Origin of the sequence: Streptomyces vastus, from assembly GCF_039532825.1 — a bacterium.
Lineage (GTDB): Bacteria > Actinomycetota > Actinomycetes > Streptomycetales > Streptomycetaceae > Streptomyces > Streptomyces vastus.
The window spans coordinates 22,377-78,737 of sequence record NZ_BAAASJ010000059.1 but is presented as its reverse complement, the minus strand read 5'-3'; the positions used below and the strand labels follow the sequence as shown (position 1 = coordinate 78,737).

Sequence of the window (56,361 nt, the reverse complement as noted above, 5' to 3'; positions counted from 1 at the left end):
CCGCTGGCGCACCCGCCACCAGATCCGGGCCCGAGCCAGCCACTACCGCACCCGAGCCGCACAAGCTCACTCACCGTGAAACCACCGGCTGTAGTACTAGAGACTGAGTAGTCCGGTCCCTTTCGGGGACACCCTGTGGGGGTGAAAATCGGTCTGTGGCCGTCCGGCGGACGTCGTTTCCGCTTGGTGCGTTCCGAGCCTGTGACTGAGCGGAAGTGAGTCCTGCTGCCAGGACGCATGCCAGCCGGACGCCCAAGCCGGTCGGCGAGCACGTGCAGACGGCCGGTCTTGGCGAACCACTCCTGCTTGCTGCGGTAGCCGCCCGGAGCGCGCTTGCCGCCGTTCTCCCCGACCGGGAGGGAGAGCCGGTGCGCGATCGTCCGCACACCCGCTTCCAGACTCTGGATGTACGCGAGCTGGCCAGCGCCGGGCGAGCGCCCATTGATCGTGGGTGGCCTTGGTGATTCGAAGGTCACACATTCGACACAGGAACTTTCGTTCTCGCCCATGCAGTCGCACGTGCCGCAGCCCGGACTCACTCATGTGCGCCCGAGCACGCCCGTGCGCAGTCAACCGCCAGCAGTTCACAACCCCGTGGCCTCACAGCCGCCCGCCAGCGTCATCGCCCGGTCCAGCGCCTGCAGGAAGCCGTTCACGGTCGCCCGGTCTCGGACCGCCAGCCGCAGCCAGTCCTCGCCCAACCCCGGGAACGTGTCGCCGCGGCGCACCGCGTATCCGAGGGTGCGCAGGTGATGGCGTACGAGCGCCGCGTGGGGGAGTCGTACGAGGACGAAGGGGCCTTCGGCGGGCTCGGCCACCGACAACCCGTCGGAGGCGAACTCCTTGAGGCCCTCGACGAGATGGGCGCGGTCCGTGGCGACGCGGTGGGCCGCGTCGGACTGTTCCGTGAGGGCCCGCGGGGACATGCAGGCCTCCGCAGCCGCGAGGGCCGGCGTGGAGACCGGCCAGAGGGGCTGGGCCCGCTCCAGGTCCGCGATCACCTCCGGAGGAGCCAGCACGTAGCCGATCCGCAGCCCGGCCAGACCCCACGTCTTTGTGAGGCTGCGCAGCACCACCAGGCCGGGGACGTCCGTCCGCCCGGCAAGGGCCTCGCGTTCCCCCGGCACCGCGTCCATGAACGCCTCGTCGACCACCAACGTCCGTCCGGGGCGGGCGAGTTCGGCGATCCCCGCAGCCGGGTGGAGCACGGACGTCGGGTTGGTCGGGTTTCCGATCACCACCAGGTCCGCGTCCTCGGGGACGGCCGAGGGGTCGAGACGGAAGCCGTCCGCTTCCCGTAGCAGGACCCGGTCCACGCTGTGGCCCGCGTCCCGCAACGCCGCCTCCGGCTCGGTGAACTGCGGATGCACCACCACCGGCTGACGTACCTTCAGGGCGCGGGCAAGCAGCACAAAAGCCTCCGCCGCGCCCGCCGTGAGGAGTACGCGCTCCACGGGGACCCCGTGCCGGGCAGCCACCGCCGCACGCGCGGACCGCCCGTCCGGGTAGGCGGCCAGCCCGGCCAGCGACCCGGCGATCCGCTCGCGCAGCCACGCCGGGGGCGTGTCGGCGCGGACGTTGACCGCGAGGTCGACGAGGGCCGAGCCGTCGTCGCGTATCTCCGCGTCACCGTGGTGACGGAGGTCGTGCGCCCGGTTCTCGGGTCCCTCGGCTCTCTCAGTGCGCATGGGAGTGTGCATGCCCGTGGTGGTGACCACCGTGGTGGTGATCGTCGTCGTCCGGGTGGAAGTGCGGCTGCTGGGGCATGCCCACCTTGTCCTCGAAGCCCGGCAGCGCGATGCGGTAGACGCAGGAGTCGCAGTTCATCCGGAGGTCGCCGGCCACGGCCTCCCGGTAGCGCTCCATCACCAGGTCGAGCAACTCCGGCTCCGGGCCGATGACTTCGGCCGACCGTACCTCGATCTCAGGGTGTGCTGCCGCCCAGCCCTCGGTCTGCAGCCGCACCCGGTCCGGCAGGATGCCGGTGAACAGGAAGTACGGGAGCACGACGATCCGGCGGGCACCCAGCCTCGCGCAGCGGTCGAGGCCGGACGGCACATCCGGCGCCGCCAGCGACACGAACGCGGTCTCCACGCCCGCGTAACCTCGCCCCTCCCACAACAGCCGCGCCGCCTTGTGGACCTCCGCATTGGCGTCCGGGTCGGTCGAGCCGCGGCCGACGAGGAGGACGGTCACATCGGCCCGGTCGAAGGGCGTGCGCGCCGTAGAGCCGAGCGCCTCGTCGAGCCGTCGCTCGAGCACGGTGAGCAGCGCGGGGTGCGGGCCGAGCGGGCGCCCGTAGGTGTACGAGAGCCCCGGATGCCGTTCCTTCTCACGGGCCAGCGCCGCCGGAATGTCACCCTTGGCGTGCCCGGCGGACACGAGCATCAGCGGGACGGCGGCGAACCGGCGTACCCCTTGCTCGACCAGCTCCGTCACGGCGTCGCCGAGCGGCGGCGGGGACAGCTCGATGAAGCCGCCCGCGACGGGGAGTTCGGGGGTGCGGCGGCCCAACTCCCGTACGAAATCACGGAAGGCCTCGGCGCCCGCGTCGTCCCGGGTGCCGTGTCCGGCGATGAGCAGGGCGGGCGGCTGGGACGTGGTCACGGTTTCTCCTTCAGGGGCTCTGAGGCCTCGGATACGGGGTGTACAGGGGGCGTCGGGGGTACAGGGTGATACAGCAGGGCGTTCAGCGCCGCCGCGGCGACCGCCGAACCGCCCTTCTCGGAGACGTTGCTGACGGCGGGCAGCCCGCTTTCCCGCAACGCGGCCTTGGACTCCGCCGCGCCGACGAAACCCACGGGCAGACCGATGACGAGCGCAGGAGCGGCGTCCAGCGTCAGCAGCTCCTCCAGCGCGGTCGGAGCGCAGCCGATCACCCAGAGCGCACCGGGCCCGACCTGCTCGTACGCAAGCCGGATCGCATGCGCCGAACGGGTAAGCCCGGGACCGGAACCGGCGTCCTTCAGCCGGCATACGGTCTCGCGCCGGGTGATGCCCGCCGCGACCATCTCCACGTCCACCACGACGGGCGCCCCGTCGTGGAGCGCGCCATGGGCCTTCTCCAACGCGGCCTCGTCCATGACGAGATCCTCCGCGTACGCGAGGTCGGCCGCCGAGTGGATCACCCGCTCCACGACCGCGCGCGTCAGCGGCGGGAAGTGCGAGGTGTCGAGCCGGGCGCGCAGCCGCCGGAAGGACTCCGCTTCGATGGGATGCACGGCCCGGGACTCCGGGAACACTTGGCTCACTGGGCCTCCTCCTGCCAGCGATAGCCGCGCGGCGTCACCATGCGGCCGGAGATCTCACGGGTCGCCGTGTTGCCCACCGTCACGACCGTCATCATGTCGACGGTGGCCGGGTCGAGTTCGGCGAGTGCGGTGAGGCGGCTGGACTCGTCCGGGCGCGAGGCGTTGCGTACGACACCGACGGGTGTCGTCGGCTCCCGGTGCTCCCCGAGGATCGCGAGGGCCTTGGGGAGCTGCCAGTCGCGGCCCCGGCTACGGGGGTTGTAGAACGTCACCACGATGTCCGCCTCCGCCGCGGCCCGTACCCGACGCTCGATGACCTCCCACGGAGTGTGCAGGTCGGACAGGCTGATCGACACGTGGTCATGGCCGAGCGGCGCGCCCAGGATCGCCCCGGCCGCGAGCGCGGCGGTCACTCCCGGCACTCCGACCACGTCGATGTCGTCGGACGCCTCCGCGAGCGCGGGCGAGGCCATCGCGTACACGCCCGCGTCCCCGCTGCCGATGAGCGCGACGGCGTGACCGAGTCGGGCTTCCGTGACGGCAGTTCGGGCTCGTTCCTCCTCCGCTCCGAGCCCGGACTCCAGGATCCGGGTGCCGGGGCGAAGCAGGTCGCGGATCTGGTCGACGTACTGGTCGAGGCCGACGAGCACGGAGGCGCGCCGCAGTTCGTCCTTGGCGCGTGGGGTGAGGAGGTCGCGCGCGCCGGGGCCGAGCCCGACGACGGCAAGCCGACCGCGGGACGGACGTCGTACGACGGCGCAGGTCGCCATCGCGGGCTGTCCCGGCTGCCCGGCTGACTTCCGCTTGGGTACGAGGAGTTCACCGCCCCGTACGAGCGCGGCGGCCTCCGCGACGGAGGGCGTACCGACGGCGGTCAGCGGGGCGTCCGACGGGTTCGGCACGGCCACGGCCGCCAACTCCTCGGCGGAGTACGTGACCAGGGGGACCCCGAGGCGGGCGGCTGCCTCCAGGAGGCCGGGCTCGTCGGCCTTGGCGTCGACGGTGGCGAGTTCGGCGACGGACTTCGCGGACAGCCCGGCATCGCGCAGGGCGTCCTCGATGTTCCCCAACACCTCGTCCAAGGGCGCGCCCTTGGAAGCGCCGACGCCGATGACGAGGGAGGGCGGACGGAGGACGACTTCATGCGCGGCGGGCTCGACCAGCCGGTCGCTGACGCGGATCGTGTACTGACCTGTAGGCCCCGTAGGACCTGTAGGGGGACCTGTAGGACCTGCCGGGGTTACGGGAAGCGGTGGGAGCGGCCATGGCACCTCCGCATCCAGGGCTACGGGCTCCCCGTCCAGCAGAGCGCGCGTCACGGCGGTGACATCCCCCTCGACCGGAAGACCGAGCGTGTCGAGGCCGGGCAGACCGACCGCGTCCGTCGCCGTCGTCACCACGGGCTGCGCGCCCAGCAACTCACCCAACGCGTGGGCGAGTTCATTGGCGCCGCCCCCGTGCCCGCCGACGAGCGGTACGGCGAACCTTCCGCCCTCGTCGACACACACGATCCCGGGGTCGGACGCCTTGTCCTCCAGCAGGGGTGCGACGAGCCGGACCACAGCCCCCGCTGCCAGGAAGCACACCAGCTGCTCACACTCCGCGAAGGCCCGCCGCACGGCATCACCAACGGGGCCGTCGTACACCCGCGTGCGATCCGGCCAGGCAGCGGTCACCCGTTCACGGGCCCTGGCACCCGCCGCCGTCGCCGAAATCAGGCCGATCACTGGGCAACTCCCTCGGTACGCGCCGGGAGCCGGACGCCCCACAGCAGAAAGACGGGATTGGTCGCCGCGAGCCGGGTCACGTCCCCGGGCAACGGCGCGAGCCGGGACGACTGCAGCAGTACGCCGTCGCAGCCGAACCCGGCGGCCAGCAGCGCCTCCCGTGCCGCCGGAACCCGGTCCAGCGCGGCCATCGCCACCACGACCGCCCGCCGCGCCCGCCGTGCGCAGTCCGCCACGATCGCGGGCAGCTCACGCCCGCCGCCGCCGATGAACACGGCGTCGGGGTCGGGGAGTTCGGACAGTACGGCGGGTGCGACGCCCCGCACGACGGTCACGTCGACGCCGTGTGCGGCGGCGTTGGCGCGTACGCGCTCCACGCCGTCCCCGCTCTTCTCGACGGCGGTCACGGCGGCCCCGAGCCGCGCGCACTCCACGGCGACCGAGCCGGAACCCGCGCCGATGTCCCAGACGTGGTCGCCGAGCCGTGGCCCGAGCCGGGCCAGTGCCAGGGCCCGTACCTCGAACTTGCTGATCATCGAGTCGCGGTGGGTGAACTCGCCCTCGTCCAGGGCCCATTGGGCGGGCCCGGCCGGTGGCCCGGCGATCGTGCGTACGGAGGAGAGGGTGCGTGACTCGTCGAGGCACAGCACGACGCTGACCGCCGGTCCCCAGTCGCGGGCGGCGGCCTCGGCGGGCGTGACCCGCTCGACGCGCTCGTCCGGGCCCGAGCCCAGGGCCGAGGCCACGACGAGGACGCGTTCGGGTGACTGCGATCGCAGCGCGGCGCCCAGTTCCGCCGGCCCGGCGCCCGGGCCGGTCAGCACCGCCACCTTGGGGTGGGCCAGGCAGACGTTCACCGCGGTCCGTGGGTCCCGGCCGTGGGCGCTCACCACGATCGCGTCGTCCCAGGTCAGACCCAGGCGCGCGAAGGCGGTCGCGACGGACGAGACAGCGGGGCGTACGTCCAGGGTGCGGGCGCCGAAGCGGTCGGCGAGTGCTCGTACGATGCCGAAGAAGCCGGGGTCTCCGGAGGCCAGTACGACGACGCGCCGCTGAGCTGTGTGGTCCGCGGGCTCCTTCAGGTGCTGCTCGATCGCGTCGAGGGCGGGGGGCAGCGGGCCGAGCACGATCCGTTCCGTCGTGTCCGGCAGACGGGCCGCCGTCAGGTGCCGACGGGCGCCCACGACGAGCGTCGCTGTGGCCAACTCGGCCTCGGTGTCCGGAGGAAGGGGCGACCCCGTTCCCGTACCGATGACGGTGATCACGGTTGTGATCATGGTGTGGCACCCCGTGTACGCAGTGCCTTACGTGCCTCGGGGTCCGCCTTGCGGAAGCCGTGGAAGTGGCCCGGGTGGTAGAGGTGCGAGCGGGTGCCGTGCGCGTCGAGGGCCGCGCCGACCAGGAACAGCGTGTGCTTCCACAGCTTGTGCTCCTTGACGGTCTCCTCCAGGGTGCCGATCGTGCACTTCACGATCAGCTCCTCCGGCCAGGTCGCCTGGTAGGCGACCACGACCGGCGTCGTCGTCGGGTAGCCGCCCTCCAGCAGCTCCCGTACGAGCTGGCCGCTGCGGGCGGCGGACAGGAACAGCGCCATGGTGGTGCCGTGGCGGGCGAACTCGCGTACCTCCTCGCCAGGCGGCATGGGTGTCTTGCCGCCGCCGAGGCGGGTGAGGATCACGGACTGGGCGATCTCGGGGATGGTCAGCTCGCGTTGTGCCAGGGCGGCGACGGCGGAGAAGGAGGAGACGCCGGGGATGATCTCGGTCTCGATGCCGATGTTCTCGCACCGGTCGAGCTGTTCCTGCGTACCGCCCCACAGGGCAGGGTCGCCGGAGTGGATGCGGGCCACCTTGAGGCCTTCCGCTGCGGCCCGCTCGTACACGGCCACGACGTCCTCGAGCGACATGGTGGCCGAGTCGAGGATCTCCGCTTCCTCGCGTGCGTGGTCCAGGACCTCCTCCTGCACCAGGCTGGCCGCCCAGATGACGATGTCGGCCTCCGCGATCGCCTTCGCGGCGCGGAAGGTGAGCAGGTCGGCTGCGCCGGGCCCGGCGCCGACGAAGGTCACCTTGGGGGTGGGGGCGTCGGGCATGGGGTGGGTCCTCTCCTACGAGTGATCAGTGGCTGCGGGGGCATCGGGCGCGGGCTGGGAGGGGGCTGAGGTGATGGCCTGCGGCGCTTCTTTCCCCAAGCCCGCCCCTTCCCGTAACCAGGAGCGCTGCCCCTGGGCCCCGCTGGGGGCTCCGCCCCCAGGCCCCCGATCGGCCTTAACGGCCTCGTCCTCAAGCTCCCCCACTCTCGGCTTCGCTCGAGCGGGGGGACCCCCACGACGGGCTGCCGGTGGCTGGCCTGGGTGCGAGTGGCTCCGGCCGTTCACAGCTTGCCGCCGCGTTTGCCGTTGCGTGGGGCGGGGGCTATGAGGGTGGAGAGGTACGGCAGGGGAGAGCCGTCCAGGTCGGCCGCGGGGCTGATCGACTCGTCGGGCAGGCCCAGTGCCGAGCCCCACACCGCGTCATCGAGCCGCCCGGTTTCCCGCAGCGCCGCGGCCACTTCCTCCGCGAGGCGGCCGAACTTGTACGCGACCACCGTGCCCGGGCCATTGAGTGCGTCCTTCAGGACGGCGGAGCCTGCCGTGACGGGGACGAGGGTGAGTGGCTCGGTGCCCTCGGTCAGTACGGCACCTGAGCGGGCGGCGAGGTCCTGCATGGCGGTGATGCCGGGCACCGTTTCGACGATCGTGCCCGGAACCAACTCCTCGATGGTCTGCGCGAGATAGGTGAACGTGGAGTACACGTTCGGGTCGCCGATGGTGGCGAAGGCGACCGTGGCGTGGGCGCGCAGCAGCTCGGCCACCCGCGCACCGGCCGCGTCCCAGGCGGCCTCGCGCCGTGCGCGGTCCGACCGCTCGTTGAGCGCGAACACGACCCGTACGACCTTGTCCTCGGGCACGTAGTGCAGCACGGTGGCCTCGGCGCGCCCGCGCTCGCCCCCGTCTTTTCCATCAAATGCAGCCATCACGGGGACGACGACCACGTCCGCCGCACGGAGGGCGTTGACCCCCTTGACGGTCACGAGCTCCGGGTCCCCGGGCCCCACTCCGACTCCGATCAGCCTGCTGCTGCTCATGACGTCCGGCACCTCTCCACGAACCGACGGGCGACGCCGGGTGCGGACGCCCAGTGCGTATGCACGTAACTCGCGTGCACACCTTGTTGTACGAAACCTTCGACTCGCCGCCCCGGAGCATGGAGCCCCCAGGCGGGAGCGGCCCCCGCGCCGGGCTCGACGACGGTGCGGTGAAACTCGTGCCCGCGCATCCGCGTCCCGGCTACGGCGAGGACGCTGTCGCTCACGGCCACGGCGTCCCGATACCCGAGGGTCAGCCGCTCGTCCATACGGGCGGTCGCCTCCAGCACGCCGCACATGGGCTGTCCGTCGAGCTCACGGGAGAGGTAGAGGAGGCCGGCGCATTCGGCGGCGACGGGAGCACCACTGAACGCCAGCTCGGCGATGGCTTTGCGCAGGGGTTCGTTGGCGGACAGCTCGGAGGCGTACACCTCCGGGAACCCGCCGCCGATGACCAACCCTGCCGCTCCGTCCGGCAGTTGCTCGTCATGGAGGGGGTCGAAGGTGATGACTTCGGCTCCGGCGGCGGCGAGGAGTTCGGCATGCTCGGCGTAGGAGAAGGTGAAGGCGGGGCCACCGGCGATGGCGACGACGGGCTTCGGCTCCTTCGAAACCGGTCCAGGCACAAGCAGCCCGTCGTGGGGGTCCCCCCGCTCGAGCGAAGCCGAGAGTGGGGGAGCTTGAGGACGAGGCCGTTCAGGCCGATACGGGGGTCTGGGGGCGGAGTCCCCCCCGCGGCGGAGCCGCAAATTGATACAGCCGGGAAGGGGCGGGGCTGGGGAAAAAGCGCCGCAGGCCACCACCTCAGCCGGATCCCAACCCGCACCCGACAACACAGGCGCACTACGCGCCAGCGCAAACAGCGCATCCAGATCGCAGCCTTCCCGCACCCGCGAGGCCATGACCTCAACCGCCCCCACGGCCTCCACCCGCCGCTCGGCAACCGGCACCAGCCCAAGGTGCCGAGAAGGCGTCCCCACCTCCCGAGCCCGCCGCAAAGCGCCAAGCACAGGCACCCCGGACTCGTCCAACGCCTCCCGCAACATCACCTCATGCCGCTCGGACCCCACCTTGTTGAGGATCACCCCCGCAACCCGCACTTCGGGATCCCAGGAAGCAAACCCATGCACGAGCGCAGCCACCGACCGAGCCTGCGCCGACGCATCCACAACCAACACCACAGGTGCCCGCAGCAGCTTCGCCACATGAGCGGTGGACGCCAGCTCCCCCTCCCCGGCAGCCCCGTCGTACAGCCCCATCACACCCTCGACCACGGCGACATCACACCCACGCGCACCATGCGCGAACAACGGCGCCATCAACTCCGCCCCACACAGATACGCATCGAGGTTCCGCCCCACCCGCCCCGCGGCAAGCTGGTGATACCCGGGGTCGATGTAGTCGGGCCCCACCTTGTGCGGAGACACGGCAAGGCCCCGCGAGGCGAACGCCGCCATCAGCCCCGTAGCAACAGTGGTCTTGCCGCTTCCGGAAGAAGGCGCGGCAATAACCAGCCGAGGGACGGAAATCACCACTCGATGCCCCTCTGGCCCTTCTGGCCGGCGTCCATCGGATGCTTGACCTTGGACATGTCGGTGACGAGATCGGCGAAGTCGACGAGCTTCTCGGGCGCGTTCCGCCCGGTGATCACCACATGCTGCGTTCCGGGCCGGTCCCGAAGCACTGCGATGACCTCGTCGACATCGACCCACCCCCAGTGCATGGGGTACGCGAACTCATCGAGGACATACAGCTTGTACGTCTCGGCAGCGAGGTCCCGCTTGACCTGCTCCCAGCCCTCGCGGGCCTTCTCCTCGTTGTCCATCTGGGAGTCGCGCTGCACCCAGGACCAGCCCTCACCCATCTTGTGCCAGTCGACGGACCCGCCCTCACCGGAGGCACCGAGGACCCGCAAGGCGTTCTCCTCGCCGACCTTCCACTTCGCCGACTTCACGAACTGGAACACACCGATCGGCCACCCCTGATTCCAGGCCCGCAACGCGAGCCCGAAGGCGGCGGTGGACTTGCCCTTGCCGATCCCCGTATGCACGACGACCAGCGGCCGATTACGTCGCTGACGCGTCGTCAAACCGTCGTCCGGTACGACACTCGGCTGTCCCTGCGGCATTACGCGGCCCTCCTGCCGTTGCCCCTGCTGCCCTGAACATCCCTGACGAGACCGGCGATCGAGTCGGCCCGCAGCTCGTCCAACGTCACTGCCGTACCGCCGAGTTCACCTGCGAGCTGCCCGGCAAGCCCGAGCCGTACCGGCCCCGACTCACAGTCGACGACCACGGACGCGACCCCGCCGGCCGCGAACAGCCGCGCCGCGCGACCCGAGAGCGCGACCGGATCAGTCCCGCCTGTGGCCCGCCCGTCCGTCACCACGACGACGAGCGAACGCCGCGCGGGATCCCTGAGCCGTTCCACCCGCAGCACGTCATGGGCCCTCAACAGCCCCGCGGCCAGCGGCGTCCGCCCACCCGTCGGCAACGACTCCAGCCGTGCCGCCGCCGCGTCCACCGACGAGGTCGGCGGCAACGCGACCTCGGCGTCCTTCCCCCGGAAGGTCACCAGCCCGACCTTGTCCCGCCGCTGATACGCGTCGAGCAGCAGCGACAGCACGGCCCCCTTCACCGCGCTCATCCGCTGCCGCGCGGCCATGGACCCGGAGGCGTCCACGACGAACAGCACGAGGTTCCCCTCACGGCCCTCCCGCGTCGCCTGCCGCAGATCGTCGCGCCGTACGACCAGCCCCGGCCCCGACCGTCCGCGCGCCCGCTGGTGCGGGGCCGCGGCCTGCACGGTCGCCGCCAAGTGCAGCTTGGTGAGCGCCCCTTGGGGCCGCCTGGCCCCGGTGGTCCGCCCGTGCTCGGTCCGCGCTCGCGACCGCCGCCCGGCGGCACCCTCGCCGAGCCCGGGCACGCTCAGCATCTTGGTACGAAAGGGCTCGGCAGCCCGTACGGGGGACTGCTCACCGCCACCGGGTGCGGCCGGCGCCTGCCCGTCGCCCTCCGAGGGCTCACCCTGCGCCGGAACATCACCGGCGGGGGAGTCATCCCCGTCCGGCCCGTCCTGCGGCGGCTGCCCACCACCGCCGGGCCCGTCCGGATCCGGGTCTTCGTCGCCGGAGTCGTCCCCGCCGCCGAACTCCTCCAGCGTGTCGTCGAGCTTGTCCTCGTCAAGTCCCGGCGCGTCAAAGGGGTTACGCCGCCGCCGATGCGGCAGCGCGAGCAGAGCCGCCTGTCGCACGTCCTCCGCGAGGACATCAGTCCGCCCGGCCCACGCGGCCAGCGCCGTAGCCGTACGCGCCATCACGATGTCGGCCCGCATCCCGTCGACCTCGAAGGCGCTGCACGTAGCAGCGATCTGCCGCAGCGCCCCGTCGCCGAGCCGTACGGACGGCAGCAGCTCACGTGCGGCCACGATCCGCGCCCGTACCGCGGATTCCTCGTCGGCCCAGCGCGCAGCGAAGCCGGCCGGGTCGTCGTCGTACGCGAGCCGCCGTCGCACGACCTCGACCCGCTGGTCCGGCTCCCGCGAGGCGGCGACCTCGACGGTCAGCCCGAAGCGGTCGAGGAGCTGGGGCCGCAGCTCCCCCTCTTCGGGATTCATGGTGCCGACGAGGAGGAACTTGGAGGCGTGCCGTACGGAGACACCCTCGCGCTCGACGTACGAGGCACCCATCGCCGCCGCGTCCAGCAGCAGGTCGACGAGGTGGTCGTGCAGCAGATTCACCTCGTCGACGTAGAGGATCCCGCGGTGGGCGTCGGCGAGCAGGCCGGGTTCGAAGGCCTTCACGCCCTCGGACAGGGCACGCTCGATGTCCAGCGCCCCCACGAGCCGGTCCTCGGACGCGCCGACGGGCAGCTCGACCATCCGGGCCGGACGTGCCACACCGGGCCCCACCTCGTGCGGTCCCTCGGGACACGCCGGATCCGGCGCCCCGGGGGCGCACGAAAACCGGCACCCGGCGACGACGTCCACCTCCGGCATCAGCGCCGAAAGAGCGCGTACGGCCGTGGACTTGGCAGTGCCCTTCTCACCACGGACGAGCACACCGCCCACCGCAGGTGACACGGCGTTCAGCACTAGCGCGAGCCGCAGGTCGTCCTGACCGACGACAGCCGTGAACGGAAAGGGGGTACTCACTGGTCGTCGCCCTCCAAGTCGCCTTCGAGCTCCAGGTACGTGGCGCGCAGCCGCTCCAGCGTGTCGGCGTCCGGTTCGGCCCACAGCCCTCGGTCGGCGGCCTCCAGCAGCCGCTCTGTGATGCCCCTCAGCGCCCAGGGGTTGGACTTCTTCATGAAGTCCCGGTTCTCCGCGTCGAAGACGTACTCGGCGCTGAGCTTCTCGTACATCCAGTCGTCGACCACGCCGGCCGTGGCGTCGTACCCGAAGAGATAGTCGACCGTCGCCGCCATCTCGAACGCACCCTTGTAGCCGTGGCGCCGCATGGCGGCCATCCAGCGGGGGTTGACCACGCGGGCGCGGAACACGCGGTGCGTCTCCTCGCCGAGGGTGCGGGTCTTCACCTGGTCGGGCGTGGCGGAGTCGCCCACGTACGCCTCCGGACTCGCCCCCGTCAGATGCCGCACCATGGCGACCATCCCGCCGTGGTACTGGAAGTAGTCGTCCGCGTCGACGAGGTCGTGCTCACGGGTGTCCACGTTCTTCGCGGCGACAGCGATCCGTTTGAACGCCGTCTCCATGTCGCCGCGCGCTGCCCGCCCCTCGAGTCCGCGCCCATAGGCGTAGCCGCCCCACACCGCGTACACCTCGGCGAGATCGGCGTCGGAGCGCCAGTTGCGGGCGTCGATCAACGGCAGCAACCCCGCCCCGTACGCTCCCGGCTTCGACCCGAAAATACGAGCCGTAGCCCGCCGCCGATCCCCATGCTCAGCGGTGTCCTCGTCAGCGTGCGCCCGCACGAAGTTGGACTCGGCGGGCTCATCCAGCTCCGCCACCGTCCGCACCGCATCGTCAATCAGCCCCACCACGTGCGGGAACGCGTCCCGGAAGAAGCCGGAGATACGGACCGTGACGTCAATGCGCGGCCGGCCCAGTTCCTCCACCGGAACCACCTCGAAGCCCGTCACCCGCCGCGACGCGTCGTCCCACACCGGCCGGCAGCCGAGCAGCGCCAGGATCTCTGCGATGTCATCGCCCTGGGTGCGCATCGCGGACGTACCCCAGACCGTCAGGCCGACCGACTTCGGGTACTCACCGGTGTCGGCCAGATACCGCTGCACGAGCGAGTCCGCGAGCGACTGTCCGACCTCCCAACTCAGCCGAGACGGGATCGCCTTGGGGTCGACCGAGTAGAAGTTGCGGCCGGTCGGCAGGACGTTCACGAGCCCGCGGGTGGGCGAACCCGACGGGCCCGCCGGGACGTAACCGCCGTCCAGGGCCCGGAGGATGTGGTCGATCTCGTCGGTCGTACGGGCGAGACGCGGCACGACCTCACGGCACGCGAACTCCAACACCGCCACGGCGTCCGGGAGTTCGGCGCCTACGACCTCGCGTACGAGACCAGGGACGGCCGTGACGTCCCACCCGCGCTCCTCCATGCCCTCCGCGACCCGGCGGCACAGGATCTCCAGGAGGTCGATCGCGTCCGCAGCCGTGCGTGACGGTCCTTCGACGAGGTCGGTCAGCTCGGCCGGCACCTTCAGCGGCGTGCCCGGCTCGGCGAGCAGCTCCTTCTCGACCAGGCCGAAATGAGACGCGAACGAGGCGCGCAGGCCGGGCAGTGCGTTCGCCGCGCCGCCCCACACCTGTGAGGCCCGCAGCACGGCGAGTACGAGATTGACGCGTGGCTCGCCCACCGGGCCGCCGCCCAGGATGTGCAGCCCGTCCCGGATCTGCACGTCCTTGATCTCGCACAGATAGCCGTCGATGTGCATGACGAACTCGTCGAATGCGTCGTCGTCCGGCTGATCGTCCACATGCAGGTCGTGGTGCAGTTCGGCGGCCTTGACCAGCGTCCAGATCTGGGCGCGCACCGCCGGCGCCTTCGTCGGATCCAGGTCGGACACCAGGGCGTACTCGTCGAGCAGTTGCTCCAGTTTCGCGAGATCCCCGTACGTGTCCGCGCGCGCCATCGGCGGCACCAGGTGGTCGACGACCGTGGCGTGACCGCGGCGCTTGGCCTGGGTGCCCTCGCCGGGGTCGTTGACGATGAAGGGATAGATCAGCGGCAGGTCGCCGAGCACCGCGTCCGGCGCACAACCCCCGCTCAGCCCAAGGCCCTTGCCCGGCAACCACTCCATCGTGCCGTGTTTGCCCATGTGCACGATCGCGTCGGCGCCGAACGAGAGTTCCAGCCACCTGTACGCCGCCATGTAGTGGTGCGACGGCGGCATGTCCGGGTCGTGGTAGATCGCGATCGGGTTCTCGCCGAAGCCACGGGGCGGCTGGATCATGACCACGACGTTCCCGAACTGGAGGGAGGCCAGCACGATGTCGTCCCCGTCGACGTACAACGAACCCGGCGGCTCCCCCCACGCCTCCAGCATCCCGTCCCGCAGTCCGGGGTCGAGCTTGTCGAACCAGGCCTGGTAGTCGGCGAGCGGTACGCGCGCGGGTGCGGCGGCCAGTTGATCCTCCGTCAGCCACTCGACGTCGTGACCGCCGGCCTCGATGAGCCGGTGGATCAACTCGTCGCCGTTGTCCGGGTATCCGCTCACCCCGTATCCGGCGTCCCGCAAGGCATCCAGCACCCGCACCGCCGATGCGGGGGTGTCCAGCCCTACCGCGTTCCCGACCCGCGAGTGCTTCGTCGGGTAGGCGGTGAAGACGAGCGCGAGCCTCTTCTCGTCGTTCGGCTTGTGCTTCAACTGCGCGTGCCGTACGGCGATTCCGGCCACCCGCCCGGCCCGCTCCGGATCGGCGACGTACACCGGAACGTCGTCAGGGCCTTGCTCCTTGAAGGAGAACGGGACCGTGACGATCCGTCCGTCGAACTCCGGGATCGCGACCTGCATCGCCGCGTCCATGGGGGAGAGGGCGGCATCGGAGTCATCCCATGTCTGCTTCGACGACGTGAGGCAAAGCCCTTGCAGTACAGGGATGTTGAGGTCGGCCAGCGCTCCGATGTCCCAGGCCTCCTCGTCACCGCCGGCCGAGGCCTGCGAGGCGTGCGTGCCGCCGGCCGCGAGCACGGTGGCGACCAGCGCGTCGGCCCGCCCGAGGATCTCGTACAGGCCGGCGTCGGCTCCGCGCAGCGAACCGCAGTACACGGGAAGGGCGTTGGCGCCGCGCGCCTCGATCGCGTCGCACAGGGTGTCCACGAAAGCGGTGTTGCCGGACAGCTCGTGGGCCCGGTAGAAGAGCACGCCGACGGTCGGGCGGCCGTCGACGTACGGACGCTCACCGTGGACGCCGTACTCGGCCATCTTCTGCGGTTCTTCGAAGCCTTCGCCGGTGAGCAGCACGGTGTCGGAGAGGAAGCGGGCCAGCTCGGCGAGGTTCCCGGGGCCGCCCTCGACGAGGTACCGCAGCGCCTCCGCCACGACACCGGCCGGCGCCGACGACTCCGCCATCAACTCCGCGTCGGGAACGGCCTCTCCGCCGAGCAGTACCGTCGGGATCCCGGACGCCTTCAACGCCGCGAGCCCGTCCTCCCAGGCGCGTTTGCCACCCAGCAGGCGTACGACGGCGATGTCCGCGCCCTCGATCAGCGCGGGCAGTTCCTCCGCCACATCCACCCGGGTCGGATTGCCGATCCGGTACGAGGCGCCGGAAGCGGCCCGGGCCGCCAGCAGGTCCGTATCGGCGGTCGACAACAACAGCACTGTGCTCATGCGGGCGCTCCCGGTGGAATGAAGGGCAGTCCTGAGGGCGCGCCCGACTCGATGAGCCGCCACAGCGCGTCCGTGTCCGCGTGGTTCTCGATCAGATCGCCGAGCCGGTCCAGCTGTTCCTCGCGCAGCGCGGCGAACGACGTGTCGGCGGCCGGTACGAAACGGCGGCCCGCGGCGGCCGCCACCTCGCGCAGGAAGGCCCGCCGGAAACCGTCCGACTCGAGCGAGCCGTGCCAGTGCGTCCCCCAGACCTCGCCGACCCGGCAGCCGTCCAAGCTGTGTCCATTGTCATCAGAGATGAACGCGGTTCCGCCGGTGACTTCGGCTACGCCGTGATGGATCTCGTACCCCTCGACGTACTCGCCGAGGGCCTCGCCGACGGGCCGTGTGAGGGTCTTCTCCCGCGCGAACCGCACGCGTACGGGAAGGAGTCCGAGTCCGTCGACATGGCCCGCGCGCGACTCGACCTCGTCCTCGATGTGCTCGCCGAGCGCCTGGAAACCGCCGCAGATCCCGAGGACGGGCCGCCCTTCAGCGGCTCTGCGCATCAGCGCATCCGCGAGTCCGCGCTCCCGCAGCCACTCCAGGGCCCTGACCGTCCCCCGGGTGCCGGGCACGACGACCAGGTCCGCGTCGGCCAGCTCCTCCGCCCGGTCCACGAACCTCACCACGACGCCCGGTTCGGCGGCGAGCGCGTCCACGTCGGTGAAGTTGGACATCAGGGGGATCGCGCAGACGGCGACCCGCAGGACCTCCTCCCCGACGGGCGGAGCGACCACGGACTCGCGCACCGCGCCCCGCAGCGACACCGCCATCCCGTCCTCCTCGTCGATGCCGAGGCCGTGCTGGAAGGGGAGTACGCCGTATGTGGAGCGGCCGGTGAGGTCGTGGAGCATGTCCAGGCCCGGCTCCAGCAGCGACACATCGCCGCGGAACTTGTTGACCAGAAACCCGGCGACGAGCGCCTGGTCCTCGCGGGACAGCAGAGCGATCGTCCCGAAGAACGACGCGAAGACCCCGCCACGGTCGATGTCACCCACCACCAGCACGGGAAGCCGGGCGTTCCTGGCGATCCCCATGTTCACGATGTCCGTCCGCCGCAGATTGATCTCGGCGGGACTGCCCGCCCCCTCACAGATCACCGCGTCATACGTGCCCCGCAACTCGGCCAGGCACTCCAGCACGGTCCCGAGGAGCTGCTCCTGCCTGCCCCCGTGCAGCATTTTCCCGGGGGACACAGCGCCTGACAGCGGCTCCGCCGCGGGCCCAGACCCCCCGAAGAACCCGCGCGCGCTCAACTCGCCCACCGGTTTGCCCATCAGCACGACCTGGCTGCTGCGGTCGCTGCCCGGCTTCAGCAGTACGGGGTTCATGAGCGCCGTCGGCTCGACGCGTGCGGCCTGTGCCTGCATGGCCTGCGCGCGCCCGATCTCGGCGCCCTCGCGCGTGACGAACGAATTGAGGGACATGTTCTGCGCCTTGAAGGGCGCGACCTTGACACCCTGGCGCACCAGCCACCGGCAGATCCCCGCGGTGACGACGCTCTTGCCGGCGTCGGAGGTGGTCCCTGCGACAAGCAGCCCGCCGCCGCTCATGACGTACGCCCCTTTGCGCTCAGCCGCCCGTTGAGAAGCCGTGTCGTGAGGAGCCTTCCGGCCACGCACAGACCGAGGGCCAGTCCGCCCACCCGCTGCGAGAGGCGTACGGCCCGCTCGATGTCGTCGACCTGGACGGCCCGTCCGTCGCCGTTGAGTACCGGCCGGTGCTCAACTCGCCCGCCGTACGAGAGCCTTCCGCCAAGGCGCACGCCCAACGCCCCCGCGAACGAGGCCTCGACGGGCCCGGCGTTGGGGCTCGGATGCTTGGCGGCGTCGGACCGCCAGGCGCGTACGGCACCGCGGAGATCGCTGCCCGCGACGGTCGCGAGCACGGCGGTCAGCCGGGAGCCCGGCCATCCCGCCACGTCGTCGAGCCGCGCCGAAGCCCAGCCGTACCGCCGGTACTTGGGCGATTTGTGCCCGACCATGGCGTCCAGCGTGTTGACGGCCCGGAAACCGACGAGCCCCGGCACACCTGCCACGGCGCCCCACACCAGTGCGCCGACCACGGCGTCGGAGGTGTTCTCGGCGACGGACTCGACGACGGCCCGGGCGATCCCGTCGGCGTCCAGCGCCTGCGGGTCCCTTCCGCACAGGTGCGGCAGCCGCTCCCGGGCCGCTTCGAGGTCCCCGGCCGCGAGTGCCTCGCCGACGGCCCGTGCCTCGCGGCCGAGCGAAGTCCCGCCGACCACGGCCCAGGTGGCGGTGGCGGTCAGTGCGACGGAGGCGGTACGGGAGGTACGTACGGACGTGGCGGCGAGGGCCGCGAGGGATACGGCACCGCCTGCGCATACGGCGGTGTGCAGCGCGCCCCACCCACGGTGGTCCTGCCACAACACCCGCTCCACGGCGCCCGCGGCCCGCCCGAACGCGGCGACCGGATGCCCACGGCGCGGATCGCCGAGGAGCAGGTCACCGAGGAGGCCGGCGGCGGCGCCGTACGCGAAAACGCGATCGGCACGCATGGGGTCAGCCTGTCGCTACGTCAGGCAGAACCCTTTGGGTCCTTGAAACCCTCGTACTCGGCAAACTGATCCGCAACAGGCAGCCGCACATGGCGATATGTCCTCACTCAGGGTGTCCGCGCCCTGGTTCGACGAGACCGACGGCGAGAGTTCCTGGCTCCCGGGAAACTGCTTCCCCGGTGACAGTGGCGGGACCGCGCCGGACTCACACCGGCTTCCTCTTCTGCCGCCGTACTTGGCTCGGGCAGTCCACCACGCCCGCGAACCGCCGTCAACTTGCCGCTGACCTGCGAAGGGAGAGTGTGCTAAGGCCCACACGGGCGGGTGGGGTGCTGGACGTCGAAGGGTGGGGTGCGGGGACGTCAGGCCACGATCAGGTAGATGCCGTACGCGACCGCCGCCGTGCACGCCGTGAAGCAGGCGTACGCGCCGGTGGTCGCGAGGAGCGCGGAGTTGCCGTGGGCGGACGCCGACTCACGCCGGGAGAGGCCGGCGATGCCGAGGGTGAACAGGCCCACGAGGGCGACGGTGACGATGAGGCTGACTCCGAAGACGGAGCCGAGGGCTGCCCAGTCGATGTGCATGGTGTGGATTCCTCAGACCGTGGCGGTGCGGGTGGCGGGCTCGGCGTCCGGCTCTTCGACGGTGCCCGTCGGGGGCGGGGTGACGGCGGCGATGGCCGTGGTCACCACGTCGGGGGTCTCCTCTGCGCCGTCGCCCTCGTTGACGTTCGTGTGGTCGACCACCTCGCGGCGGGAGACGACCCAGATCGCGGCGCTGGACGCGATCAGGAAGACGGCGACGAACGCGGTGCCCCAGGTGCCGAAGGAGGTCACGTACTCCGCGATCGCGGCGGCCAGGGCCGCGGCCGGCAGTGTCAGGCCCCAGGCGACGAACATCCGGGTGGCGGTGGACCAGCGGACCACACCGCCCTTGCGGCCGAGGCCCGCGCCCATCACCGAGCCGGAGACCGAGTGCGTGGTGGACAGGGAGAAGCCGAGGTGCGAGGAGGCCAGGATGACCGTGGCCGCGCTGGTCTGGGCGGCGAAGCCCTGCTGCGGCTGGAGGTCGGTGAGGCCCTTGCCCATCGTCCGGATGATGCGCCAGCCGCCGAGGTAGGTGCCGAGTGCGATCGCGAGACCGGCGGAGAGGATGACCCAGACCGGCGGGTCGGAGTCGGGGGCGATGGCGCCGCCGGTGACCAGGGCGAGGGTGATGATGCCCATGGTCTTCTGCGCGTCGTTCGTGCCGTGGGCCAGCGAGACGAGCCCCGCGGAGGCGATCTGACCTGTGCGGTAGCCCTTCTTGGCGGCTTCGCCGTTCGCGTTCCTGCCGAGCCGGTACGTCAGCCGGGAGGCGAGCATCGCGGCGAGGCCCGCGACCAGCGGGGCAGCGATCGCCGGGATCAGCACCTTGGTGACGAGGACGCCGCCGTGCACCGCGCCGACGCCGGCCGAGGCGATGGTGGCGCCGATCAGGCCGCCCATGAGGGCGTGCGAGGAGCTGGACGGCAGGCCTACGAGCCAGGTCAGCAGGTTCCAGAGGATGGCGCCGACGAGCGCGGCGAAGATCACCTCGGGTTGGATGCCGGACTCGTCGACCAGGCCCTTGGAGATGGTGTTGGCGACCTCGATCGAGAGGAAGGCGCCGACGAGATTGAGTACGGCGGACATGGCCACCGCGGCCTTGGGCCGCATCGCGCCGGTCGAGATGGTGGTGGCCATCGCGTTGGCGGTGTCGTGGAAACCGTTCGTGAAATCGAACGCGAGGGCGGTGACCACCACTATCGCGAGGATCAGCGAGAAGTTCTCCATTTACCTGGTCTTCTATTGGACGTCAGCGGCTCGTGGACCGTAAGCAACCTGGATGAACGGAAGATGAACTCAGCAGGACCGTGAGGTGTATCAAGAGATGTATTAAAATGAGGCGCCGCCCCTCCCGTGGTACCGGAGGGGCGGCGGGGGAGTCGAACTCAAGCGGAGGATCGGGCTCCGTCGGCCCTTGCTTCCAGCTCTTGCTTCTAGCCCTTCGCGAACTTCTTGAGCCGGCTCATGGACCCGTTGAAGAGATTCTGGTCACCCGGCAGGCTCCCGCCGTTGTCGTACTGCCAGAACGTCCACGTCCTCCAGCTCGCAGGCAGCGCCCCTGCCGACGAGCTGTAGCGGGCCAGCCAGAGTGCGTGGTTCGAGGCGAACGCGGAGCTGTTGCCCGTGCAGTTCTTCCACCAGTGCGTGGTGGTGTAGATCACCGGGCGGCGGCCGGTCTGCCGCTTCACCTCGTTGCTGAACGACTTGATCCAGCCGACCATCTTGGCCTTGCTCAAGCCATAGCACTTCTTCTTGCCGTACGGGTTGTACTCGATGTCGAGCGCGGGCGGCAGCGTCCAGCCGTCCGCCCGCCAGCCGCCTCCGTTGCGTACGAAGTACGCCGCCTGTGTCCTGCCGGACGACTTGTGCGGCAGCGCGAAGTGGTACGCCCCGCGGACCAGGCCCGCGTTGCGCGCGCCGTGGTACTGCTGGCCGTAATAGGGGTTGCGGTAGGTGTGGGACTCGGTTGCCTTCACATAGACGAACTTGGCGCCTTTGCTCTTCGCCTTCGACCAGTTGACGTTCTTCTGGTGCGAGGAGACGTCGTGCCCCTTGGGTTTGGCTGCCGCCGAGACCGGAACCTCGACGAGAGCGGTGGAGCCGATGGTCAGCGTCGCCACGGAGAGCAGGGCGAAACGGGCCCGGCGACTGCCGGACAGTTGGCGACTGCGAGACGGTCGGCGACTTCGGGACGGTTTGCGATCACGGGCCATCTTTCCCCCCGGAATGGCGGCGTGCACGACAAATCTCCGCGAGGTTATTGGAAGATCCGTGAAACTCCGTCGGCCGTCGGCCAATTGATCCGGTCGGGCGTTCTGTTCGTATATGCGACCTTTCGGAGGTGCGCGTTCCGCCCTAAAGTGCCCTGGCCCGCGCCGGGCCGGCGCGCGCGGCTGGCAGGATCGCGGCATGGCCGAACAGCGGTGGGACGCAGGGGGCGGGCGGGACGTGGCGGGGCAGGGCGCGCGGGACGCGACGGAACGGGCCTGGCGCGAGCTTGTGGCGACGGCCCGCCGGACGGTGTCCGAAGGGCTGGTCGTCGGAACGTCGGGCAATGTGTCGGTCCGGGTCGGGGACACCGTCCTGGTCACGCCGACCGGAGTCCCGTACGACGAACTCGGGTCCGAGGACGTCTGCGGGGTCGGTCTCGACGGCCGGCAGGTGCTCGGTTCACTCGTTCCGACCAGCGAACTGCCCATGCATCTGGCGGTCTACCGCGCCACCGACGCCCGCGCCGTCGTCCACACCCATGCCGTGCACGCCACGGCCGTCTCCACGCTCGTCCCCGAGCTGCCGCTCATCCACTACATGGCCGCCGCGCTCGGCGGCCCCGTCCGCGTCGCCCCCTACGCGACCTACGGCACGGAAAAGTTGGCCGAGAACATGCTCCGGGCGCTGCGGAACCGCACGGCCTGCCTCCTCCAGAACCACGGCACCCTCACCTACGGCACCACCCTCCTTCAGGCCTACGACCGCACGGCCCAGCTGGAGTGGATGTGCCGCCTGTGGCTGACGGCGTCGTCGCTTCCGGGTCACTCGCCGTCGCTGCTGAGCCGGGAGCAGGTGGCGGAGGTGGGGGAGCGGCTGAAGGGGTACGGCCAGCCGTAACCGCCCTCCGGGCGCACTTTTCGCCGTCCCTTCGGCTGGCCGACAGCGGGCTCCGTCTGGAGACTGGACCCGTGCGCACAGTGAAAGTGACGGCCGCGGCCGTCACCGCCGCCCTGGCCGCCGGAGCCGCCACCGTCGCGGCCGGCCGCTTCGCGAGCGACGCCGCCTTGAAGGCGTCGCCGGACCGACCGCTGCCCACCGAACCCCGGCTCACCGTGCACGCCACGGCCGCCGGGCGGATCACGCTCACCCGAGCCCTGGCCTCCCAGCGGCCGGGCATGTACGGCCTGAGCGGCAACGCGAGCCATGCCGTCGTCGGTACGGTCCTGGACGCCGTCCCGCACCCCGCCGACACGGTCGTACGTCGACTGGAACGCGTCACCCGCGGCACGCTGGAAGCCGGCGACAAGGTGTGGTTCACCCCGACCGTGCACATCGGCGACCCGAGCACCGCGCTCAGCCTCGACCACACCGACGTCGACATCCCCGGCGAACTCGGCGCACTGCCCGCCTGGTTCGTGCCCGGCGCCCGCGCGACCTGGGTGATCACCGTGCACGGTCTGGGCACCACCCGCGAACACCCCATGAATGTCATGGAGTTGCTGCACCGCCTCCGCTTCCCCGTTCTCGACCTCGCCTACCGCGGTGACCCCGGCGCACCCCGCCCACCTGACGGCCTCTGTCACCTCGGCGAGACCGAGTGGCCCGACCTCGACGCGGCGATCCGCTACGCCGTGCGCTCCGGCGCCGAACAGGTCGTCCTGTACGGCTGGTCCACCGGCGCCACCATGGCCGTGCGCGCCGCCGCGCACTCCGCGCTGCGCGACCGGATCTCCGGGCTCGTGCTGGACTCGCCCGTCCTCAGCTGGGAGGACACGCTGCGCGCCCTCGCCGCGGCCCGCCGCACCCCCGGCGCCCTGCTTCCGCTGGCCGTCCGTGCCGCTCAGGGGCGCACGGGCCTGCAGGGCGACCGGATCCAGGGCGCGGCCGACCCCGACCTGCTCAAGGTGCCGGTCCTCGTCCTGCACGGCCCGGACGACGCGGTCGCCCCCTGGGCGCACTCCCGCCGTCTCGCCGACCGCCGCCCCGACCTGGTCACCCTGCACACCGTCCGGAACGCCCCGCACGGAGCCATGTGGAACGCCGACCCGGCCGGTTACGAAGAGGCCCTGCGCCGCTTCCTCACGCCGCTGATGTAGCCCTCGGCTACCTCCTCCCTCCCTCCCTCCCTCCCTCCCTCCCTCCCTCCCTTCCTTCCTGTTCCTTCTCGCGTTCCCTCTCGGCTTCCGGTTTGACCCCGAGCACCTGGTTGCCGGGGGCCTGTGAGCGCCCGTGGAGCCCGGTGCGTTGGCCTCCCCTGTCGCCCTCCGCGACCTTCCGTTTGGGTTTTCGGACCGTCAACCGGAAGACTGCCCCCGTGACGTCCCGTATCCCGCGCGACTCCAGGCTCCGACTCGTCCGCTCACGACCCCTGGCCGCCGCTCCCCGAGCGATGGACCAGCGGCGTACGCGCCGACCCGCACCGCGCCCGCCCGAGGGCACCCCGGCGCCCGCGGAGCTGGCCCGCATGGCGCGTGCCCAGCTCGCCGGCGCGGCCCGTGTCGCCCGCTGGGCCGACGCCGCGCTCAGCCCCGGCCGGGACCTCGGCGGCACGCCACCCGACGGCACGGGCACGCTCTCCGAGGCGACCGCCCAACGGGCGGCCGACGACCTGGCCCTGACTCCGGCTCAGGTCCGTGCGGACTGGGACACCGCACGACTCGCGGGCCTCATCGAGGTGCACGGCGACAGCGCCCGCCCCGGCTGGCGGCTGCGGGCCTGGAACCGCGACGACAGCGCCGTACTGCGCGGCTGGGTCGCCCTCTTCGACGCCTGGTCGCTCGCCTGCCCGGAGCCCGAGGACCAGGAGCACGCGGCCGTCGCCGAGGTCGTCTCCGCGATGCCCCAGGTGCTCTCCTTCCTCCAGCTCTCGGCCGGTCCCGTCCCCGTCACCCAACTCCTCGACCTCCTCGGCCAGCGCGTCACGGAACTGCGCACCGAGCGCTGCGAGATCCCGTACGGGCCGCAGCCCGAGCCGGTGGAGGAACCGGCCCAGGACACCCCTCTCGCCCCCCTCCTCGACTGGGCTCTGGGCGCACTCGCCTCGGTGGGCGCCCTCACCTGCGCCGACGGCCAGGCCACGCTCACCCCGCTCGGCAGCTGGGCGGTGTGGGTCAAGCTGGAGCAGATCTGCGTGGCCGCGCAGAGTCCCGCCGGGAACATCGAGCAGCCGGCCGAGGACATGCTCCGCGGCTGCGCCCAGCTGCGTCCGAACGCGGCCCGTGCCGAATACCGCGCCTGGCTCGCCGCCCGCCCCGTCGGCAGCGCCGTCACCGAACTCCTCGACGCCGCCCGGGGCGAGGACGCCCTGCTGCGCGGGCTCGCTTTCGAGGCGCTGCGCGTCGTCGGCGCCCCCGCCGAGCCGGACGTACGCGCCGTCGTCGACGAGGTCCACCTGCGCCCGTACGCCCTGCTGTGGCTCGCCGTGCACGACGGTCACGATCCCGAGGACGCCCACGAGATCCTCACCCGCGAAGAGGCCACCTGGCTGTGGGTGGACACCGCCGCGGCCGTCGCCGACCACGGCGAAGCCCCGCTGCTCGTACGGCACTTGGAGTCCGCCGTGCAGCCCACCGTGCCCGTGCTCCTCGACGAGGTCCGCGCCGTCGGCCACCCCCGCACCGTGCAGGTCCTGGTCGCCCTCGCCGCCGCCCACCCCGACCCGGCCCTGGCCAGGGCCGTACGCCGCGCCGCCTTCCAGGTGCACACCGGAGGCAACTGAGGCGCGTCGCCGAGTGGGGGCGGAGGAGCCGGGCCCGTATCCGGGATTCGGCGTCAGGCCTGTATTTCGGGGGCGTACGTGCCGAAGCTCCAGATATTGCCCTCCAGGTCACGCGCCATGTAGTCCCGCGATCCGTAGTCCTGGTCCGTCGGGGGCATGAGGATCTCCGCCCCGTGGTCGACGGCCCGCTGGTGGTGTGTGTCGACGTCGTCCACGACGACGTACACCCCGGTGTGGGTCGAGCCCTTCATCGCCTCGTCGAAGCGGCCGCCGCGGCCCCTGGAGCCGAGCATCACCGCGCCGTTGCCCTGCACCAGCTCCGCGTGCAGCACCGTGCCGTCCTCGCCCTCGTACACCGACGCTTCGATGAAGCCGAAGGCCTCTGTGAGCTGCCTGATCGCGGCCTTCGCGTCCCCGTACAGCAGCGTCGGAAAGATGCTCGGGCGTCCGCCGACCGTGCCCGCCATGCTGACCACTTCCTCTCGCCTCGTCGCCGCATGTGACCTGCTGAGTCCGACCTGCTCCAGTCTTGCACCCGGCACTGACAACGCCCTCGGAGCCGCAATCCCCGGCTCGTGGGGCGACGAACTGCCGGGCCGCAAAGGTGACGTAGAACATGCGCACGCAGAAAAACTGCTTGCAGACCCCCGTTAGACTGGCCCCATGGCCATTCTCCTCGCGCATTAGACGGCGTGATCGACCTCAGCCGCCCACCCCGTCATCAACCCCGCCCTGGAGTCTGTCCGTGATTTCCGCTTCCGGTATCGAGCTGCGCGCCGGTGCCCGCATCCTCATCGAGTCCGCCACCTTCCGCATCGCCAAGGGCGACCGCATCGGCCTGGTCGGCCGCAACGGCGCGGGCAAGACCACCCTCACCAAGGTCCTCGCAGGTGAGGGCATGCCCGCCGCGGGCACCGTCACCCGCTCCGGCGAGGTCGGCTATCTCCCGCAGGACCCGCGCACCGGCGACCTCGACATGCTCGCCCGCGACCGCATCCTGTCCGCGCGCGGCCTGGACACCCTGATCCGCAAGATGCGCGAGAACGAGCAGCGCATCGCCAACGGCACGGGCGCCACGCGCGAGAAGGCACTGAGGCAGTACGAGCGGCAGGAGACCGAGTTCCTCACCAAGGGCGGGTACGCCGCCGAGGCCGAGGCCGCCACCATCGCCGCCGCGCTCAACCTGCCCGACCGCGTGCTCGGCCAGCCCCTCCATACACTCTCCGGCGGTCAGCGCCGCCGTATCGAGCTGGCCCGCATCCTCTTCTCGGACGCGGACACGCTGCTCCTCGACGAGCCGACGAACCACCTCGACGCCGACTCGATCGTCTGGCTGCGCGACTACCTGAAGACCTACCGTGGCGGCTTCATCGTGATCTCCCACGACGTCGACCTCGTCGACACGGTCGTCAACAAGGTGTTCTACCTCGACGCCAACCGCTCCCAGATCGACGTCTACAACATGGGCTGGAAGCTCTACCAGCAGCAGCGCGAGGCCGACGAGAAGCGCCGCAAGCGCGAGCGGCAGAACGCCGAGAAGAAGGCCTCCGCCCTCCACTCGCAGGCCGACAAGATGCGCGCCAAGGCCACCAAGACCGTCGCCGCGCAGAACATGGCCCGCCGCGCCGACAAGCTGCTGGCCGGCCTTGAGGCAGAACGCAAGTCCGACAAGGTCGCCAAGCTGCGCTTCCCGGAGCCCGCGCCCTGCGGCCGGACGCCGCTCACCGCGGAGGGGCTGTCGAAGTCGTACGGCTCTCTGGAGATCTTCACCGACGTCGACCTGGCCATCGACAAGGGCTCACGCGTCGTCATCCTCGGCCTCAACGGCGCCGGAAAGACGACCCTGTTGAGGCTCCTCGGCGGCGTGGAGAAGCCCGACACCGGCCAGGTCATCGAGGGCCACGGCCTCAAGCTCGGCTACTACGCGCAGGAGCACGAGACCCTGGACCCGGACCGCACAGTGCTGGAGAACATGCGCTCCGCGAACCCCGATCTCGACCTCGTCGAGGTACGCAAAACCCTCGGCTCCTTCCTGTTCTCCGGCGACGACGTCGACAAGCCGGCCCGGGTCCTGTCCGGCGGCGAGAAGACCCGCCTCGCGCTCGCCACTCTCGTGGTGTCGTCCGCGAACGTCCTCCTCCTCGACGAACCGACCAACAACCTCGACCCGGCCAGCCGCGAGGAGATCCTCGGTGCCCTGCGCACCTACAAGGGCGCCGTCGTCCTCGTCACCCACGACGAGGGTGCCGTCGACGCACTCCAGCCGGAGCGGATCATCCTGCTGCCCGACGGCGTCGAGGACCTGTGGGGCGCGGACTACGCAGACCTTGTCGCCCTCGCCTGAGGCGCGCACGGTCCGGGGCGGGGGCCGGCGCGGGGTCAGCGGGGCTTGATCGAATGACTGATCAACTGCGTATGGATCATTCGGCTCATCCGTGATCCATCATCTGTGTGAGATCTCCTCGTACCGAGGTGTGTCGTACATCGATTTCGCGGCCGGACCCTCGGCCGGCCGGGGCCCGGCCGCTCCGCTTCGCTGACCTGGACCTTCGCGTGTGAACCCGTTCGGCCGTACGGACACCGCTGCCCGGAACCAAGGATTCCGCTCGTGAGGATGAGCTTCCGCGACTCAAAGCTTGTCCTACGGACCTTGCCGAATGGGTGGCCAGGAAGCTCTTGAGGGGTGATCATGAGAAGTCCAGAGCGCACTTCCCATGAGGAGGCACGGGTGGCCGAGACTCTGAAGAAGGGCAGCCGGGTGACCGGCGCCGCGCGCGACAAGCTCGCGGCAGACCTGAAGAAGAAGTACGACTCCGGTGCGAGCATCCGGGCACTGGCCGAGGAGACCGGCCGCTCGTATGGCTTCGTCCACCGGATGCTCAGCGAGTCGGGAGTCACGCTCCGAGGGCGTGGCGGAGCGACTCGCGGTAAGAAGGCCGCCTCGGCCTGAAGTCGGGCGGGCTCCTCGTTCTCCGATGGTGGCCACCCGGTCGGTCGGGTGACCGGGCGGGTGGTTACTGTGCAGTCACTTGAGGGTGCGTACGTACGGCACCCACTCTGACCGCACCCATCGGAGGCGCCCCATGGCTTCGCTCGACCCGGTACTCGACAAGGACGGCGTACGGCTCACCGTCCACGAGGCGATCGCCACGGTGACGCTGACCAATCCGGCCAAGCGCAATGCGCAGAGCCCCGCTCTGTGGCGGGCGCTGGCCGAAGCGGGGCGGCTGCTGCCGGGCACCGTTCGCGTTGTCGTGCTGCGCGCGGAGGGCAAGTCCTTCTCCGCGGGTCTTGATCGGCAGGCGTTCACGCCCGAGGGGTTCGAGGGCGAGCCGTCGTTCATCGAACTCGCGCGCGGTTCCGATGCCGAGCTCGATGCGACGATCGCCGGATACCAGGAGGGTTTCACCTGGTGGCGGCGCAGCGACATCGTGTCCATCGCAGCCGTGCAGGGGCATGCCATCGGGGCGGGCTTCCAGCTTGCGCTCGCCTGTGACCTGCGCGTCGTCGCGGACGACGTGCAGTTCGCCATGCGCGAGACCAGCCTCGGGCTCGTGCCCGACCTCACGGGTACGCATCCGCTGGTGGGGCTGGTCGGGTACGCCCGTGCGCTGGAGATCTGCGCGACGGGGCGCTTTGTTCTGGCCGAGGAGGCCGTGAGTACGGGGCTGGCGAATCTTGCTGTGCCCGTGGGGCAGCTCGACGATGCCGTACAGGATTTGGGGGCGGCGTTGTTGGCTGCGCCTCGCGATGCGCTTGTCGAGACGAAGGCGTTGCTCCAGGGCGCCGTTGGCCGTACGTATGCGGACCAGCGGGTCGCGGAGCGTGCGGCGCAAGGGCGGCGGCTGCGGGATCTGGCAGGGGTCGGTGACTAGCCGCTCCACTGGAAGGCCGGTTCGAAACGGCGGGTTCGTTGTGGCTTGTCGTTCCCGCACTCCAGGGCGCGTCCCACCTGGTCAGCTCATTCTGTGATCCTCGTGATCAGTACCGCCACCGATGGGTGGTCCGGGAGTGCTTCGCTCGCCGCCTCTCGGACTTCACGGGCCACGTCCAGGGCTCGCCGGTTCGCGTGGACCTCGAGTTCCACGCGGACGTGACGGCGCGGCAGGGTGGCCTCACCGGAGTACTCCTCGATGTGCACCGCGTGGCCCAGGCCGGTGAGTGTGCCGGTCAGGCGGGCTACGCCCGGGACGGTGAGCGCGGCGGCTGCCACTCGGGACTCGTCGTCTTCCTGTGTCGGCTCAGGCTCAGGCTCAGGTTCCTCGGTCTGCTGCCGTTGATCAGGACGTACGTCGGCCTCGTCCCCGTCTTCCAGCAACCCCGTCACCCGTAGATCCACCTCCGTGACCGTCAGCCCGAGCCGCTCCGTCGCCGCCTCGGCGAGAGTCGCGCGGAGGCGGGACGCGAGGGCGGGGAGGGGCTCGCCGGTCGCCAGGGTGGCGGTGAAGTCGCCGGTGATGCGCAGCGGACCCGGCGGCAGGGCGCTGGGCGGAGGCGGTACGGCGGCCACGTATGTCTGATCCGGGTCGGCGAGCGCGAGCCGTAGCGTGCCGAGGCGTACGCCCGGCACACGGCGCGCGGCTCGGCGCAGAACCGGCTCCGCCGCCGACTCTGTCATCCACGCACCGTCCTGGGGCCCGCCCAGCGGCAGAAGCCTGCCGAAGCCGAGCTGACGTCGTACTGCCTGGGTCCACCGATCCGCCGTCATCGCTCCAGCCTGCCGCATCACCTGCTGCGCCGGCGTGCAACCACACATAATGTGAGGGAAGGAGTGCAAGCCGGAAGGGACGCAGGGCGATGACCGAAATGACGCAGCGGAACCGGACGGAGAACCCCGAGGGCGAGAAGGGGGCGCCGGATGTACAGCCCCGCAGGCCCAGTGTGACCAAGCGCGGGGGAGGCGACCCGGCTTCTCGGGGACGTACCACCATCGCGGACGGTGTGGTGGAGAAGATCGCCGGGCTCGCAGCCCGCGATGTGCTCGGGGTGCATGCGATGGGCAGCGGGCTCTCGCGCACCTTCGGAGCGGTGAGGGACCGAGTCCCGGGCGGTGCGAAGTCCGTGACCCGGGGCGTGAAGGCCGAGGTAGGCGAGGTGCAGACGGCGCTCGACCTGGAGATCGTCGTCGACTACGGCGTCTCGATCACCGACGTCGCCGGCGCCGTGCGTGAGAACGTCATCTCGGCCGTCGAACGGATGACGGGTCTTGAAGTCGTCGAGGTCAACATCGCGGTCAGTGATGTCAAACTGCCGGAAGAGGAAGAAGAAGGAGAGTCGGAGACTCGGCTCCAGTAGTACCCGCCCCTTGATGCGCAGAGGAGCGCAGCATGAGCATGGCCGCGATCGGCATGATCGCCGGAATGGCGCTGGGCTTCGCCGGATACTTCGGCGGGTTCGGTGCCTTCCTCCTCGTGGCGGCCCTCGGCGCCGTCGGCTTCGTGGTCGGCCGCTTCCTGGAGGGTGACTGGGAAGTCGGTGACTTCTTCCGTACTCGCGGCGACCGGCGGCGGTGACGCACGTGACCGGTGAGCTCGCCGCGGCCGGAGCCCCCATCCGGCCCGGCAGCCCCGGCCGGACCGTCGCACCTGCCGAGCGCGGTGCGCTCCGCATCGCCGACCGGGTCGTCTCGAAGATCGCCGCGCAGGCGGCGCGCGAGGCCTTGGACGTGCTGCCCCGGGACGCCGGGCCGCCGCACGCCACCGTCGTCGTGCACCACGACACCGCCCGCGTCCGGATCGGCCTGGAACTCGACTACCCCTCCGACATCGGTGCCCAGTGCGCCGCCGTGCGTCGCCAAGTCACCCAGCGGGTAAGGATGCTGGCGGGTATGGAGGTGCCCGAGGTCGCCGTCCAGGTGGAGCGCCTGCACTCCGCGCAGGCACGCGGCGCGGCACAGGGGAGGACCCAATGAGCGAGTCCCAGGGCTCCGAGAGCACCCGCCGGCTTCCCGTCATCGAGAAGGCTGCCGAGAGCGAACTCGGCCAGTCCGCGTCCGCGGCGGCGTACGACCCACTGCCCACCAGCGACGCTGCGGACGACGGGAACGGCCGCTTCTGGTCCGTTCGCCGTGTCCCCGCGGTCATCCTCGCGCTGCTGGTCCTGGCCGGCGCGGGCCTCCTGCTGTACGACATCGTCTCTGTGCGCGCCGACCGGTCCGCCATGGCCTGGCGCAGGTCCCTGGCCCGGGAGCTCGCCGAGCGGCCCCTCGACGACACCTGGGTGCTCGTCGGCGCCGGGGTCGCGGCCGCTCTCGGCGTCTGGCTGATCGTGCTCGCCGTGACGCCCGGCCTGCGGGACGTACTGCCGATGCGCCGTCCCCACGCCGACGTACGGGCCGGTCTGCACAGGGGTGCCGCCGCCACGATGCTGCGGGACCGGGCCATGGAGGTCTCCGGGGTGCGCTCGGTACGGGTCCGAGTGGGGCGTAGGAAGGTCCGTGTGCGGGCGATGTCGCACTTCCGTGAACTCGACGACGTACGCGCCGACTTGGACGCCGTGCTCGCCGAGGGCATCAAGGGGCTGGGGCTGGCCCGGCGGCCCGCCCTGTCCGTGCATGTCGTGCGGGCGAACAAGAACCGGAAGGGGTGACGGCCGGTGCTGAGGATCGTGAACCGTGTTCTGGTGGGGCTCGTGGGCCTGCTCCTGGTCGTGGGCGGCGGCTCCGTGCTCGCCGTGGGCCTCGGCCTCGATCCGCCCTCGTGGTGGGTCCACGACGGGCAGCGGGACGTGCTGCTGAGCGACGCGGACCGGACCCGCTGGCGGGACGAGGGCTGGTGGTGGCCCACCGTCATCGCCGTACTCGCCGTCACCGTGCTGCTCGCCCTGTGGTGGCTGACGGCGGTACTGCGACGGCGTCGGCTGGCCGAGGTGCTCGTCGACACCGGAGACGGCGAGGGGGCACTGCTGCGCGGGCGCGCCCTGGAGGGCGTACTGTCCGGCGAGGCGGGCGCCCTGGACGGCGTACAGCGCGCACAGGCAGCACTGACCGGCAAGCGCAGCACCCCTCAAGCACGGGTCCACCTGCTCCTCGAACCACACGTCGACCCAGGCGACGCATTGCACGGCCTGACGACCCAGGCCCTCGCCCACGCCAGGGACTCGGCCGGGCTGGCCGCGCTGCCCGCCGAGGTACGCCTTCGCGGGGTCAAGCACCGGCCGGAACGGGTCAGTTAGAACCCGCGCCGAGCCCCACCATCAACAGGAACCATGACCCCCGTCACGTACGACGCAGCCGGTGACAGCAGGAACGCGGCCGTCCGCCCGAACTCCTCCGGGGTGCCGTAGCGGCGCAGCGGGATGCGGGACTCGTTGGCCGCGCGGGTGGCGTCCGGGTCGGGGGACAGGCCGTCGAGCTGGCGCATGCGATCCGTGGCGATACGGCCCGGGAGTACGCCCACGACGCGGATGCCGCGCGGGCCGAGCTCGTCCGAGAGTGACTTGGCGAAGCCCGCGAGACCGGGGCGCAGGCCGTTGGAGATGGTGAGGCCCGGGATCGGCTCGTACACCGAACCGGAGAGCACGAAGCCGATGACCCCACCCTCGGTCAGCTCCGCGGCAGCCGCGCGGGCCAGCCGGACCGCGCCCAGGAAGACGGACTCGAAGGCCGACTGCCACTGCTCGTCCGTGTTGTCGGCGGCGAAGCCGGGCGCAGGGCCGCCGACGCTGATCAGAATGCCGTCGAAGCCGCCGAAGCGCTCCCGTGCGGCGGCTATCAGGCTTGCCGAGGCCGCCGGGTCGGCGTTGTCGACGGCGACTCCGTGGGCGTTGGGGCCGAGAGCCGCGGCGGCCTCGGCCACCGTCTTCTCGTCCCGGCCCGTGATGATCACTTTCGCGCCGTCGGCGAGGAGTTCCTGCGCGGAGGCGTTGCCCAGGCCGCGGGTGGCCCCGGTGACGACGTAGACACGGTCCTTCAGTCCAAGATCCATGCCCCTATCCTGCCCCCTCCTCGCCGAACAGTGTGAGGGCGGTGCCCACCAGTCCGATATGGCTGAACGCCTGCGGGAAGTTGCCGAGGTGACGGCCCGCGACGGGGTCGTACTCCTCGGACAGCAGCCCCACGTCGTTGCAGAGCCCGAGCAGGCGCTCGAACAGCTCGCGCGCCTCCTTCGTACGCCCCGTCAGATGCAGCGCGTCCGCGAGCCAGAACGAGCAGACCAGGAACGCGCCCTCGCGGCCCTGCAGCCCGTCGATCACCGTCGGCTCCGAGGAGTACCTGCGCAGAAAGCCGTCATGCGCGAGCTCGTCGCGGATCGCGTCGATCGTGCCGATCACTCGCGGATCGTGTGGCGGCAGAAAGCCGATACGGGGGATGAGCAGCAGCGAGGCGTCCAGTTCGCGGGAGCCGTAGAACTGCGTGAAGGTGTTCCGCTCCGGGTCGTAGCCGCGCTCGCACACCTCGCGGTGCACCTCGTCGCGCATCGCGCGCCAGCGGTCCGGGTGGCCGCTCAGGCCGGGGTTCTCCTCCAGGGCCCGGGCGGTGCGGTCGGCGGCCACCCACGCCATGATCTTCGAGTGCACGAAGTGCCGGCGCAGACCGCGTACCTCCCACAGGCCCTCGTCGGGCCTGCGCCAGTTCGACCGCAGGAACTCCATCAGGGCCTCCCGCAGACGCCACATGTGCGGCTTGGTCGGCAGGCCCGCGCGCAGCGCCAGCGCCAGGGAGTCGATGACCTCGCCGTACACGTCGAGCTGCAACTGGCGTACCGCGTCGTTGCCGACCCGGACCGGACGCGAGCCCTGGAATCCGGGCAGCCACGGCACCTCGTACTCGGGGATCCGCCGCTCGCCCGCGAGCCCGTACATGATCTGCAGATCCGCCGGGTCACCCGCCGCCGCACGCAGCAGCCAGTCGCGCCAGGCCTCGGCCTCCTCCTGGTAGCCGCAGGCCAGCAGCGCGCCCAGGGTGAGCGTCGAGTCGCGCAGCCAGCAGTAGCGGTAGTCCCAGTTGCGTACGCCGCCGATGTCCTCCGGGAGCGAGGTGGTGGGCGCCGCGACGATGCCGCCGGTCGGCGCGTACGTGAGGGCCTTGAGCGTGATCAGGGAGCGGATGACCGCGTCCCGGTGCGGGCCCCGGTAACGGCAGCGGGCCGCCCACGCTCGCCAGTCCTCGACGCTTGAGGCCAGCGCCTCGTGCGGGTCGACGAGCGGCGGGCGCGGCTCGTGCGAGGGATGCCACGTCATCACGAAGGCGACCTTTTCGCCCTCGGCGACCGTGAACTCCGAGTGCGTGCCGTAGTCCTTGCCCCAGGTGCGGACCTTGGGCTCGCTGCGCAGCCACACCGAGTCCGGGCCCGCCACGGCCACCCGGTGGCTGTCCGACTTGCGCATCCACGGCACGATCGAGCCGTAGTCGAACCGCAGCCGCAGGGTGCTGCGCATGGTCACGCGGCCCTTGAGGCCCTCGACGACGCGTACGACGTCGGGAGAGCGGTCGCGCTGCGGCATCAGGTCGGTGACGCGTACCGCGCCCTCGGCGGTCTCCCACTCGGTGTCGAGCACGAGTGATTCAGGCCGGTACGCCCGCCGCGTGCACGCCTCCGTCCCCTTCGGCGCGAGTCTCCAGTGACCGTTCTCCTCGTCCCCCAGCAGCTTCGCGAAGCAGGCCGCCGAGTCGAACCGGGGCAGGCACAGCCAGTCGATCGAACCATCCCGCCCGATCAGGGCGGCAGTCTGGTGGTCGCCGATCAGCGCGTAGTCCTCGATGGCGGGGACGGTCCCGTCCGCCTTCTCGGCTTCTTTGCCGGCTGTGTGGGGCGCCTCGGAACCGTTGGGTGGGTGGGGCTCGTTCGATGAGTGCACGGGTGACGGGTTCCCGTCACGGCCGGTGACCAATCGGGTGGGAGCCGTGTCGGCGGTCCGGGCTGTACGGCCGGCCGGTGGCACCTGGCGGTTACGGCCATACGGCGGCCGGTGTCGCTTCCGGGCGGTCCGCCTGTAGGGCGGCCGGTGTCGCCTCCGGCGGTCCGCCTATACGGAGGCCGGTGTCGCGGCCTCCGGCGCTTCCGTCTTCGCCGCGGCCTCCGCCCGGTCCCGGCGCTCACGGCGGACCAGGATCACCCAGCCCACGGGGACGCCTGCCGCGAAGAGCCACCACTGGATCGCGTACGCGTAGTTCAGCGCGGCGTCCTCGTCGCCGGGCCTGCCGATCGGCTCCGGGGTGGCGCCCTTCGGCGCGGGTGCTGTCTGCGCGATGTAGCCGCCGAGCACCTGCTTGCCGAGGCGGCGGGCCTCTTCCTCGCTGTTGATCAGCATGATCTGCCGGTCCGGCAGCCCCTCGACGTTCTTGATGCCGCTCGCTTCGGTCGTCTCGTCGGCCATGAGCCGCCCGGTGACGGTGATCTCGCCGCGGGGCGGTGCGGGGATCTTGGGGAACGCCGTCTGGGTCGGGGCCCCGGGGATCCAGCCCCGGTTGACGAGCAGGACCTTGCCGTCGTCGAGGACGAAGGGGGTCAGGACGTGGTAGCCGACCTCGTCGTCGGAGTTGGTGCGGCGGCGGACGACGACCTCGTCGTCGGTGTCGAAGCGGCCCTTCGCGGTCACGCTGCGGTACCGCTCGTCGGTCGTGACCGTGTGCCCGGGGGAGGTGAGCTTCTCCACCGGCACCGGCTTGGCGCCCAGCGCCTCGGAGACCAGCTGGTTCCGGGCGGTGCGCTCCTCGTAGCGGTGCATCTGCCAGATGCCCAGCCTGATCATCGTGGGGATGAGGAGGAAGGCGACCAGCGTGACGATCACCCACTGCCGGGACAACAGAAAGCGGTACACACCATTGACGTTACCCCGCATGAATCGGCCCTCGACGGGAGGGTCCCGCCGAGGGCTGTGTCGATCGTGCGCCGGATGAGCGCAAAGGGCGCCTCACACTTTGTCGATGATCCCCGCCTTCCCCTCCGAGCGGGCGCAGTGCGCCCCGCAGAACCACTGGCCTCCGACCTCGACTCCCTGGCCGATGATCTGGACGCGACAGTGCTCGCAGATGGGTGCCATGCGGTGGATGGCGCAGGCGAAACAGTCGAAGACGTGTACCGCGCCCTGCGCATGCACCTCGAAGGACATCCCGTAGTCGTTTCCGCAGACCTCGCAACGTGCCATGCGCCACAGGGTGGGCCGCCGGGACGGCACGGGCGAGCGGCCGCGTGGCGAGTCGCCCGCCAATCACCCGTACGCCGGGCTCCCGCGCCGTACGTCCGGATCTCTCGTCGTACGCCCGGCCCCTCCTGCGTCCGTACGCCCGGATCTCGCGCCGCGGGCCGGGGCGGGCCCCGTCAGGCACCCTCGGCCGGCTCCACATCCAGGAGCAGCTGTCCGAAGGCCGCTTCGTCGACGACCGGTGTGCCGAACTGGCGGGCCTTGACCGCCTTGGACGTACCGGAGTCCGGGTCGTTCGTGACGAGGAGGCTGGTGAGCCGGGACAGGCTCGTCGCGACATGCAGTCCGGCGTCGACGGCCCGGTCCTCCAGGAGCTCGCGGTCGACCGAGGTGTCCCCGGAGAACGCGATCCGCATGCCCTGCTTGAGCGGTCTGCCCGGTTCGTACCGGCCCGGGTTGGGATAGGGGCACGCGGGTCGCTTGCGGGAGGGGCGCCAACTCCCGGGTCCGTAAGCGCCGTAGCCCCCGCCACCGGACTGCCGGCCGATGCGCGGCGCGGACCCGTCCGCCCACTCCGTGAGCGGCCGGCACTCCAGCAGCGGCAGTCGTACGCCGTCGCGCGCGGCCGCGTGCAGGCTCGGCGAAGTGCGCGGCGAGCGACGCCAGCTTGTGGTTGGCCAGCGGCAGGCCCAGCTCCTTGGAGAGCGCGATGGTGCACAGCCGCTGACGGACCGGCGCCTCGCGCTCCGCGCGCGCGTACTCCCGGGCGATCATCGACCAGTCGAAGACGGCGTTGTGCGCGACGAGCACACGGCCGTCGAGCCGGGCCGCGAACTCCTCGGCGATGTCCCGGAAAAGAGGCGCACCTTCGAGTGCCTCGTTCGTCAGGCCGTGGATCCATACCGGCCCGGGATCCCGCTCCGGATTGACCGTCGTGTACCAGTGGTCCTCGACCTCGCCGCGCGCGTCCAGCCGGTAGACCGCGGCCGACACTATGCGGTCGTCGCGGGCCAGGCCGGTGGTCTCCACGTCGACCACCGCGTATCCCTGCGGATACGCGGCCGGCCACGAAGCTGCGGACGCTGCGGTCGTACGGTCTTCGAGCATGGTCACCGAGGATAAAGGGCACGACTGACAGCCCGTTCGCCGGTCTCCCTCGCCCGCGCCCCCGAGTGTCCGTCAGCTACCCGGCCAACTGCGTCTCTTGGTGGAGATGGCCAAGAAGCAAGCGCGTACCCCAGGTAATACTTGTGGGTAACAACGTCTGGCCGCAGCTCAACGGCCGCTCTACGGTGCACACATGCCGAACCTGCCCGATGTCGTGCTGTGGTCGATACCCGCCTTTGTGCTGCTCACCGTTCTCGAAATGGTGAGTGTCCGGATACATCCGGAGGAGGATGCCGCGGGGTACGAGGCGAAAGACGCCGTGACGAGTGTCTCCATGGGGCTGGGCAGTCTGGGCTTCGACCTGCTGTGGAAGATTCCCATCGTCGCCGTCTACACGGCCGTCTACGAGCTGACGCCCCTGCGCGTGCCCGTCCTGTGGTGGACCGTGCCGCTGATGCTGCTCGCCCAGGACTTCTTCTACTACTGGTCGCATCGCGGGCATCACGTCATCCGCATCCTGTGGGCCTGCCACGTGGTGCACCACTCCAGCCAGAAGTTCAACCTCACCACCGCCCTCAGGCAGCCGTGGACAACCTGGACCGTCTGGCCGTTCTACGTTCCTCTCGTCGCCCTCGGTGTGCATCCGGCCGCGCTCGCGTTCTGCTCGTCCGCGAACCTCGTGTACCAGTTCTGGATCCACACCGAGCGCATCGGAAAGCTCCACCGCGCCTTCGAGTTCGTCTTCAACACGCCGTCGCACCATCGCGTCCACCACGCCTCCCAAGGAGGCTATCTGGACCGGAACTTCGGCGGAATCCTCATCGTCTGGGACCGGCTCTTCGGCTCCTTCGTCCCGGAGACCGAGCGGCCGGTGTACGGGCTGACGAAGAACATCGACACGTACAACCCTCTGCGCGTCGCCACGCACGAGTACGCCGCCATCGCCAGGGACCTGCGTGCGGCGGGCAGTTGGCGTGAGCGTGCGGGGCGGGTGTTCCGCGGGCCCGGCTGGCAGCCGCCGACGCCTGCCGGTGTCGAGGAGGCCGGTGATCCGGTCTCGGAAGCGGCCACAGGGACAGTCACCGGGACGGTCGCGTGAGCCCAGGCCGCCGCGAGCGCCACGCGCGCGTGGCGCTCGTCGCCCTCGGTCTCGTCACCGTCGTCGATCTCATCTGTCTGGTGTTCGGTTCCGGCCTCGGGCACGCCCTCGCCAAGCCGCTGCTGATGCCGCTGCTCGCCGCCCACGTGGGCCTGCGCGACGGGCCTCGACTCCTCGTCGCCGCCCTCCTGTTCGGCTGGGGAGGCGACGTGCTCCTGCTGTTCGACGTCGACGCGGCGTTCCTCGCCGGGATGAGTTCCTTCGCGGCCGGGCACGTGTGCTACCTCGTGCTCTTCAAGAGGCACGCCTTCCTGGGGCACGACGGGGAAAACGGTGCTCCACGCGTGCGTGCCGCCTGGCCGGCGGCCGGTTACGGCGTCGCCCTCGTCACGACCGTGGCCCTTCTGTGGCCGGACCTGCCTCCCGAACTGCGGGTCCCTGTCGCCGGCTACAGCGTGCTGCTCACGGCCATGGCGTACCGAGCTACCCGCCTCGGCCTCACCGCCGCCCTCGGAGGCGCCCTCTTCATGCTCTCGGACACGCTCATCGCGACCGGAGTCGCCGAGTGGCCACAGCTCCCGCGCCCCGACTTCTGGATCATGGCCACCTATATCGCCGCGCAGCTCCTGCTGGCGCGTGGGGTGCTGGACGCAGCCGGACGCGCCGCTCCCAAGGCCCTGGTCGCCAACTGACACCGGTCAGGCGCTCACCAGCGAATCGGCACCGGCAGCGCCGTGAGCACCGCGGACACCGCGACCACCGCCCCCAGGGCGACGACTTCCGCACGGGCGGGGGAGTAGGCGGTGAGCGGGTCGGCAGCCTTGCGCAGCCGTCGGCGCGCGCACAGGGCGAGGACGGCGACGGCCGCCACGAGGAGTAACTTGGCGAGCAGGGCACGCCCGTACGCCGTAGCCGTCAGCTGCTCCAGGACGGTTCCCGCCGGCATCCGGCGCAGGGTGCTGCCCACGCCCGTCAAGGTGATCGCGGCGAACAGAACGGCCGCCACGCGCGCGTAGAGCCCGAGAAGCGCGGCGCCCGCCTCCGGGTCGCGCCAGCGCCGCAGCAGGCGCAGGACGTGCAGCAGGCCGCCCGTCCACAGGGCCGCGCACGTCACATGTACGAGCGTCAGGCCCGAGCCGAGCAGCGGGCTGTACTCCGTGGTCGGATGGGCCCGCAGCGCCTCCGCGACGGCCACCGCGGCGAGCGCCCACACCTGGGTCGCCGGCCGGCGCGACAGGGCGCACAGGCCCGCCACGACGAACGCGTTGACCTCCAGCAGCGCGAGCATGCCGTCCCGGGTCTCGTACAGGCCGCCGATGTCCATGTCGGAGAACCGGCGCGGCACCAGGTTGCCGTTGGCCACGACCGAGGCGAGCCCGAGCGCGGCGACGAAGCCGGCGCCCGCCGCGACGGGAGCCCAGCTCCGGGGTTTGTCGTCCAGGGGCGCCCCCGGCACCCGGCGGGCCAGCCGGGCGGCGAACAGTTCGCCCGCCGACACGCACACCGCCGCGAAGAGCACCGTACGCATCAGGGCGATCCCCCCGTCAGCGGGCACGGCGGCCTCCCCCGTGCCCCGCAGGACGACGGGAGGCCCGACCAGCGGGATCAACGCGGCCAGGCCCACCAGGACGAGAACGGCAACGGCCCGCCGCCCCCCGGCCCCGCTCACCCGGGCGGCGCCCACCTCGCCACCGGCGTCGGCACTCGGTCTTATCAAACTCACCTCAGGATCTTCACCAGTCATTCAGATCCGGGCAAGCCCTGCAGAACAACTGACGGAACAACTTTCCGCCTCTGCATACGCCTCCGACCGCGCATGCGACTCAGCGCCACCTGCCGCCTGTGGCTGCCTCTCGCACCCGATCACCGCGTACAAGAGCCGGGCGACCCTCGGGTCGCCCGGCTCAACTCCCCGCAGGGAGGTACTGCTTGTCCGTTACTTCGTCACCGCGTCCAGCGCGTCCGCCATCCCCGCGCCATAGAACCCGTTGCGGTTCTTGCCGCCCTCGCAGACCGCATCGATCTTGCCGTCGCCGTCGATGTCGTACGGGTCGGTGCACGGTACGGAGTCGGCCTCCGCGTACAGGAGGGCCTTCACCAGTGCCGGCGGGGCGTACGGGTGCGTCGACTTGATGAGCGCGGCCACGCCCGCGGCGTGCGGGGAGGCCATCGACGTACCGGCCATGTAGCCCCACTTGCCGCCCGGCACCGGACCCAGGATGAGGCCGCTGGTGGCGGGCGGGGCCGGGGTCTGGTACGCCGTCGAGTCGCCGCCGGGTGCGGCGATGTCGATGACTCCCAGGCCGTGGTTGGAGAAGGACGACTTGATGCCCTTCGCGCCCGTCGACGCGACCGTGACGATGCCCGGCAGCTGGGTCGGGATGTCAAGGCACTCGGACGGGTCGATCACGCGGTCCGACGGGGTGGAGTCGTTCGGCGAGACCGGGTCGGTGATCTCGTCCGCGGCGAGGTCGTAGTTCTCGTTGCCCGCCGCCGCGACGTTGACCGCGCCCTTCTTCTCCGCGTACCGCGAGGCCCGGGAGACGGCTTCCACGAGGGCCTTCTGGTCCGGGTCGTTCTTGCAGTTGAAGTACCACGGGTCGGTGTAATAGCTGTTGTTGGTCACGTCGACGCCGTGCTCGGCCGCCCACATGAAGCCGCAGACGACGGCCTCCGTGTAGAAGAAGCCGTCCGGGTTGGACACCTTGATGCCGGAGACCTTCACGCCCGGGGCGACGCCCGTGACGCCTACGCCGTTCTTGGCGGCGGCGATCTCTCCCGCGACATGCGTGCCGTGCGGGCTCTCGGAGGCGCTCGGCCGCCACGCCCCGTCGGCCGTGTCCGGCTTGCCCGAAACGCAGTTGACCGACGCCTCGCGGTCGAAGTTGGGCGCGATGTCGGGATGTGTGTCGTCCACGCCGGTGTCGATCACGGCGACCGTGACGTCCCGGCTGCCCAGCGACTTCTCGTGCGCCTTGTCCGCCTTGATGGCCGGCAGGTCCCACTGCAACGGCTCCAACGGGTCCTGCCCGGCCGCCGCTTCGACACCCGCGGCCTGCTCCGAGGTGAGCACCTTGGGGGTGCCGAGATCGGTCGTGGACTGCGCGGGCAGCGGTGCCGTACGCGTCGAGCCCGCCGACTCCACCCCACGCACCTTGCGGATGGTCTTCGCGAAGTCGGCGTTCGACGAGTGGACGACGATCACGCCGATCTTGTCGTACGACGTCACCACGGTGCCGCCGGCTTTGGTGACGGCCTTCTTCACATAAGAAGAAGTGCCGTGACCGGGGCGGACGTTGACGACGTAGCTGAGCGAGGTCGCGTCCGCCGAGAGGGCGGAGAGCGGCGGCGCGTCGTCGCCGGCCGCCGAGGCCGCCGGCGCTGCCGCGGCGCCGGCGTTCGGCAGTAAGGCGAGTGCCGTCGCCATGGCCATCCCGAGCGGGACGGCCAGGACGCGACGAGAGCGCGTATGAGGCGCTGTCATGAAGTCTCCAGTTCGTTCGTGACGTACAGGCAGGCATGCAAGTCGGCCTGCTTCACCGCTACTTGACCGCCCGAAGCGCGTTGACGATACCGAAGCCGTAGAAGCCGTTCACACGCTTGCCGCCCTCGCAGGTGGCGTCCACGACACCGTCGCCGTCACCGTCGTAGTCGGTCGGGCAGCTCTGGCTGTCCGCCTGCGCCTTCAGCAGCGCCTGCAGCTGGCCCGGAGTCGCCCACGGGTACTTGGACTTGAGCAGCGCGGCGACACCGGAGGCGTGCGGCGCCGCCATCGACGTGCCCTGCAGGAAGCCGTACTGGTTGTTCGGCATCGTGGACAGGATCCGGCCGTTCTTCGACGGGGTGTCCGGGATCTGGTACCGGTCTCCGCCCGGCGCCGCGATGTCGATGACGCCCTTGCCGTACGTGGAGTAGTACGACTTGGCGCCCTTGACTCCGGTCGCGCTGACCGTGACGACACCCGGCAGCTGGGTCGGCACGTCGAAGCACTCGTGCGGATCGATGGTGCGGGTGACCGCGGTCGAGTCGTCGGGGCTGCTGTCGTCGACGATCGCGTCCGAGTCGAGGTCGTGGTTGGAGTTGCCCGCCGAGGCGAGGTGCAGGGTGCCCTTCTTCGTGGCGTACTGCTGGGCCCGGTTCACCGCGTCGACGATGGCCCGCTGGTCGGGGTCGTCCATGCAGTTGTAGAGCCACGGGTCCACGTAGTAACTGTTGTTGGTGATCTCCACGCCGTTGTCGGCGGCGAACACGAAGGCGCAGACGACGCTCTCCGGGTAGAACAGGCCGTTCTCCCGGTCGGTCACGTTGATGCTGGACACCTTCACGCCGGGCGCGACACCGGCCACGCCGACGTCGTTGCGGGCCGCGGCGATCTCACCGGCCACGTGCGTGCCGTGGTAGTCCTCCGGGGTGTACGGACGCCAGGCGCCCTCGCTGGTGTCCGCCACACCGCCGGCGCAGTTGGCCGACTGGGACGCGGAGAAGTTCGGCGCGAGGTCCGGGTGGGTGTCGTCGACGCCGGTGTCGATCACGGCGACGGTGACCTTCTTGCTGCCCGGGTTGATCTTCGCCGCCTTGTCGGCGCCCATCGCCCGCAGGTCCCACTGGTCGGCCTCGAGGGGCTCCTCGGCGGCCGTGCTCCTGGCCTCGACCTTGGCGGCCTCGGCGGCCGACAGGTACTGCGCCGCACCCTCGTCCGTCGTCCCCGCCGGCGTCAGCGGCGCGGTGCGCGTCGCACCCGCGGACTGCACCCCGCGTACGGCACGAATCTGCTTGCCGAACTCCGGGTTGGCCGAGTGGACGACGATGACGCCGATCTTCTTGTACGTCGCGACAACCGTGCCGTCGGCCTTGGCTATCGCCTTCTTCACCGACTCGATCGTACCGTGGTCCGTCTTCTTCGTGTTGACCACGTACGCGAGGTTCGGGGCCTCCTCCGCGGCCACGGCGGGGGCGTCGACCGGGGCGGCCGAGGCGACGCCCGGCAGGAAGCCGAGCGAGGCGGTGAGGGACAGCACGACGGGCACGGCGAGCGCAAGACGGCGTCTGGAGCGCAGATGAGCCATGGGGTCTCCACATCATCCGGAAAAGGAACCGGCCCGAACACAGGTGGTGCTCGGGCAGGTACATGACTTGAGTGGTGCAGGGGCGAAGCTATCTCCCGTGATCCCTGGCCAGCAACGACTTACAGGAAATGACTTCCGAAAGAACGGCCGGGCGTTGAACCGGTCTTCGCGTCGCCCCGTGACCTTGGGCAGGAGCGAGAGCAACAGCGAGCCCCTGTTGGATCACGTCCGGGAGGACCTAGCATCGCCACTCGGCCCACGTGATCCACACGTTCCGTGAGGTCCCAAAAGAACCATGTCCATAGCCAGTTCGATCCTTTATCCCCATCCGCCCGCATCCGATTCGGACGCCGCAACCGCAACGCGAGGAGACTTCCGTGGCTACCGACGCACCGCCCCCCTCGAAATCCCAGCCTCACCTCCCCACCACCGAGGAGTTCGTCGAGGTGCAGGAGAGCGCTGAGTTCGGTGAACTACGCCGCTCCCACCGCTCCTTCGCCTTCCCGCTGACCGTCGGCTTCATCAGCTGGTACCTGCTGTACGTCCTGCTGTCGAACTACGCGGGCGGCTTCATGGGCACCAAGCTGTTCGGCAACATCAACGTCGCCCTCGTCTTCGGTCTCGCCCAGTTCCTCACCACGTTCCTCATCGCCTGGTGGTACGAGCGGCACTCCTCCAGCAAGCTCGACCCCAAGGCCCACGCAATCAAGTCCCGGATGGAGGGCGGCGAATGAGCCCCGCGATCACCCAGGTCCAGTTCGCCGCGAGCGAAGTGCAGCTCGCGGCGAACGAGGCCAGCGAGCACCGGCCGCTGATCATCTCCCTGTTCGCCGCCTTCGTCATCGCCACCCTCTTCATCACCGTATGGGCGGGCCGGCAGACCAAGGACGCCGCCGACTTCTACGCGGGCGGACGGCAGTTCAGCGCCTTCCAGAACGGACTCGCCGTATCCGGCGACTACATGTCCGCCGCGTCCTTCCTGGGCATCGCGGGTGCGATCGCCCTCTTCGGATACGACGGCTTCCTGTACTCCATCGGCTTCCTGGTCGCCTGGCTGGTGGCCCTGCTCCTGGTCGCCGAGCCGCTGCGCAACTCCGGCCGGTACACGATGGGCGACGTCCTCGCGTACCGCATGCGCCAGCGCCCGGTGCGAACCGCGGCAGGCACCTCCACGATCGTCGTGTCGATCTTCTACCTGCTGGCGCAGATGGCCGGCGCGGGCGTCCTCGTCTCGCTGCTGCTCGGCATCACCTCCGACGCCGGCAAGATCCTCATCGTCGCCCTCGTCGGCGTCCTGATGATCGTGTACGTCTCCATCGGCGGCATGAAGGGCACCACCTGGGTCCAGATGGTCAAGGCCGTGCTGCTCATCAGCGGCACCATCCTGATCACCTTCCTGGTGCTGCTGAAGTTCAACTTCAACATCTCCGACCTGCTCGGCACGGCGGCCGAGAACAGCGGCAAGGGCGCCGCCTTCCTGGAGCCCGGCCTGCAGTACGGCGTGAGCGGCACCACCAAGCTGGACTTCATCTCCCTCGGTATCGCCCTGGTGCTCGGCACCGCCGGCCTGCCGCACATCCTGATCCGCTTCTACACGGTGCCCAACGCCAAGGCCGCCCGGAAGTCCGTGAACTGGGCGATCGGCATCATCGGCGGCTTCTACCTGATGACCATCGCGCTCGGCTTCGGCGCCGCCGCGATCATCTCGCAGGACGAGATCATCGCGTCCAACCCGTCCGGCAACACGGCGGCGCCCCTGCTCGCCCTTCACCTGGGCGGTGTCGACTCGGCCTGGGGCGCGATCCTGCTCGCCACGATCTCCGCGGTGGCCTTCGCGACGATCCTCGCCGTGGTCGCCGGCCTCACCCTCGCCTCGTCCTCCTCGTTCGCCCACGACATCTACGCGAACGTCATCAAGAAGGGCAAGGCCACCGAGAAGGAGGAGGTCAGGGCGGCCCGGCTGGCGACCATCGGCATCGGTGTCGTCTCCATCGGCCTCGGTGCCCTGGCCCGCGACCTGAACGTCGCCGGCCTCGTCGCCCTCGCCTTCGCGGTCGCCGCCTCCGCCAACCTGCCGACGATCCTCTACAGCCTGTTCTGGAAGCGGTTCACCACCCAGGGCGCCCTGTGGTCGATCTACGGCGGTCTGATCGTGGCCGTCGGCCTGGTGCTGTTCTCGCCCGTCGTCTCCGGCGACCCCAAGGCGATGTTCCCCGGCGTCGACTTCGCCTGGTTCCCGCTGAAGAACCCGGGCATCATCTCCATCCCGTTCGGCTTCCTGATGGGCTGGCTCGGCACCGTCCTGTCCAAGGAGGAGCCGGACACCGGCAAGTACGCCGAGCTGGAGGTGCGCTCGCTCACCGGCACCGGGGCCCACTGAGGCTCCCGCCTTCCGCGGCCGCGCCGTAGTCCCCTGGACGTTCTACGGCGCGGCCGCGCCATGTCTCGTGTGATCCGCTTGCCGATCCCTTGCCGTCGTTGTCGGTCCTGTCACGTAGGCTCGCTGGTAACTGATTCACATGAGTGCTTGTTCTGATTCCTGGTTCTGAGTGCTTGTCCGCGCGAGTGGAGGGGGCCCCACGTGCTCATCGACACCTATGGCCGTGTGGCCACCGATCTGCGTGTGTCGCTGACGGACCGCTGCAATCTGCGGTGCACTTACTGCATGCCCGAAGAGGGCCTGCAGTGGCTCGCCAAGCCCGACCTGCTCACGGACGACGAGATCGTCCGCCTCATCGACATAGCCGTACGGCAGCTGGGCATCACCGAGGTCCGCTTCACCGGCGGCGAGCCCCTGCTGCGCCCCGGCCTCGTCGGCATCGTGGAGCGCGTGGCCGCGCTCGAGCCGCGCCCCCAGATGTCCCTGACCACCAACGGCATCGGCCTCAAGCGCACGGCCCCGGCCCTCAAGACGGCGGGCCTGGACCGGGTGAACGTCTCCCTGGACACGCTGCGCCCCGACGTCTTCAAGACCCTCACCCGCCGCGACCGCCACAAGGACGTCATCGAGGGCCTGGAAGCCGCCCGCGAGGCGGGCCTGAACCCGGTCAAGGTCAACACCGTCCTGATGCCGGGGCTGAACGACGACGAGGCCCCGGACCTGCTGGCCTGGGCCGTGGAGCACGACTACGAACTGCGCTTCATAGAGCAGATGCCCCTGGACGCCCAGCACGGCTGGAAGCGCGAGGGCATGATCACCGCCGGTGACATCCTCGCCTCACTGCGCACCCGCTTCGAGCTCACCGAGGAGGGCTCCCAGAAGCGGGGCTCGGCCCCGGCCGAACGCTGGCTCGTCGACGGCGGCCCGCACCGCGTCGGGGTCATCGCCTCCGTCACCCGCCCGTTCTGCTCGGCCTGCGACCGTACGAGGCTCACGGCCGACGGCCAGGTCCGCACCTGCCTCTTCGCCCAGGAGGAGACCGACCTGCGGGCCGCCCTGCGCTCGGACGCGCCGGACGAGGAGATCGCCCGCATATGGAAGCTGGCGATGTGGGGCAAGAAGGCGGGAGCGGGCCTGGACGACCCGTCGTTCGTGCAGCCGGAGCGCCCCATGTCGGCGATCGGCGGCTGAGAGCCCTCTGATCCTCCGGGGACTCCGGGGACTCCGGGGACTCCGGGGCCTCCGGGGCCTCCGGGGCCTCCGGGGTTAAGCCTCGGGGGACTGCGGCGGCTCCTGGCGTTCCAGGGGTTCCCGGGAGTCCCAGTCCTCCAGGAGCACGACGTCCTTCAAGAAGCCCCGTACGCCAAGGAACTTGGACAGGTACTCACGGTGCTCCTCGCACGCCAGCCACGTCTTGCGGCGGTCAGGAGTGTGCAGCTTCGGGTTGTTCCAGGCGAGCACCCACACCGCGTCGGCCCGGCAGCCCTTGGCGGAGCAGATGGGCGATGCCGGTTCGGAGCCGGGGACGTTCAGGATCACGCCCCGACCCTAACCCCTGACGGCATCACCACCCCTTACGGCATCTCGATGCCCGCGCCCGGTCCCAGCGGCAGATCGAACGCGTAGAAGATCCCGAGCACGGCCAGCCACGCCACCAGGAACGGCACCACATAGATCGCGAGCCGCGACATCAGCGTGCCCAGCTGCGCCCCCGGCTCGTACCTCCGCATCAGCGCAAGGGACAGGAACAGATAGGGATTCAGCGGCGTGATCATCTGCGTCGCCGAGTCGGCGATCCGGAACGCCGCCAGGGTCAGCGCCGGGGACATGCCGATCAGCATGAACGTCGGCACGAAGACGGGCGCCATCAGCGACCACAGAGCGGAACCGGACGAGATCAGCATGTTCAGCAAGGTCACCACCAGCACGAACAGCACCAGTGCGAGGAAGCCGGTGAGCCCCGCCGACTCCAGCAGCGCCGCGCATTTCACCGCCAGCAGGGTGCCGACGTTCGACCAGTTGAAGACCGCGATGAACTGCGCGATGACGAGGATCAGCACGATGTAGCCGGACATCGAGGTGATCGACTCGCCCATCATCTTCGGTACGTCGTTCTTGTGCGTCACCGTGCGCGCCGCGACCCCGTACACCACGCCCGCGATCACGAACGCGCCGAACAACAGCGGCACGATGCCGCTGAGCACCGGCGACGGGATGAGCGCTCCGCCCTCGCCGCGCAGCGGGCTGCCCGGCAGCAGCCATACGACGAGGACCACGGCCGTGTACACGCCGACCGCCGCGGCGGACAGCAGCAGCCCGCGCCGCTGCTCCTTGCTGATCTCGGTCGTCGGGGACTCCTCGTCGCCCGAGGAGCCGTCACCGGTGGGCTCCGGCAGCCGCGGCTCCAGCACGCGCGCGGTCAGGAAACCGCCGATGAGCGCGAGCACCACACTGGCCGAGGCGGTGAAGAAGTAGTTGACCAGCAGATGCGTGGGCGCTTCCTGCCCCATCGGCAGCGCGGCGGCGACCTTCTCGGTGATGCCCGCGTACAGCGCGTCCAGGGCACCCACCGTGAAGCCCGCCGAATAGCCGGCGCACACACAGGCGAAGGCCCCGACGAGCCCGGCCACCGGGTTGCGCCCGGCCGCCTTGAACGCGAGCGCGGCCAGCGGCGGAATCACCAGGATCGCGATGTCGCTCATCACATGGCCCTGGCAGGCCACGAACGCCACCACATACGGCAGCAGCCGCGCGGGAGCCCGGGCGATGGTCGCCTTGACCGCCGTCTCCAGCAGGCCCGTTCGCTCGGCGACACCGACGGCCATCATCATCAGCAGGACGGTGCCCAGCGGCGGGAAGCCCGTGAAGTTGGTGAGCGCGTTCTCCAGGAGCCAGCTGATCCCTCCCCGGTCAACAGCCCTTCGAGGGCAGTCGCTGGCGGCTGCGCAGCCTCTCCGCCGACCAGCGCGCCCTGCTCCGCCCGCCCGAGCGGCAGCCGTCCCCCGCCGAACCGTTGCGCCCTCTCGACCGGCGCATCATCGTGGCCCTCGGTGAGGACGGCCGGATGCCCCTCAAGCAGCTCGCCGAGCGCACGAGCACGAGCGTCGCCACCGCACGCCGCCGTCTGAACCAGCTGCTCGCCTCCGGCCAGCTCGTCCTGCGCTGCAGCCTGGCGCGCCCGCTGACCGGCTGGCCCGTGTCCGCCGTCTACTTCGCGTCCGTACCGGCCGAACACCTGGAAGCGGCCTCGACCTCACTGCGTACGCTGCCGGAGCTGCGACTTTGCGCGATCACCGCGGGCCCGCACAACCTGATCCTCGATGTATGGCTGCGCGGTGTCCACGACGTGCACCGCCTCGAAGCGCACCTGGAGCAGGAGATGGCATCTCTGCGGTTCCGGGTCGACGACCGGGCAGTGGTGCTGCGTACGGAGAAGAACGTGGGCCGTGTACTCGACCGGCGCGGCTACAGCGTGACGGCGGTGCCGATGGAGGAGAACCGGTAGAAGAGCCGGGAGAACCCCGTCACAAAAGGCGACGCCGAGCAGCCACGGGGGGAGCTGCCCGGCGTCGGTCTTTCGCTCCGACGGGGGATGCGGAGCGCGTACGAAGTATGTCACGGGTAACCCGCTGCCCGGCACCGGAACAGCATGATTGATCTGAGCTTTTCTTGAGCTTGGTGCCGTGGTGACGTCCGGCGGGCATGCAACGGCGGTGGTCAGGTCCGCTCGTGCGGCTCGCCCTGGGCGCCGGCCGAGGAGTCGGCCGCGAGGTCTTCCGGGACGGATTCCGCGGCGTCGTCCGGGCGGGGCTCCGTGAGCATCGGCCGGGCGGGCATGGTGACGAACGTCGACGGCAGCGACGGCGCGTTCTCGCGGCCCGCGTTGGCGATCACCACGGCGATGTAGGGGAGGACGGCGCCGAGCACCAACGCGACGATGGCGACGTGCCGTTCGACGTTCCAGAGGGTGGCCGCGAGGATCACGGCGAGCGTACGGACGGACATCGAGATGACATAGCGGCGCTGCCTGCCGCGTATGTCGTCGGCGAGCCCCTGCCTGGCCCCGGTGATCCGGAAGACCTCGGTTTCGCTGTGCTTCCGCATCACGTTCCACCACCCGCCCGCATCGGATTCTCCCCGTCCCGTGCCCGGTCCGCAGCCGGTCGGGGAACCAGGGCCCGGATAGCTCCACGTTACGCCGCGCCTGCGTCGGCCACGAGACCGGGGCATCGGCTGCCTGGGCGAACGGCCTGCGTCCCAGTGCGTATGTTCCCACCCCGCATGCGCCGTACCACGCCTGGGCGGACACTGGCGGTGATGCTCAGGTCGAGCCGGACGAGGAGGCAGCGATGGGCTGGTTGTGGGCGATCATCGTCGGATTGGTGCTTGGCCTGATCGCCAAGGCGATCATTCCGGGCAAACAGCATATCCCTCTGTGGCTGACCACCATTCTGGGCATGCTCGGCGCCGTCGGCGGCAACGCGGTCGCCCGGGCGGCAGGCGTCGATGCCACGGCGGGCATCGACTGGTGGCGCCACGGGTTCCAGCTCGTGGCCGCGATCATCCTCGTCGGCCTCGGCGACCGGGCGTACTCGGCGTTCCGGGGTACCAGGCAAAGGGCATGACAGAGGGTACGGCGAAGGGGGCGGCCTCCGGCACCGGAAGCCGCCCCCTCAGTACGTCGGCGTAGGCCGCTCCGCACCCGCTCAGCCGCCCGTGACCTCCACCGCCGCAAGGTTCTTCTTGCCCCGCCGCAGGACCAGCCACCGCCCGTGCAGCAGGTCTTCCTTGGCGGGGACGGCGTCCTCGCCGGCGACCTTGACGTTGTTCACGTACGCCCCGCCCTCCTTGACCGTCCGCCGTGCGGCCGACTTGCTGGCCACCAGGCCGACCTCGGCGAAGAGGTCCACCACCAGGGCCGGCTCCGCGACCTGGATGTGCGGCACCTCGGAGAGCGCCGCACTCAGCGTCGCCTCGTCCAGCTCAGCCAGCTCACCCTGACCGAAGAGGGCGCGCGACGCGGCGATCACCGCGGCCGTCTGCTCGGCGCCGTGCACCAGCGTCGTCAGCTCCTCGGCCAGCGCCCGCTGGGCGGTACGGGCCTGCGGACGCTCCTCGGTGACCTTCTCCAGCTCCTCCAGCTCCTCGCGGGACTTGAAGGACAGGATCCGCATGTACGCCGAGATGTCCCGGTCGTCCGCGTTCAGCCAGAACTGGTAGAACGCGTACGGCGTCGTCATCCCGGGGTCCAGCCAGATGGCACCGCCCTCGGTCTTGCCGAACTTCGTGCCGTCCGCCTTGGTCATCAGCGGCGTCGCCAGGGCGTGGACGTCGGCGTGCGGCTCCAGGCGGTGGATCAGGTCCAGGCCCGCCGTGAGGTTGCCCCACTGGTCGCTTCCGCCCTGCTGGAGCGTGCAGCCGTACCTGCGGTAGAGCTCAAGGAAGTCCATGCCCTGGAGCAGCTGGTAGCTGAACTCCGTGTAGCTGATGCCCTCCTCGGACTCCAGGCGCCGCGCGACGGAGTCCTTGGTGAGCATCTTGTTGACGCGGAAGTGCTTGCCGATGTCCCGCAGGAACTCGATGGCCGACATCCCGGCCGTCCAGTCCAGGTTGTTCACCATCACCGCGGCGTTCTCACCCTCGAAGGACAGGAACGGCTCGATCTGCCCGCGCAGCCGGTTGACCCAGTTCGCGACCGTCTCCGGATCGTTCAGTGTGCGCTCCGCCGTCGGGCGCGGGTCGCCGATCTGGCCCGTCGCCCCGCCCACCAGGGCGAGCGGGCGCAGGCCCGCCAGCTGGAGGCGGCGCATGGTGAGAACCTGCACCAGGTGGCCGACGTGCAGACTGGCCGCCGTCGGGTCGAAGCCGCAATAGAACGTGACGGGACCGTCCGCGAGCGCCTTGCGCAAAGCGTCCTCGTCAGTGGACAGGGCGATCAGCCCGCGCCACTTCAGCTCGTCGACGATGTCCGTCACGGTTCTCGTATCTCCTTGGATGATCTTCGGGCGGTCGAGTGACAGCCAGCTACGAGGTTATACGCCCCGACTGACAGAGCCCACGCCGTTATGTGCCCTGAGCCGCAGGCCCTGTCATACGCCCTGACTGACCGAGCTCATGTTGAAGTCCGGGATGCGCAGGGGCGGCATCGCGGCCCGGGTGAACCAGTCGCTCCACTCCCTCGGCAGCGTCTTCTCCGTGCGCCCCGCCTCGGTCGCCCGCCCCAGCAGATCCACCGGGGACTCGTTGAACCTGAAGTTGTTCACCTCGCCCGTGACCTCGCCGTTCTCGACCAGGTAGACGCCGTCCCGGGTCAGGCCGGTCAGCAGCAGCGTGGCCGGGTCGACCTCGCGGATGTACCAGAGGCACGTCAGCAGCAACCCGCGCTCGGTCGCGGCGACCATCTCCTCGAGGGACTTGTCCTCCCCACCGTCGAGGATCAGGTTGCCGATGCCGGGAGCCACCGGCAGTCCGGTCAGGCCCGCGCTGTGCCGGGAGCTGATCAGATGCGCCAGCTCGCCCGCCCGGATCCACTCGGTGGCCTGGAGGGGAAGCCCGTTGTCGAACACCGAGGAGTCGCCACCGGAGGAGTGCGCGAGCTCGAAGGGCGCACACTCCAGACCCGGCTCGTTCGGGTCGCTGCGCAGCGTCAGGGGCAACTCGGCGAGCTTCTCGCCGATGCGCGTACCGCCGCCGGACTTGCTGAAGACCGTCCGGCCCTCTGCCGCGTCCCGGGCCGACGACGACCACAACTGGTAGATCAACAGGTCCGAGACAGCGGTCGGCGGCAGCAGCGTCTCGTACCGCCCGGCCGGCAACTCGACGCGCCGTTCCGCCCACCTCAGGCGCGTGGCCAGCTCCGCGTCGAGCGCCGCAGGGTCCACGTCCTTGAAGTCGCGCGTCGACCGCCCCGCCCACGCGGAGCGCGTACGGTCCGGCGACTTGGCGTTCAACTCCAGCGTGCCGTTGGGCTGGTCGTGCCGCAGACGCAGCCCCGTCGACGTACCGAGGTAGCTGGAGACGAACTCGTGGTTGGCGAAGCCGTACAGCTCGCGTCCGCCCTCACGCGCGCGGGCGAACGATTCGCCGAGCGCCGGGGCGAAGTCCGCGAAGACGCCCGACGAGGTCTCGGCGGGCGCGTCCGTGAACTCGGGGGACTCCGCGACCCCCGTCACCAGCGGCTGCGCGTCCTCGGCCGGGCCCGCGCCCCGCGCCGCCGCCTCGGCGGCCCGGACCAGCGGCTCCAGCTCGTCCGCCGTCACGGCCGAGCGCGAGACGACCCCGGAGGATGTGCCCTCCTTGCCGTCGACGGTCGCGATGACGGTCAGCGTGCGCCCGCGCGTGACCCCGTTCGTGGTCAGCGCGTTGCCCGCCCAGCGCAGATTGGCCGTCGAGTACTCGTCCGCGATCACGACGCAGCCGTCGGCCCGGGACAGCTCGAGGGCGCGCTCGACGACCTCGTGCGGCTTGTTCGTACGCGCGCTCATCGACCGGCCTCCTGGGTCGTGTTGAGGATGTTGACGCCCTTGAAGAGGGCGGACGGGCAGCCGTGCGAGACCGCCGCGACCTGGCCCGGCTGGGCCTTGCCGCAGTTGAAGGCACCGCCCAGGACGTACGTCTGCGGGCCGCCGACCGCGGCCATCGAGCCCCAGAAGTCGGTGGTCGTCGCCTGGTAGGCGACATCTCGCAGCTGGCCGGTGATCCGCCCGTTCCCGATCTTGAAGAAGCGCTGCCCCGTAAACTGGAAGTTGTAGCGCTGCATGTCGATGGACCAGGACCGGTCGCCGACGACATAGATTCCGCGGTCGACGCCGCTGATCAGGTCTTCGGTGGAAAGCCCGCCGGGATCCGGCTGAAGCGACACGTTGGCCATACGCTGCACCGGCACATGGCCGGGGGAGTCGGCGTACGCGCAGCCGTTGGACCGCTCGAAGCCGGTCAACTTCGCGATTCTGCGGTCGAGTTGATAGCCGACCAGCGTCCCGTCCCTGACCAGGTCCCACGACTGCCCTTGGACGCCCTCGTCGTCGTACCCGATCGTCGCGAGCCCGTGCTCGGCGGTCCGGTCGCCGGTGACGTTCATCAGCTCGGAGCCGTACCTCAGCTTGCCCAGCTGGTCGAAGGTGGCGAAGGACGTCCCGGCGTACGCCGCCTCGTAGCCGAGCGCGCGGTCCAGCTCGGTGGCGTGCCCGATGGACTCGTGGATGGTCAGCCACAAGTTGGACGGGTCGACGATCAGGTCGTACACCCCCGCCTCGACGCTAGGCGCCCGCATCTTCTCGGCAAGCAGTTCCGGGATGCGCGCCAGCTCGGAGTCCCAGTCCCAGCCGGTGCCCGTCAGGTACTCCCAGCCGCGCCCGACCGGCGGCGCGATCGTCCGCATCGAGTCGAACTCGCCGCTCGACTCGTCGACCGCGACGGCGGTGAGCTGCGGATGCAGCCTTACGCGCTGCTGCGTGGTGACGGTCCCCGCCGTATCGGCATAGAACTTGTTCTCGTGCACCGTCAGCAGTGAGGCGTCCACATGGCTGACCCCGTCGGCCGCGAGCAGCCGCGCACTCCAGTCCGTGAGCAGCCCCACCTTCTCGTCGTCCGGTACGGAGAAGGGGTCGATCTCGTACGAGGAGACCCAGGTCTTCTCGGCGTGCACGGGCTCGTCGGCCAGCTCGACGCGCTCGTCCGAACCTGCCGCCTTGATCACCTGAGCCGACAGCTTCGCCATCGCCACGGCCTGCGAGGCGACCTTCGCGGCGGCGTCCATCGTCATGTCGACACCGGAAGCGAACCCCCAGGTCCCGCCGTGCACCACCCGCACCGCGAACCCCAGATCGGTCGTGTCCGACGACCCGGACGGCTTGCCGTCCCGCAGCCGCCAGGCCGCACTGCGCACCCGCTCGAACCGGAAGTCGGCATGCTCGGCGCCGAGCGCCCGGGCGCGGGCGAGCGCGGCGTCGGCCAAGGACCTGAGCGGTAGTGCCGTGAAGGCTTCGTCGATGGAATGAGGCACGGAGGTCTCCCTGCTGTCGTCGCCCTGTCAGGTCCGATCATGTCGCGCCGACGGTTCCGCGGCCACACGTTTCTGTAGGGATCCGACAGTGAGTCCCGTACGCCACTGTCGGTGCTCGATTCTCCGTAAGGGGGGCGGCAACGATAGGTTTTCGAGGTACCAGACCGGCTATCGAAAGGGTGATCCGTTGAGCCGCTCGGTTCTCGTCACCGGAGGAAACCGGGGCATCGGCCTCGCCATCGCCCGCGCTTTCGCCGACGCGGGCGACAAGGTCGCGATCACGTACCGCTCGGGGGAGCCCCCGGAGGGGTTCCTCGCCGTCAAGTGCGACATCACCGACACCGAGCAGGTGGAGCAGGCCTACAAGGAGATCGAGACCGAGCACGGTCCGGTCGAGGTGCTGATCGCCAACGCCGGCGTCACCAAGGACCAGCTGCTGATGCGGATGTCCGAGGAGGACTTCACGTCTGTCCTGGACACCAACCTGACGGGCACCTTCCGGGTCGTGAAGCGCGCCAACCGCGGCATGCTGCGCGCCAGGAAGGGCCGCGTCGTCCTGATCTCCTCGGTCGTCGGGCTGTACGGCGGCCCGGGTCAGGCCAACTACGCCGCCTCCAAGGCCGGCCTGGTCGGATTCGCGCGCTCCCTCGCCCGCGAGCTGGGCTCGCGCAACATCACCTTCAACGTCGTCGCGCCGGGCTTCGTCGACACCGACATGACCAAGGTGCTCACCGACGAGCAGCGCGAGGGCATCGTGAAGCAGGTGCCGCTCGGCCGGTACGCGCAGCCCGAGGAGGTCGCCGCGACGGTGCGGTTCCTCGCCTCGGACGACGCCTCGTACATCACTGGAGCCGTCATCCCCGTAGACGGCGGACTGGGAATGGGTCACTGAACCATGAGCGGAATCCTCGAGGGCAAGCGCGTCCTGATCACCGGTGTGCTGATGGAGTCCTCCATCGCCTTCCACACCGCCAAACTGGCCCAGGAGCAGGGCGCCGAGATCATTCTGACCGCGTTCCCGCGGCCCACGCTGACCGAGCGCATCGCCAGGAAGCTCCCCAAGCCCACCAAGGTCATCGAGCTCGACGTCACCAATGACGAGCACCTGGGGCGCCTGGCCGACATCGTCGGTGAGGAGCTGGGCGGTCTCGACGGTGTCGTGCACTCCATCGGCTTCGCCCCGCAGGACGCCCTCGGCGGCAACTTCCTCAACACGCCGTTCGAGTCCGTCGCCACCGCGATGCATGTCTCGGCGTACTCCCTGAAGTCGCTGACCATGGCCTGTCTGCCGCTGATGCAGAACGGCGGCTCGGTCGTCGGCCTCACCTTCGACGCCCAGTACGCCTGGCCGCAGTACGACTGGATGGGCCCCGCCAAGGCCGCCCTGGAGGCCACCAGCCGCTACATGGCGCGCGACCTGGGCAAGCAGAACATCCGCTGCAACCTCATCTCTGCCGGCCCGATCGGCTCCATGGCCGCCAAGTCCATCCCGGGCTTCGGCGAGCTGGCCTCCGTGTGGGACAACCGCGCGCCCCTGGAGTGGGACCTCAAGGACCCCGAGCCGGCCGGCCGCGGCGTGGTCGCCCTGCTCAGCGACTGGTTCCCGAAGACCACCGGCGAGATCATCCACGT

Annotated in this window: 51 protein-coding genes, 2 pseudogenes and 1 riboswitch; of the genes and pseudogenes, 20 read left to right on the top strand and 33 right to left on the bottom strand. The window is 70.5% G+C overall.

Annotated features, from left to right (window positions below):
* Positions 1 to 179 precede the first annotated feature (179 nt).
* From ABD357_RS24710 to ABD357_RS24630, 17 genes and pseudogenes are all read right to left on the bottom strand, one after another.
* A pseudogene (locus tag ABD357_RS24710) lies at positions 180 to 465 on the bottom strand (IS200/IS605 family accessory protein TnpB-related protein); the annotation flags it as partial.
* Between the two features lie 119 nt (positions 466 to 584).
* Positions 585 to 1,688, bottom strand: coding sequence for an Rv2231c family histidinol phosphate aminotransferase CobC (gene cobC / locus ABD357_RS24705; RefSeq protein WP_344392976.1), 1,104 nt, complete (start codon positions 1,686 to 1,688; stop codon positions 585 to 587).
* Positions 1,678 to 2,607 carry a sirohydrochlorin chelatase gene (locus ABD357_RS24700; protein WP_344392975.1) on the bottom strand — a complete coding sequence of 310 codons (930 nt, stop codon included), beginning with the start codon at positions 2,605 to 2,607 and terminating at the stop codon, positions 1,678 to 1,680. The genes cobC and ABD357_RS24700 overlap by 11 nt, the downstream gene beginning before the upstream one ends.
* Positions 2,604 to 3,242: a precorrin-8X methylmutase gene (locus ABD357_RS24695; RefSeq protein WP_425584986.1), complete on the bottom strand. Its 639-nt coding sequence runs from the start codon at positions 3,240 to 3,242 to the stop codon at positions 2,604 to 2,606. Before ABD357_RS24695 ends, ABD357_RS24700 begins: the two co-directional genes overlap by 4 nt.
* A gap of 5 nt (positions 3,243 to 3,247) precedes the next feature.
* Positions 3,248 to 4,978 (bottom strand): precorrin-3B C(17)-methyltransferase, encoded by a 1,731-nt coding sequence (cobJ, locus tag ABD357_RS24690; RefSeq protein WP_344392972.1) that lies wholly within the window; start codon positions 4,976 to 4,978, stop codon positions 3,248 to 3,250.
* Positions 4,975 to 6,243 (bottom strand): precorrin-6y C5,15-methyltransferase (decarboxylating) subunit CbiE, encoded by a 1,269-nt coding sequence (gene cbiE / locus ABD357_RS24685; protein WP_344392984.1) that lies wholly within the window; start codon positions 6,241 to 6,243, stop codon positions 4,975 to 4,977. Before cbiE ends, cobJ begins: the two co-directional genes overlap by 4 nt.
* Positions 6,244 to 6,251: 8 nt before the next feature.
* Positions 6,252 to 7,070 (bottom strand): precorrin-4 C(11)-methyltransferase, encoded by an 819-nt coding sequence (gene cobM / locus ABD357_RS24680; RefSeq protein WP_344392971.1) that lies wholly within the window; start codon positions 7,068 to 7,070, stop codon positions 6,252 to 6,254.
* 281 nt (positions 7,071 to 7,351) lie between these two features.
* Complete coding sequence (cobI, locus tag ABD357_RS24675) at positions 7,352 to 8,104, bottom strand: precorrin-2 C(20)-methyltransferase (protein WP_344392969.1); 753 nt, start codon at positions 8,102 to 8,104, stop codon at positions 7,352 to 7,354.
* A complete protein-coding gene (locus tag ABD357_RS24670; RefSeq protein WP_344392968.1) occupies positions 8,101 to 9,639 on the bottom strand; it encodes a cobyrinic acid a,c-diamide synthase CobB in 1,539 nt (512 codons plus the stop codon). The genes cobI and ABD357_RS24670 overlap by 4 nt, the downstream gene beginning before the upstream one ends.
* Positions 9,633 to 10,232 carry a cob(I)yrinic acid a,c-diamide adenosyltransferase gene (cobO, locus tag ABD357_RS24665; RefSeq protein WP_344392966.1) on the bottom strand — a complete coding sequence of 200 codons (600 nt, stop codon included), beginning with the start codon at positions 10,230 to 10,232 and terminating at the stop codon, positions 9,633 to 9,635. Before cobO ends, ABD357_RS24670 begins: the two co-directional genes overlap by 7 nt.
* Positions 10,232 to 12,256 (bottom strand): putative cobaltochelatase, encoded by a 2,025-nt coding sequence (locus ABD357_RS24660; protein ID WP_344392963.1) that lies wholly within the window; start codon positions 12,254 to 12,256, stop codon positions 10,232 to 10,234. Before ABD357_RS24660 ends, cobO begins: the two co-directional genes overlap by 1 nt.
* The gene (gene cobN / locus ABD357_RS24655) at positions 12,253 to 15,909 is read right to left on the bottom strand and encodes a cobaltochelatase subunit CobN (RefSeq protein WP_344392962.1); all 3,657 of its coding nucleotides are present in this window, start codon (positions 15,907 to 15,909) and stop codon (positions 12,253 to 12,255) included. Before cobN ends, ABD357_RS24660 begins: the two co-directional genes overlap by 4 nt.
* Positions 15,906 to 17,504, bottom strand: coding sequence for a cobyric acid synthase (locus ABD357_RS24650; RefSeq protein ID WP_344392961.1), 1,599 nt, complete (start codon positions 17,502 to 17,504; stop codon positions 15,906 to 15,908). Before ABD357_RS24650 ends, cobN begins: the two co-directional genes overlap by 4 nt.
* Positions 17,501 to 18,472 (bottom strand): cobalamin biosynthesis protein, encoded by a 972-nt coding sequence (locus ABD357_RS24645; protein ID WP_344392959.1) that lies wholly within the window; start codon positions 18,470 to 18,472, stop codon positions 17,501 to 17,503. Before ABD357_RS24645 ends, ABD357_RS24650 begins: the two co-directional genes overlap by 4 nt.
* Positions 18,473 to 18,597: 125 nt before the next feature.
* Positions 18,598 to 18,741: riboswitch (cobalamin riboswitch) on the bottom strand.
* Positions 18,742 to 18,834: 93 nt separating this feature from the next.
* Positions 18,835 to 19,056 carry a hypothetical protein gene (locus ABD357_RS24640; protein WP_344392958.1) on the bottom strand — a complete coding sequence of 74 codons (222 nt, stop codon included), beginning with the start codon at positions 19,054 to 19,056 and terminating at the stop codon, positions 18,835 to 18,837.
* Between the two features lie 12 nt (positions 19,057 to 19,068).
* The gene (locus tag ABD357_RS24635) at positions 19,069 to 20,286 is read right to left on the bottom strand and encodes an inorganic phosphate transporter (RefSeq protein WP_344392956.1); all 1,218 of its coding nucleotides are present in this window, start codon (positions 20,284 to 20,286) and stop codon (positions 19,069 to 19,071) included.
* A 206-nt stretch (positions 20,287 to 20,492) separates the two neighbouring features.
* Positions 20,493 to 21,272, bottom strand: coding sequence for a lysozyme (locus ABD357_RS24630; protein ID WP_425584985.1), 780 nt, complete (start codon positions 21,270 to 21,272; stop codon positions 20,493 to 20,495).
* 196 nt (positions 21,273 to 21,468) lie between these two features.
* Between ABD357_RS24630 and ABD357_RS24625 the strand changes: the two genes are divergently transcribed.
* The 3 genes from ABD357_RS24625 (at position 21,469) to ABD357_RS24615 (ending at position 24,988) form a co-directional block, all read left to right on the top strand.
* Positions 21,469 to 22,167, top strand: a complete 699-nt coding sequence (locus ABD357_RS24625; RefSeq protein WP_344392953.1) for a class II aldolase/adducin family protein — start codon at positions 21,469 to 21,471, stop codon at positions 22,165 to 22,167.
* 71 nt (positions 22,168 to 22,238) lie between these two features.
* Positions 22,239 to 23,366 (top strand): alpha/beta hydrolase family protein, encoded by a 1,128-nt coding sequence (locus ABD357_RS24620; protein WP_344392950.1) that lies wholly within the window; start codon positions 22,239 to 22,241, stop codon positions 23,364 to 23,366.
* Between the two features lie 218 nt (positions 23,367 to 23,584).
* On the top strand, positions 23,585 to 24,988 hold the full coding sequence (locus ABD357_RS24615; RefSeq protein WP_344392948.1) for a hypothetical protein: 1,404 nt from the start codon (positions 23,585 to 23,587) through the stop codon (positions 24,986 to 24,988).
* Between the two features lie 53 nt (positions 24,989 to 25,041).
* Here the strand turns inward: ABD357_RS24615 and ABD357_RS24610 are convergent, their stop codons facing one another.
* Entirely contained in the window at positions 25,042 to 25,455 is a 414-nt protein-coding gene (locus ABD357_RS24610; protein WP_344392947.1) for a VOC family protein, read from the bottom strand.
* A gap of 278 nt (positions 25,456 to 25,733) precedes the next feature.
* Between ABD357_RS24610 and ABD357_RS24605 the strand changes: the two genes are divergently transcribed.
* From ABD357_RS24605 to ABD357_RS24595, 3 genes are all read left to right on the top strand, one after another.
* Positions 25,734 to 27,332 (top strand): ABC-F family ATP-binding cassette domain-containing protein, encoded by a 1,599-nt coding sequence (locus ABD357_RS24605; protein ID WP_344392946.1) that lies wholly within the window; start codon positions 25,734 to 25,736, stop codon positions 27,330 to 27,332.
* A gap of 384 nt (positions 27,333 to 27,716) precedes the next feature.
* Positions 27,717 to 27,938, top strand: a complete 222-nt coding sequence (locus tag ABD357_RS24600; RefSeq protein ID WP_006123601.1) for a helix-turn-helix domain-containing protein — start codon at positions 27,717 to 27,719, stop codon at positions 27,936 to 27,938.
* Between the two features lie 133 nt (positions 27,939 to 28,071).
* A complete protein-coding gene (locus ABD357_RS24595) occupies positions 28,072 to 28,863 on the top strand; it encodes an enoyl-CoA hydratase/isomerase family protein (protein WP_344392945.1) in 792 nt (263 codons plus the stop codon).
* 86 nt (positions 28,864 to 28,949) lie between these two features.
* On the opposite strand, the gene ABD357_RS24590 is transcribed toward ABD357_RS24595, so the two are convergent.
* Positions 28,950 to 29,696 carry a nucleopolyhedrovirus P10 family protein gene (locus ABD357_RS24590; protein ID WP_344392943.1) on the bottom strand — a complete coding sequence of 249 codons (747 nt, stop codon included), beginning with the start codon at positions 29,694 to 29,696 and terminating at the stop codon, positions 28,950 to 28,952.
* Positions 29,697 to 29,785: 89 nt separating this feature from the next.
* Here ABD357_RS24590 and ABD357_RS24585 point away from each other — a divergent pair, with 89 nt between their 5' ends.
* From ABD357_RS24585 to amaP, 5 genes are read left to right on the top strand one after another with little or no spacing between them, the layout of a single operon-like run.
* Positions 29,786 to 30,283, top strand: a complete 498-nt coding sequence (locus ABD357_RS24585; protein ID WP_344392942.1) for an Asp23/Gls24 family envelope stress response protein — start codon at positions 29,786 to 29,788, stop codon at positions 30,281 to 30,283.
* A 32-nt stretch (positions 30,284 to 30,315) separates the two neighbouring features.
* Entirely contained in the window at positions 30,316 to 30,501 is a 186-nt protein-coding gene (locus ABD357_RS24580) for a hypothetical protein (RefSeq protein ID WP_328772579.1), read from the top strand.
* A 5-nt stretch (positions 30,502 to 30,506) separates the two neighbouring features.
* On the top strand, positions 30,507 to 30,899 hold the full coding sequence (locus ABD357_RS24575) for an Asp23/Gls24 family envelope stress response protein (RefSeq protein WP_344392939.1): 393 nt from the start codon (positions 30,507 to 30,509) through the stop codon (positions 30,897 to 30,899).
* The gene (locus ABD357_RS24570) at positions 30,896 to 31,576 is read left to right on the top strand and encodes a DUF6286 domain-containing protein (RefSeq protein ID WP_344392937.1); all 681 of its coding nucleotides are present in this window, start codon (positions 30,896 to 30,898) and stop codon (positions 31,574 to 31,576) included. Before ABD357_RS24575 ends, ABD357_RS24570 begins: the two co-directional genes overlap by 4 nt.
* 6 nt (positions 31,577 to 31,582) lie before the next feature.
* Positions 31,583 to 32,161 (top strand): alkaline shock response membrane anchor protein AmaP, encoded by a 579-nt coding sequence (gene amaP / locus ABD357_RS24565; protein WP_344392936.1) that lies wholly within the window; start codon positions 31,583 to 31,585, stop codon positions 32,159 to 32,161.
* Here amaP and ABD357_RS24560 read toward each other — a convergent pair.
* The 5 genes and pseudogenes from ABD357_RS24560 to ABD357_RS24540 all read right to left on the bottom strand — a co-directional run bounded on the left by ABD357_RS24560 (position 32,158) and on the right by ABD357_RS24540 (position 37,180).
* The gene (locus ABD357_RS24560; RefSeq protein WP_344392934.1) at positions 32,158 to 32,913 is read right to left on the bottom strand and encodes an SDR family oxidoreductase; all 756 of its coding nucleotides are present in this window, start codon (positions 32,911 to 32,913) and stop codon (positions 32,158 to 32,160) included. The two genes, amaP and ABD357_RS24560, sit on opposite strands and share 4 nt — an antisense overlap.
* A 4-nt stretch (positions 32,914 to 32,917) precedes the next feature.
* The gene (locus ABD357_RS24555) at positions 32,918 to 34,690 is read right to left on the bottom strand and encodes a glycoside hydrolase family 15 protein (RefSeq protein ID WP_344392981.1); all 1,773 of its coding nucleotides are present in this window, start codon (positions 34,688 to 34,690) and stop codon (positions 32,918 to 32,920) included.
* A gap of 264 nt (positions 34,691 to 34,954) precedes the next feature.
* Entirely contained in the window at positions 34,955 to 35,749 is a 795-nt protein-coding gene (locus ABD357_RS24550; RefSeq protein WP_344392933.1) for an SURF1 family cytochrome oxidase biogenesis protein, read from the bottom strand.
* A 93-nt stretch (positions 35,750 to 35,842) separates the two neighbouring features.
* On the bottom strand, positions 35,843 to 36,076 hold the full coding sequence (locus tag ABD357_RS24545; RefSeq protein WP_344392932.1) for a hypothetical protein: 234 nt from the start codon (positions 36,074 to 36,076) through the stop codon (positions 35,843 to 35,845).
* Positions 36,077 to 36,249: 173 nt separating this feature from the next.
* Positions 36,250 to 37,180: pseudogene (locus ABD357_RS24540) on the bottom strand (exonuclease domain-containing protein).
* Between the two features lie 193 nt (positions 37,181 to 37,373).
* Between ABD357_RS24540 and ABD357_RS24535 the strand changes: the two are divergent.
* Both ABD357_RS24535 and ABD357_RS24530 read left to right on the top strand, forming a co-directional pair.
* Positions 37,374 to 38,279, top strand: a complete 906-nt coding sequence (locus ABD357_RS24535; RefSeq protein WP_344392931.1) for a sterol desaturase family protein — start codon at positions 37,374 to 37,376, stop codon at positions 38,277 to 38,279.
* Complete coding sequence (locus tag ABD357_RS24530; protein ID WP_425584982.1) at positions 38,276 to 38,971, top strand: lysoplasmalogenase; 696 nt, start codon at positions 38,276 to 38,278, stop codon at positions 38,969 to 38,971. The genes ABD357_RS24535 and ABD357_RS24530 overlap by 4 nt, the downstream gene beginning before the upstream one ends.
* Before the next feature lie 14 nt (positions 38,972 to 38,985).
* Here ABD357_RS24530 and ABD357_RS24525 read toward each other — a convergent pair whose 3' ends face one another.
* The 3 genes from ABD357_RS24525 to ABD357_RS24515 form a co-directional block, all read right to left on the bottom strand.
* On the bottom strand, positions 38,986 to 40,002 hold the full coding sequence (locus ABD357_RS24525; RefSeq protein ID WP_344392930.1) for a CopD family protein: 1,017 nt from the start codon (positions 40,000 to 40,002) through the stop codon (positions 38,986 to 38,988).
* A 213-nt stretch (positions 40,003 to 40,215) separates the two neighbouring features.
* On the bottom strand, positions 40,216 to 41,763 hold the full coding sequence (locus tag ABD357_RS24520) for a S8 family peptidase (RefSeq protein ID WP_344392929.1): 1,548 nt from the start codon (positions 41,761 to 41,763) through the stop codon (positions 40,216 to 40,218).
* 58 nt (positions 41,764 to 41,821) lie between these two features.
* The gene (locus ABD357_RS24515; RefSeq protein ID WP_344392927.1) at positions 41,822 to 43,345 is read right to left on the bottom strand and encodes a S8 family peptidase; all 1,524 of its coding nucleotides are present in this window, start codon (positions 43,343 to 43,345) and stop codon (positions 41,822 to 41,824) included.
* A gap of 377 nt (positions 43,346 to 43,722) precedes the next feature.
* Here ABD357_RS24515 and ABD357_RS24510 point away from each other — a divergent pair, with 377 nt between their 5' ends.
* From ABD357_RS24510 to moaA, 3 genes are all read left to right on the top strand, one after another.
* Complete coding sequence (locus ABD357_RS24510) at positions 43,723 to 44,079, top strand: DUF485 domain-containing protein (protein WP_344392925.1); 357 nt, start codon at positions 43,723 to 43,725, stop codon at positions 44,077 to 44,079.
* Positions 44,076 to 45,725 carry a solute symporter family protein gene (locus tag ABD357_RS24505; protein ID WP_344392924.1) on the top strand — a complete coding sequence of 550 codons (1,650 nt, stop codon included), beginning with the start codon at positions 44,076 to 44,078 and terminating at the stop codon, positions 45,723 to 45,725. The genes ABD357_RS24510 and ABD357_RS24505 overlap by 4 nt, the downstream gene beginning before the upstream one ends.
* Positions 45,726 to 45,926: 201 nt before the next feature.
* Positions 45,927 to 46,916 carry a GTP 3',8-cyclase MoaA gene (gene moaA / locus ABD357_RS24500; RefSeq protein WP_344392922.1) on the top strand — a complete coding sequence of 330 codons (990 nt, stop codon included), beginning with the start codon at positions 45,927 to 45,929 and terminating at the stop codon, positions 46,914 to 46,916.
* Between the two features lie 75 nt (positions 46,917 to 46,991).
* Here the strand turns inward: moaA and ABD357_RS24495 are convergent, their stop codons facing one another.
* A complete protein-coding gene (locus tag ABD357_RS24495; RefSeq protein ID WP_344392920.1) occupies positions 46,992 to 47,264 on the bottom strand; it encodes a hypothetical protein in 273 nt (90 codons plus the stop codon).
* A gap of 35 nt (positions 47,265 to 47,299) precedes the next feature.
* Complete coding sequence (locus tag ABD357_RS24490; protein ID WP_486389230.1) at positions 47,300 to 48,613, bottom strand: AbgT family transporter; 1,314 nt, start codon at positions 48,611 to 48,613, stop codon at positions 47,300 to 47,302.
* Between the two features lie 125 nt (positions 48,614 to 48,738).
* Here ABD357_RS24490 and ABD357_RS24485 point away from each other — a divergent pair, with 125 nt between their 5' ends.
* Positions 48,739 to 49,230 carry an Lrp/AsnC family transcriptional regulator gene (locus ABD357_RS24485; protein ID WP_344392918.1) on the top strand — a complete coding sequence of 164 codons (492 nt, stop codon included), beginning with the start codon at positions 48,739 to 48,741 and terminating at the stop codon, positions 49,228 to 49,230.
* 212 nt (positions 49,231 to 49,442) lie between these two features.
* Here ABD357_RS24485 and ABD357_RS24480 read toward each other — a convergent pair whose 3' ends face one another.
* Entirely contained in the window at positions 49,443 to 49,829 is a 387-nt protein-coding gene (locus ABD357_RS24480; protein ID WP_344392916.1) for a DUF3099 domain-containing protein, read from the bottom strand.
* 245 nt (positions 49,830 to 50,074) lie between these two features.
* Between ABD357_RS24480 and ABD357_RS24475 the strand changes: the two genes are divergently transcribed.
* Positions 50,075 to 50,350 carry a GlsB/YeaQ/YmgE family stress response membrane protein gene (locus tag ABD357_RS24475; protein WP_344392914.1) on the top strand — a complete coding sequence of 92 codons (276 nt, stop codon included), beginning with the start codon at positions 50,075 to 50,077 and terminating at the stop codon, positions 50,348 to 50,350.
* A gap of 81 nt (positions 50,351 to 50,431) precedes the next feature.
* On the opposite strand, the gene tyrS is transcribed toward ABD357_RS24475, so the two are convergent.
* The 3 genes from tyrS to ABD357_RS24460 form a co-directional block, all read right to left on the bottom strand.
* Positions 50,432 to 51,700: a tyrosine--tRNA ligase gene (gene tyrS, locus ABD357_RS24470; protein ID WP_344392911.1), complete on the bottom strand. Its 1,269-nt coding sequence runs from the start codon at positions 51,698 to 51,700 to the stop codon at positions 50,432 to 50,434.
* A 114-nt stretch (positions 51,701 to 51,814) separates the two neighbouring features.
* Positions 51,815 to 53,209, bottom strand: a complete 1,395-nt coding sequence (locus tag ABD357_RS24465; protein WP_344392910.1) for a metallopeptidase TldD-related protein — start codon at positions 53,207 to 53,209, stop codon at positions 51,815 to 51,817.
* Positions 53,206 to 54,729, bottom strand: a complete 1,524-nt coding sequence (locus tag ABD357_RS24460) for a TldD/PmbA family protein (protein ID WP_344392909.1) — start codon at positions 54,727 to 54,729, stop codon at positions 53,206 to 53,208. Before ABD357_RS24460 ends, ABD357_RS24465 begins: the two co-directional genes overlap by 4 nt.
* A 187-nt stretch (positions 54,730 to 54,916) precedes the next feature.
* Here ABD357_RS24460 and fabG point away from each other — a divergent pair, with 187 nt between their 5' ends.
* Both fabG and fabI read left to right on the top strand, forming a co-directional pair.
* The gene (gene fabG / locus ABD357_RS24455; protein WP_344392907.1) at positions 54,917 to 55,621 is read left to right on the top strand and encodes a 3-oxoacyl-[acyl-carrier-protein] reductase; all 705 of its coding nucleotides are present in this window, start codon (positions 54,917 to 54,919) and stop codon (positions 55,619 to 55,621) included.
* Positions 55,622 to 55,624: 3 nt separating this feature from the next.
* A partial coding sequence (fabI, locus tag ABD357_RS24450) for an enoyl-ACP reductase FabI (protein WP_344392906.1) occupies positions 55,625 to 56,361 on the top strand: 737 nt, incomplete at its 3' end.

Bases quoted from the DNA above. Each gene is read 5' to 3' on its own strand.
- cobC (WP_344392976.1), bottom strand. From the start codon at position 1,688: ATGCGCACTGAGAGAGCCGAGGGACCCGAGAACCGGGCGCACGACCTC.
- cobM (WP_344392971.1), bottom strand. From the start codon at position 7,070: ATGCCCGACGCCCCCACCCCCAAGGTGACCTTCGTCGGCGCCGGGCCC.
- cobI (WP_344392969.1), bottom strand. From the start codon at position 8,104: ATGAGCAGCAGCAGGCTGATCGGAGTCGGAGTGGGGCCCGGGGACCCG.
- cobO (WP_344392966.1), bottom strand. From the start codon at position 10,232: ATGCCGCAGGGACAGCCGAGTGTCGTACCGGACGACGGTTTGACGACG.
- cobN (WP_344392962.1), bottom strand. From the start codon at position 15,909: ATGAGCACAGTGCTGTTGTTGTCGACCGCCGATACGGACCTGCTGGCG.
- ABD357_RS24650 (WP_344392961.1), bottom strand. From the start codon at position 17,504: ATGAGCGGCGGCGGGCTGCTTGTCGCAGGGACCACCTCCGACGCCGGC.
- ABD357_RS24645 (WP_344392959.1), bottom strand. From the start codon at position 18,472: ATGCGTGCCGATCGCGTTTTCGCGTACGGCGCCGCCGCCGGCCTCCTC.
- ABD357_RS24640 (WP_344392958.1), bottom strand. From the start codon at position 19,056: ATGCACATCGACTGGGCAGCCCTCGGCTCCGTCTTCGGAGTCAGCCTC.
- ABD357_RS24635 (WP_344392956.1), bottom strand. From the start codon at position 20,286: ATGGAGAACTTCTCGCTGATCCTCGCGATAGTGGTGGTCACCGCCCTC.
- ABD357_RS24630 (WP_425584985.1), bottom strand. From the start codon at position 21,272: ATGGCCCGTGATCGCAAACCGTCCCGAAGTCGCCGACCGTCTCGCAGT.
- ABD357_RS24625 (WP_344392953.1), top strand. From the start codon at position 21,469: ATGGCCGAACAGCGGTGGGACGCAGGGGGCGGGCGGGACGTGGCGGGG.
- ABD357_RS24610 (WP_344392947.1), bottom strand. From the start codon at position 25,455: ATGGCGGGCACGGTCGGCGGACGCCCGAGCATCTTTCCGACGCTGCTG.
- ABD357_RS24595 (WP_344392945.1), top strand. From the start codon at position 28,072: ATGGCTTCGCTCGACCCGGTACTCGACAAGGACGGCGTACGGCTCACC.
- ABD357_RS24590 (WP_344392943.1), bottom strand. From the start codon at position 29,696: ATGACGGCGGATCGGTGGACCCAGGCAGTACGACGTCAGCTCGGCTTC.
- ABD357_RS24585 (WP_344392942.1), top strand. From the start codon at position 29,786: ATGACCGAAATGACGCAGCGGAACCGGACGGAGAACCCCGAGGGCGAG.
- ABD357_RS24580 (WP_328772579.1), top strand. From the start codon at position 30,316: ATGAGCATGGCCGCGATCGGCATGATCGCCGGAATGGCGCTGGGCTTC.
- ABD357_RS24570 (WP_344392937.1), top strand. From the start codon at position 30,896: ATGAGCGAGTCCCAGGGCTCCGAGAGCACCCGCCGGCTTCCCGTCATC.
- ABD357_RS24560 (WP_344392934.1), bottom strand. From the start codon at position 32,913: ATGGATCTTGGACTGAAGGACCGTGTCTACGTCGTCACCGGGGCCACC.
- ABD357_RS24545 (WP_344392932.1), bottom strand. From the start codon at position 36,076: ATGGCACGTTGCGAGGTCTGCGGAAACGACTACGGGATGTCCTTCGAG.
- ABD357_RS24535 (WP_344392931.1), top strand. From the start codon at position 37,374: ATGCCGAACCTGCCCGATGTCGTGCTGTGGTCGATACCCGCCTTTGTG.
- ABD357_RS24520 (WP_344392929.1), bottom strand. From the start codon at position 41,763: ATGACAGCGCCTCATACGCGCTCTCGTCGCGTCCTGGCCGTCCCGCTC.
- ABD357_RS24515 (WP_344392927.1), bottom strand. From the start codon at position 43,345: ATGGCTCATCTGCGCTCCAGACGCCGTCTTGCGCTCGCCGTGCCCGTC.
- ABD357_RS24505 (WP_344392924.1), top strand. From the start codon at position 44,076: ATGAGCCCCGCGATCACCCAGGTCCAGTTCGCCGCGAGCGAAGTGCAG.
- ABD357_RS24480 (WP_344392916.1), bottom strand. From the start codon at position 49,829: ATGCGGAAGCACAGCGAAACCGAGGTCTTCCGGATCACCGGGGCCAGG.
- ABD357_RS24475 (WP_344392914.1), top strand. From the start codon at position 50,075: ATGGGCTGGTTGTGGGCGATCATCGTCGGATTGGTGCTTGGCCTGATC.
- ABD357_RS24465 (WP_344392910.1), bottom strand. From the start codon at position 53,209: ATGAGCGCGCGTACGAACAAGCCGCACGAGGTCGTCGAGCGCGCCCTC.